Source organism: Mycobacterium shigaense, from assembly GCF_002356315.1.
GTDB lineage: Bacteria > Actinomycetota > Actinomycetes > Mycobacteriales > Mycobacteriaceae > Mycobacterium > Mycobacterium shigaense.
Genome location: NZ_AP018164.1, coordinates 3,215,841 through 3,273,511 on the forward strand (window position 1 = coordinate 3,215,841; position 57,671 = coordinate 3,273,511).

51 protein-coding genes and 1 pseudogene (2 of these 52 cut by a window edge) are annotated in these 57,671 nt (G+C 68.6%); 18 read left to right on the plus strand and 34 right to left on the minus strand.

What is annotated here, in order from left to right; translation table 11 throughout:
* The 7 genes in view from murG to MSG_RS15120 are tightly spaced (at most 60 nt apart) and all read right to left on the minus strand, a layout consistent with a single transcriptional unit that may run on beyond the window.
* Positions 1 to 1,095 carry the 5' portion of an undecaprenyldiphospho-muramoylpentapeptide beta-N-acetylglucosaminyltransferase gene (gene murG, locus MSG_RS15090; protein ID WP_373421148.1) on the minus strand. 135 nt of this gene lie to the left of the window's left edge, so only the first 1,095 of its 1,230 coding nucleotides appear in the window; the start codon lies at positions 1,093 to 1,095; its stop codon lies beyond the left edge, outside the window.
* A 5-nt stretch (positions 1,096 to 1,100) separates the two neighbouring features.
* Entirely contained in the window at positions 1,101 to 2,795 is a 1,695-nt protein-coding gene (gene ftsW, locus MSG_RS15095; RefSeq protein WP_373421153.1) for a putative lipid II flippase FtsW, read from the minus strand.
* Between the two features lie 30 nt (positions 2,796 to 2,825).
* A complete protein-coding gene (gene murD / locus MSG_RS15100; protein WP_096440830.1) occupies positions 2,826 to 4,277 on the minus strand; it encodes a UDP-N-acetylmuramoyl-L-alanine--D-glutamate ligase in 1,452 nt (483 codons plus the stop codon).
* Position 4,278: 1 nt separating this feature from the next.
* Positions 4,279 to 5,358 carry a phospho-N-acetylmuramoyl-pentapeptide-transferase gene (mraY, locus tag MSG_RS15105; RefSeq protein WP_096440832.1) on the minus strand — a complete coding sequence of 360 codons (1,080 nt, stop codon included), beginning with the start codon at positions 5,356 to 5,358 and terminating at the stop codon, positions 4,279 to 4,281.
* The gene (locus MSG_RS15110; protein WP_096440834.1) at positions 5,355 to 6,917 is read right to left on the minus strand and encodes a UDP-N-acetylmuramoyl-tripeptide--D-alanyl-D-alanine ligase; all 1,563 of its coding nucleotides are present in this window, start codon (positions 6,915 to 6,917) and stop codon (positions 5,355 to 5,357) included. The genes mraY and MSG_RS15110 overlap by 4 nt, the downstream gene beginning before the upstream one ends.
* Positions 6,914 to 8,506, minus strand: coding sequence for a UDP-N-acetylmuramoyl-L-alanyl-D-glutamate--2,6-diaminopimelate ligase (locus tag MSG_RS15115; RefSeq protein ID WP_096440836.1), 1,593 nt, complete (start codon positions 8,504 to 8,506; stop codon positions 6,914 to 6,916). The genes MSG_RS15110 and MSG_RS15115 overlap by 4 nt, the downstream gene beginning before the upstream one ends.
* A gap of 60 nt (positions 8,507 to 8,566) precedes the next feature.
* On the minus strand, positions 8,567 to 9,181 hold the full coding sequence (locus MSG_RS15120) for a TetR/AcrR family transcriptional regulator (protein WP_181159170.1): 615 nt from the start codon (positions 9,179 to 9,181) through the stop codon (positions 8,567 to 8,569).
* Positions 9,182 to 9,252: 71 nt separating this feature from the next.
* On the opposite strand from MSG_RS15120, the gene MSG_RS15125 reads away from it, so the two are divergent.
* The gene (locus MSG_RS15125) at positions 9,253 to 10,395 is read left to right on the plus strand and encodes an FAD-dependent monooxygenase (protein WP_096440838.1); all 1,143 of its coding nucleotides are present in this window, start codon (positions 9,253 to 9,255) and stop codon (positions 10,393 to 10,395) included.
* Positions 10,396 to 10,536: 141 nt separating this feature from the next.
* Here MSG_RS15125 and MSG_RS15130 read toward each other — a convergent pair whose 3' ends face one another.
* Positions 10,537 to 11,202, minus strand: coding sequence for a TetR/AcrR family transcriptional regulator (locus MSG_RS15130; protein ID WP_096440840.1), 666 nt, complete (start codon positions 11,200 to 11,202; stop codon positions 10,537 to 10,539).
* 249 nt (positions 11,203 to 11,451) lie between these two features.
* Here MSG_RS15130 and MSG_RS15135 point away from each other — a divergent pair, with 249 nt between their 5' ends.
* The 3 genes from MSG_RS15135 to MSG_RS15145 are packed head-to-tail and all read left to right on the plus strand — an operon-like array spanning position 11,452 to position 15,655.
* Positions 11,452 to 11,889: an MmpS family transport accessory protein gene (locus tag MSG_RS15135; protein ID WP_096440842.1), complete on the plus strand. Its 438-nt coding sequence runs from the start codon at positions 11,452 to 11,454 to the stop codon at positions 11,887 to 11,889.
* Positions 11,886 to 14,804 carry an MMPL/RND family transporter gene (locus MSG_RS15140; protein ID WP_096440844.1) on the plus strand — a complete coding sequence of 973 codons (2,919 nt, stop codon included), beginning with the start codon at positions 11,886 to 11,888 and terminating at the stop codon, positions 14,802 to 14,804. The genes MSG_RS15135 and MSG_RS15140 overlap by 4 nt, the downstream gene beginning before the upstream one ends.
* Positions 14,801 to 15,655, plus strand: a complete 855-nt coding sequence (locus MSG_RS15145) for a thioesterase family protein (RefSeq protein WP_232011039.1) — start codon at positions 14,801 to 14,803, stop codon at positions 15,653 to 15,655. Before MSG_RS15140 ends, MSG_RS15145 begins: the two co-directional genes overlap by 4 nt.
* A 7-nt stretch (positions 15,656 to 15,662) precedes the next feature.
* Here the strand turns inward: MSG_RS15145 and MSG_RS15150 are convergent, their stop codons facing one another.
* From MSG_RS15150 to MSG_RS15170, 5 genes are all read right to left on the minus strand, one after another.
* Entirely contained in the window at positions 15,663 to 17,729 is a 2,067-nt protein-coding gene (locus MSG_RS15150) for a peptidoglycan D,D-transpeptidase FtsI family protein (protein WP_096440846.1), read from the minus strand.
* Positions 17,726 to 18,931 (minus strand): hypothetical protein, encoded by a 1,206-nt coding sequence (locus MSG_RS15155; RefSeq protein WP_096440848.1) that lies wholly within the window; start codon positions 18,929 to 18,931, stop codon positions 17,726 to 17,728. Before MSG_RS15155 ends, MSG_RS15150 begins: the two co-directional genes overlap by 4 nt.
* On the minus strand, positions 18,928 to 20,151 hold the full coding sequence (rsmH, locus tag MSG_RS15160) for a 16S rRNA (cytosine(1402)-N(4))-methyltransferase RsmH (RefSeq protein ID WP_105886870.1): 1,224 nt from the start codon (positions 20,149 to 20,151) through the stop codon (positions 18,928 to 18,930). The genes MSG_RS15155 and rsmH overlap by 4 nt, the downstream gene beginning before the upstream one ends.
* Positions 20,126 to 20,557: a division/cell wall cluster transcriptional repressor MraZ gene (mraZ, locus tag MSG_RS15165; protein WP_096440852.1), complete on the minus strand. Its 432-nt coding sequence runs from the start codon at positions 20,555 to 20,557 to the stop codon at positions 20,126 to 20,128. Before mraZ ends, rsmH begins: the two co-directional genes overlap by 26 nt.
* Positions 20,558 to 20,925: 368 nt before the next feature.
* On the minus strand, positions 20,926 to 21,327 hold the full coding sequence (locus tag MSG_RS15170) for a DUF3040 domain-containing protein (RefSeq protein WP_096440854.1): 402 nt from the start codon (positions 21,325 to 21,327) through the stop codon (positions 20,926 to 20,928).
* A 322-nt stretch (positions 21,328 to 21,649) separates the two neighbouring features.
* Between MSG_RS15170 and MSG_RS15175 the strand changes: the two genes are divergently transcribed.
* Complete coding sequence (locus MSG_RS15175) at positions 21,650 to 22,252, plus strand: GNAT family N-acetyltransferase (protein WP_096440856.1); 603 nt, start codon at positions 21,650 to 21,652, stop codon at positions 22,250 to 22,252.
* A gap of 165 nt (positions 22,253 to 22,417) precedes the next feature.
* The gene (locus MSG_RS15180) at positions 22,418 to 23,065 is read left to right on the plus strand and encodes an LppM family (lipo)protein (protein ID WP_096444561.1); all 648 of its coding nucleotides are present in this window, start codon (positions 22,418 to 22,420) and stop codon (positions 23,063 to 23,065) included.
* On the opposite strand, the gene MSG_RS15185 is transcribed toward MSG_RS15180, so the two are convergent.
* Complete coding sequence (locus MSG_RS15185; RefSeq protein ID WP_096440858.1) at positions 23,062 to 23,958, minus strand: mycobacterial-type methylenetetrahydrofolate reductase; 897 nt, start codon at positions 23,956 to 23,958, stop codon at positions 23,062 to 23,064. The two genes, MSG_RS15180 and MSG_RS15185, sit on opposite strands and share 4 nt — an antisense overlap.
* A gap of 219 nt (positions 23,959 to 24,177) precedes the next feature.
* Here MSG_RS15185 and idsA2 point away from each other — a divergent pair, with 219 nt between their 5' ends.
* Both idsA2 and MSG_RS15195 read left to right on the plus strand, forming a co-directional pair.
* Positions 24,178 to 25,227: a bifunctional (2E,6E)-farnesyl/geranyl diphosphate synthase gene (gene idsA2 / locus MSG_RS15190; RefSeq protein ID WP_096440860.1), complete on the plus strand. Its 1,050-nt coding sequence runs from the start codon at positions 24,178 to 24,180 to the stop codon at positions 25,225 to 25,227.
* A 4-nt stretch (positions 25,228 to 25,231) separates the two neighbouring features.
* Complete coding sequence (locus MSG_RS15195) at positions 25,232 to 26,776, plus strand: alpha-(1->6)-mannopyranosyltransferase A (protein ID WP_096440861.1); 1,545 nt, start codon at positions 25,232 to 25,234, stop codon at positions 26,774 to 26,776.
* An 8-nt stretch (positions 26,777 to 26,784) separates the two neighbouring features.
* On the opposite strand, the gene MSG_RS15200 is transcribed toward MSG_RS15195, so the two are convergent.
* Positions 26,785 to 27,189 (minus strand): Rv2175c family DNA-binding protein, encoded by a 405-nt coding sequence (locus tag MSG_RS15200; RefSeq protein WP_096440863.1) that lies wholly within the window; start codon positions 27,187 to 27,189, stop codon positions 26,785 to 26,787.
* An 88-nt stretch (positions 27,190 to 27,277) separates the two neighbouring features.
* Between MSG_RS15200 and MSG_RS15205 the strand changes: the two genes are divergently transcribed.
* Both MSG_RS15205 and MSG_RS15210 read left to right on the plus strand, forming a co-directional pair.
* The gene (locus MSG_RS15205) at positions 27,278 to 28,501 is read left to right on the plus strand and encodes a protein kinase domain-containing protein (RefSeq protein WP_181159171.1); all 1,224 of its coding nucleotides are present in this window, start codon (positions 27,278 to 27,280) and stop codon (positions 28,499 to 28,501) included.
* Positions 28,502 to 28,583: 82 nt separating this feature from the next.
* Entirely contained in the window at positions 28,584 to 30,029 is a 1,446-nt protein-coding gene (locus tag MSG_RS15210) for an FAD-dependent oxidoreductase (RefSeq protein ID WP_096440865.1), read from the plus strand.
* Here the strand turns inward: MSG_RS15210 and MSG_RS15215 are convergent.
* The 3 genes from MSG_RS15215 to MSG_RS15225 form a co-directional block, all read right to left on the minus strand.
* Positions 29,971 to 31,356: a class II 3-deoxy-7-phosphoheptulonate synthase gene (locus tag MSG_RS15215; protein ID WP_096440867.1), complete on the minus strand. Its 1,386-nt coding sequence runs from the start codon at positions 31,354 to 31,356 to the stop codon at positions 29,971 to 29,973. The genes MSG_RS15210 and MSG_RS15215 overlap by 59 nt on opposite strands.
* Positions 31,357 to 31,424: 68 nt before the next feature.
* Positions 31,425 to 31,928, minus strand: a complete 504-nt coding sequence (locus tag MSG_RS15220) for a polyadenylate-specific 3'-exoribonuclease AS (RefSeq protein WP_096440869.1) — start codon at positions 31,926 to 31,928, stop codon at positions 31,425 to 31,427.
* A 21-nt stretch (positions 31,929 to 31,949) separates the two neighbouring features.
* Positions 31,950 to 32,834, minus strand: coding sequence for a hypothetical protein (locus tag MSG_RS15225; protein WP_181159172.1), 885 nt, complete (start codon positions 32,832 to 32,834; stop codon positions 31,950 to 31,952).
* Positions 32,835 to 32,943: 109 nt separating this feature from the next.
* On the opposite strand from MSG_RS15225, the gene MSG_RS15230 reads away from it, so the two are divergent.
* Positions 32,944 to 34,248 carry a glycosyltransferase 87 family protein gene (locus tag MSG_RS15230; protein WP_096440871.1) on the plus strand — a complete coding sequence of 435 codons (1,305 nt, stop codon included), beginning with the start codon at positions 32,944 to 32,946 and terminating at the stop codon, positions 34,246 to 34,248.
* Here the strand turns inward: MSG_RS15230 and MSG_RS15235 are convergent.
* From MSG_RS15235 to MSG_RS15255, 5 genes are all read right to left on the minus strand, one after another.
* Complete coding sequence (locus MSG_RS15235) at positions 34,245 to 34,991, minus strand: lysophospholipid acyltransferase family protein (RefSeq protein WP_096440873.1); 747 nt, start codon at positions 34,989 to 34,991, stop codon at positions 34,245 to 34,247. The two genes, MSG_RS15230 and MSG_RS15235, sit on opposite strands and share 4 nt — an antisense overlap.
* An 85-nt stretch (positions 34,992 to 35,076) precedes the next feature.
* Positions 35,077 to 35,472: a hypothetical protein gene (locus tag MSG_RS15240; RefSeq protein WP_096440875.1), complete on the minus strand. Its 396-nt coding sequence runs from the start codon at positions 35,470 to 35,472 to the stop codon at positions 35,077 to 35,079.
* Positions 35,469 to 36,728 carry an ArsA family ATPase gene (locus MSG_RS15245; protein WP_096440877.1) on the minus strand — a complete coding sequence of 420 codons (1,260 nt, stop codon included), beginning with the start codon at positions 36,726 to 36,728 and terminating at the stop codon, positions 35,469 to 35,471. Before MSG_RS15245 ends, MSG_RS15240 begins: the two co-directional genes overlap by 4 nt.
* Positions 36,729 to 36,744: 16 nt before the next feature.
* Positions 36,745 to 37,182 (minus strand): SRPBCC family protein, encoded by a 438-nt coding sequence (locus MSG_RS15250; RefSeq protein WP_096440879.1) that lies wholly within the window; start codon positions 37,180 to 37,182, stop codon positions 36,745 to 36,747.
* A 100-nt stretch (positions 37,183 to 37,282) separates the two neighbouring features.
* Positions 37,283 to 37,672, minus strand: coding sequence for a polyketide cyclase / dehydrase and lipid transport (locus MSG_RS15255; RefSeq protein WP_096440881.1), 390 nt, complete (start codon positions 37,670 to 37,672; stop codon positions 37,283 to 37,285).
* 175 nt (positions 37,673 to 37,847) lie between these two features.
* On the opposite strand from MSG_RS15255, the gene MSG_RS15260 reads away from it, so the two are divergent.
* A complete protein-coding gene (locus MSG_RS15260) occupies positions 37,848 to 39,647 on the plus strand; it encodes an AMP-dependent synthetase/ligase (protein ID WP_096440883.1) in 1,800 nt (599 codons plus the stop codon).
* On the opposite strand, the gene pimB is transcribed toward MSG_RS15260, so the two are convergent.
* The 4 genes from pimB to MSG_RS15280 all read right to left on the minus strand — a co-directional run bounded on the left by pimB (position 39,644) and on the right by MSG_RS15280 (position 43,416).
* The gene (pimB, locus tag MSG_RS15265; protein WP_096440885.1) at positions 39,644 to 40,825 is read right to left on the minus strand and encodes a GDP-mannose-dependent alpha-(1-6)-phosphatidylinositol monomannoside mannosyltransferase; all 1,182 of its coding nucleotides are present in this window, start codon (positions 40,823 to 40,825) and stop codon (positions 39,644 to 39,646) included. The two genes, MSG_RS15260 and pimB, sit on opposite strands and share 4 nt — an antisense overlap.
* 95 nt (positions 40,826 to 40,920) lie before the next feature.
* Entirely contained in the window at positions 40,921 to 41,745 is an 825-nt protein-coding gene (locus MSG_RS15270) for an eCIS core domain-containing protein (protein ID WP_232011294.1), read from the minus strand.
* 83 nt (positions 41,746 to 41,828) lie between these two features.
* Positions 41,829 to 42,977, minus strand: a complete 1,149-nt coding sequence (ripC, locus tag MSG_RS15275; RefSeq protein ID WP_096440889.1) for a peptidoglycan hydrolase RipC — start codon at positions 42,975 to 42,977, stop codon at positions 41,829 to 41,831.
* 184 nt (positions 42,978 to 43,161) lie between these two features.
* Positions 43,162 to 43,416: a hypothetical protein gene (locus tag MSG_RS15280; RefSeq protein WP_096440891.1), complete on the minus strand. Its 255-nt coding sequence runs from the start codon at positions 43,414 to 43,416 to the stop codon at positions 43,162 to 43,164.
* Positions 43,417 to 43,556: 140 nt separating this feature from the next.
* On the opposite strand from MSG_RS15280, the pseudogene MSG_RS15285 reads away from it, so the two are divergent.
* Positions 43,557 to 45,419, plus strand: a pseudogene (locus MSG_RS15285) (DEDD exonuclease domain-containing protein); the annotation flags it as partial.
* On the opposite strand, the gene trpD reads toward MSG_RS15285, so the two are convergent.
* Positions 45,357 to 46,454 carry an anthranilate phosphoribosyltransferase gene (gene trpD, locus MSG_RS25625; RefSeq protein ID WP_162899235.1) on the minus strand — a complete coding sequence of 366 codons (1,098 nt, stop codon included), beginning with the start codon at positions 46,452 to 46,454 and terminating at the stop codon, positions 45,357 to 45,359. The pseudogene MSG_RS15285 and the gene trpD overlap by 63 nt on opposite strands.
* A 127-nt stretch (positions 46,455 to 46,581) precedes the next feature.
* On the opposite strand from trpD, the gene ctaE reads away from it, so the two are divergent.
* Genes ctaE through qcrB form a run of 4 tightly spaced genes read left to right on the plus strand, consistent with a single transcriptional unit; the run spans position 46,582 to position 50,962 of the window.
* Positions 46,582 to 47,193, plus strand: a complete 612-nt coding sequence (gene ctaE / locus MSG_RS15295; RefSeq protein ID WP_096440897.1) for an aa3-type cytochrome oxidase subunit III — start codon at positions 46,582 to 46,584, stop codon at positions 47,191 to 47,193.
* A 42-nt stretch (positions 47,194 to 47,235) separates the two neighbouring features.
* Positions 47,236 to 48,105, plus strand: a complete 870-nt coding sequence (gene qcrC, locus MSG_RS15300; RefSeq protein WP_232011040.1) for a cytochrome bc1 complex diheme cytochrome c subunit — start codon at positions 47,236 to 47,238, stop codon at positions 48,103 to 48,105.
* The gene (gene qcrA, locus MSG_RS15305) at positions 48,102 to 49,298 is read left to right on the plus strand and encodes a cytochrome bc1 complex Rieske iron-sulfur subunit (RefSeq protein ID WP_096444567.1); all 1,197 of its coding nucleotides are present in this window, start codon (positions 48,102 to 48,104) and stop codon (positions 49,296 to 49,298) included. Before qcrC ends, qcrA begins: the two co-directional genes overlap by 4 nt.
* The gene (qcrB, locus tag MSG_RS15310) at positions 49,295 to 50,962 is read left to right on the plus strand and encodes a cytochrome bc1 complex cytochrome b subunit (protein WP_096440901.1); all 1,668 of its coding nucleotides are present in this window, start codon (positions 49,295 to 49,297) and stop codon (positions 50,960 to 50,962) included. The genes qcrA and qcrB overlap by 4 nt, the downstream gene beginning before the upstream one ends.
* Here qcrB and MSG_RS15315 read toward each other — a convergent pair.
* The 5 genes from MSG_RS15315 to ctaC all read right to left on the minus strand — a co-directional run bounded on the left by MSG_RS15315 (position 50,959) and on the right by ctaC (position 55,072).
* Positions 50,959 to 51,402: a DUF5994 family protein gene (locus tag MSG_RS15315; RefSeq protein WP_308737763.1), complete on the minus strand. Its 444-nt coding sequence runs from the start codon at positions 51,400 to 51,402 to the stop codon at positions 50,959 to 50,961. The genes qcrB and MSG_RS15315 overlap by 4 nt on opposite strands.
* A 354-nt stretch (positions 51,403 to 51,756) precedes the next feature.
* Positions 51,757 to 52,398, minus strand: a complete 642-nt coding sequence (locus MSG_RS15320; RefSeq protein ID WP_096440903.1) for a DUF2561 family protein — start codon at positions 52,396 to 52,398, stop codon at positions 51,757 to 51,759.
* Complete coding sequence (locus tag MSG_RS15325; RefSeq protein ID WP_096440905.1) at positions 52,398 to 53,360, minus strand: MmpS family transport accessory protein; 963 nt, start codon at positions 53,358 to 53,360, stop codon at positions 52,398 to 52,400. Before MSG_RS15325 ends, MSG_RS15320 begins: the two co-directional genes overlap by 1 nt.
* Positions 53,361 to 53,542: 182 nt before the next feature.
* Positions 53,543 to 53,962 (minus strand): cytochrome c oxidase subunit 4, encoded by a 420-nt coding sequence (locus tag MSG_RS15330; RefSeq protein WP_096440907.1) that lies wholly within the window; start codon positions 53,960 to 53,962, stop codon positions 53,543 to 53,545.
* A 9-nt stretch (positions 53,963 to 53,971) separates the two neighbouring features.
* Positions 53,972 to 55,072, minus strand: coding sequence for an aa3-type cytochrome oxidase subunit II (gene ctaC / locus MSG_RS15335; protein WP_373421150.1), 1,101 nt, complete (start codon positions 55,070 to 55,072; stop codon positions 53,972 to 53,974).
* A 155-nt stretch (positions 55,073 to 55,227) separates the two neighbouring features.
* Here ctaC and asnB point away from each other — a divergent pair, with 155 nt between their 5' ends.
* On the plus strand, positions 55,228 to 57,174 hold the full coding sequence (gene asnB, locus MSG_RS15340) for an asparagine synthase (glutamine-hydrolyzing) (protein ID WP_096440911.1): 1,947 nt from the start codon (positions 55,228 to 55,230) through the stop codon (positions 57,172 to 57,174).
* 23 nt (positions 57,175 to 57,197) lie between these two features.
* Here the strand turns inward: asnB and MSG_RS15345 are convergent, their stop codons facing one another.
* Positions 57,198 to 57,671, minus strand: partial view of a carbohydrate kinase family protein gene (locus tag MSG_RS15345; protein WP_096440913.1) — the 3' portion only. The gene runs 501 nt beyond the window's last position; only the last 474 of its 975 coding nucleotides appear in the window; its start codon lies beyond the right edge, outside the window — the gene reads right to left on this strand; the stop codon is at positions 57,198 to 57,200.

The window sequence follows — 57,671 nt, forward strand, 5'->3', positions numbered from 1 at the left end:
GGTCATCACCGCCAGCCGCGGCGGGTCGGTGAGCAGGCCGCAGACCTCCCGCGCCACCAGCTCCGGCGTCAGATCGCCGTCGGCGACGACCATGCCACCCCCGGCGTTGACCACCGGCAGCGCGTTCAGCCGCTGCTCGCCGTTTCCGATCGGCAGCGGCACATAGATCGCCGGGAGGCCCACGGCCGACACCTCGGCGACGGTCATCGCGCCGGACCGGCAGATCGCCAGGTCGGCGGCGGCGTAGGCCAGGTCCATCCGGTCCAGGTAGGGCACCGCCACGTACGGTGGATCGCCGGGGCCGGGCGTGCGCAGCTCGAGAGTGTTCTTGGGCCCGTGCGCGTGCAAGACGGCCACGCCGGCGGCGGCCAGGTCGGCGGCGGCCGCGGCCACCGCCCGGTTGAGCGACACCGCACCCTGGGAACCGCCGAACACCAGCAGCACCCGGGCGTCGTCGGCGAAGCCGAAGTGGCTGCGCGCCTCGGCCCGCAGGCTCGCGCGGTCCAGGGAGGTGATGGCGGCGCGCACCGGGATGCCGACCACCTCGGCGCCGCGCAGCCCGGAATCGGGCACGGCCGACAGAATCCGGTCGGCGCTGCGCGCGCCGACCCGGTTGGCGATGCCGGCACGAGCATTTGCCTCGTGGATCAGCACGGGGACACGGCGCCGGACCCCGGGGAAGCCGCGGGCGGCCAGGTAGGCGGGCAGGGCCACGTATCCCCCGAATCCGACGACCACGTCGGCGTCGACGGCGTCGAGCACCGCGCGCGTCTCGCGGACGGCCCGCCAGACCCGCGGTGGCAGCCGGGCCAGGTCGCCGCTGGGCTTGCGGGGCAGCGGCACCGGCGTGATCAGCTCGAGGTCGTACCCGCGTTCAGGCACCAGCCGGGTTTCCAGTCCGCGCGCGGTGCCCAGCGCGGTGATCCGGACGCCGGGGTCCAGTGCGGAGAGCGCATCGGCAACGGCCATCGCCGGCTCAACGTGGCCAGCGGTGCCGCCGCCGGCCAATACCACTGACAGGCCGGAACGGACCGATGATGCGGCACCGGCGGGCGAGGGACTCGCCCCCTGCCCGCCGGTCGGCTCCCTGACCATGTTGTTCACCCGTAACGCTGACCTTCCAATGCGCGAGAGCGCCGTACTTGACGCCGACCGGCTGCCACATCGGCATGGCGCCGGCGAGATCCATGATGCCCTGAGTGGGTGGCCTGGCGGGCACCCGTTCGGGGGAAAGCCGGCCGCATCGGCGGATCGGCGTTGCGCCTCGACGTTTTGGCAGACGGTATGGCGGCCTTGCGCGCAGGCGGCTGAGGGGCCTTGCGGCCCTTGCCCTGGGCGGGCGACCGGGTCGGCTGCGCGCTGCTGCGCTTGCGGTCGCGGAACGCCTCGATGCGCGGCGGCGTGTACGGCTCGGGCGGCGGCAACCGCAGCAGCCGATTCATCTTGTCATCACGCCCGGCCCGCAGCGCGGCAACCGCGTCAGGCTCGTGCCGAGCCGCGTTCGCCATCAGGCCTATCATGAAAAGCGTTGCCGCCGTTGATGTTCCACCAGCCGAGATGAGAGGTAACTGCAGGCCGGTCACCGGCAGCACGCCGATCACGTAACCGATGTTGATGAACGCCTGACCCAGCACCCACATCGTCGTGGTGGCGGTCAGCAAACGCAAGAACGGGTCGGCCGAGCGGCGTGCGATCCGCATGCCCGTATAGGCGAACAACCCGAACAGCCCCAGCAGGGCGAACGCGCCGACGAAGCCGAGTTCCTCGCCGATGATCGCGAAGATGAAGTCGTTGTGCGCGTTGGGCAGGTAGTTCCATTTCGCGACGCCCTGGCCCAGGCCGTCCCCGAAGACCCCGCCGTGCGCCAGTGCGAACTTTGCCTGCCGAGCCTGATAGCCGGTGTCCATCGGGTCGTTCTCCGGATCCAGCCAGGAGCGCACCCGGTCCGACCGGTAACCGGCAGACATCGCCAAGACCGCGCCGGCCATGAACACCGCCAGCAGCGAGGTGCCGAAGACGCGCAGCGGCAACCCGGCGTACCACAGCAACGCCAGCAGGATGATGCCCAGCGACACCGTCTGCCCCAGGTCGGGCTGGGCCACGATCAGCGCCAGCGCGATGATCGCGGCGGGCACCAACGGAACCAGCATCTCGCGCAGCGCGGCCCGTTCCAGGCGTCGGCTGGCCAGCAGGTGCGCACCCCAGATCGCGAACGCGATCTTGGCCAGCTCGGAGGGCTGCATCGAGAAGCCCGCGATGACGAACCACTTCCGCGAGCCGTTGGCCAGATGGCCGATGCCGGGAACCAGCACCAGCACCAGCAAGATGATGGTCACCACGTAGCCGGTGAAAGCCACTCGCCGCAGGAACCGCACCGACATCCGCATCGCGACGTAGGCCGCCACCAGGCCGATGACCGTCCAGAGCACCTGCTTGCCGAAGATCACCCACGCCGAACCGTCTGCGCCGTAGGACCGCACACCCGACGCCGACAGCACCATGATCAGGCCGAGCGTCGTCAGCAGCGTCGCGACGGCGATGATCAGGTGAAACGAGGTCATGGGCCGACCCAGCCAGGTGCCGACGCGGGCCCGAGCGTTGCTGAACTGCGCCGTGGCGGGCGCTTTCGCCGGGGCCGTCGCCGACGTGTCGTGGACGCCGGAGTCGTCCGGCGTCGCGATGGCATCCGTCGTGGCCTCGGTATCGGCCTCCGAATAGGCGGCGCGCTGCTCGGCTGAAGCGTCCGCGCCCGCATCGGCCGGCGCGGCGTCGACGGCCCTGTTGCCCCGGCGCATCAGCCGGGTCAGTTTCTTCGCCACGCGCGCCTACTGCTGCGCCGCGCGGACGGCCGCCGCGAAGGCGTCACCGCGGTCGGCGTAACCGGTGAACTGGTCGAACGATGCGCCCGCCGGCGCCAGCAACACGGTGTCGCCCGGCTTGGCCAGCTCCCGGGCCGCGGCGACCACCGCGGTCATGACCCGGGTGCCGAGTTTCACATCAGACTCATCTGTCACATCTGCACCAGGAATCACAACAGTCGCATTCATACCAGCATCCTCGCCTGTCACAACCTGGACGACGGGGACATCCGGCGCGTGTCGCGATAACGCCTCTGCAACCTCTTGGCGATCCTGGCCAATGAGCACGGCGCCGACCAGCCGCGACGCGACTCGGGCCACCTCGGCATCGACCGATGCGCCCTTCAGCAGACCGCCGGCCACCCACACCACGCGGGGGTAGGCCAGGATCGACGCCTCGGCGGCGTGCGGGTTGGTGGCCTTGGAATCGTCGACGTATCGGATGCCGTCGGCGACGAGCACCACCTCGGCCCGATGCCGGCCCACCCGGAACGAGGCGATCGCCGCCGCGATCGCCACCGCGGGCACGTCCACGCAGCGGGCCAGCGCCGCGGCGGCCAGCGCGTCGAGCACGCCGACGGGCCCCGGCACGGGGATCGAGTCGACCGGCAGCAGCGTCAGGTCGTCGGCGAAGGCGCGGTCGACCAGCTGCCCGTCGCGCACCCCGAGCTCCCCGGCCGCCGGTTCGCCGAGCCGGAAACCGGCCTGCACCGGCGCGGCCGCGGTGTCCAGCAGGGCGGCGGCCCGGGCGTCGTCGAGGCCGACGACGGCCACCCGGCCATCGAGCACCCGGGCCTTCGCCGCGGTGTACTCCGCCATCGTCGAATGCCAATCCAGATGGTCCTCGGCGATGTTGAGCACCACCCCCGCCTCGGGCCGCAGCGACGGCGCCCAGAACAGTTGGAAGCTCGACAGCTCGACGGCCAGCACGTCGGCGGGCTGTTCGAGGACGTCGAGCACCGGATCGCCGATGTTGCCGCACAGCACGCTGCGCACGCCGCCCGCCGTCAGCATGGCGTGCAGCATCGATGTCGTCGTCGTCTTGCCGTTGGTCCCGGTCACCACCAACCAGCGGCGCGGCGGCCCGTAGCGACCCGCGGAGTCCAGGCGCCAGGCCAATTCGACGTCGCCCCAGATGGGGACGCCCGCCGCCGCGGCCGCCGCCAGCACGGGCGCCGACGGATGAAACCCGGGACTGGTGACCACCAGCGCGTAGCCGGCGATCCGGGCGGCCGCGCTCGCGGGATCGACTGTCGCGACTCCGCTTTCGGCATACGGGCGCAGCATGGCCGGATCGTCGTCGCACAGGGTCGGCGCGGCGCCGAATCGCTGCAGCGCGGCCAGGATTGCCCGTCCGGTCACCCGCGCGCCGGCGATCAGCACGGGCGCACCGGGCGCTAGGGGGTCGAGCCCGCTCACGTCAGGCCCCGACTGCGCCGAGCCACTCACCGTAGAACAGCGCCACGCCCAGGCCACAGGTGATCGCGGTAAGCAGCCAGAAGCGGATGATCACCGTGGTTTCGGCCCAGCCGCTCAACTCGAAGTGGTGGTGGAAGGGCGCCATCCGGAATACCCGTCGCCCGGTCGTGCGGAAGGCCAGTATCTGCAGCACCACCGAGCCGGCCTCGGCGACGAACAACGAACCCAGCACCACCGCCAGGATTTCGGTGCGGCTGGTGACCGACAGGCCCGCGATGATGCCGCCGAGCGCCAGCGAGCCGGTGTCTCCCATGAAGATCTTGGCCGGCGCGGCGTTCCACCACAGAAAGCCGATGCAGGCGCCCGCGGTGGCGGCCGCCACGATCGCCAGGTCCAGCGGGTCGCGCACGTTGTAGCAGCCCAGGCCCGGCGCGGTGACGCACGCGTTGCGGTACTGCCAGAAGGTGACCAGCACGTAGGCGCCGGTGACCATCGCCATGGTGCCGGCGGCCAACCCGTCCAGGCCGTCGGTGAAGTTCACCGCGTTGGACCAGGAAGTGACGATGACCACGCAGAACAGCACGAACAGCGCGGGAGTCAGCGTGACGGTGGCGATCTCACGCACGTAGGACAGATCGGGGCTGCCCGGCGTCAGGCCACTGGCATTGTGGAATCCCAGCACCAGCACCCCGAACAGCACCGCGGCGCTGATCTGCCCGACCGTCTTGGCGGTCTTGTTCAGCCCGAGGTTGCGCGAGCGCCGGATCTTGATCAGGTCGTCGAGGAAGCCGACGCCGCCCAGGACGGTTGCCAGGCCCAGCACCAGCAGACCGGACGCGGACACGCCCTCGCCGTCGAACGCCAGCCCGGCCAGGTGGGTGCCCAGGTAACCCGCCCAGATGCCTGCCACGATGGCGACGCCACCCATCGACGGGGTGCCGCGTTTGGCGTGGTGGCTGGGCGGGCCGTCCTCGCGCGTCTGATGGCCGAAGCCCTGGCGGGTGAACAGCCGGATCAGCGCGGGCGTTAACAGGATCGACACCATCAGCGCGATGGCGACGGCGATCAGGATCTGCCTCACGGGCGAGCCCCGGCGTCCGAGTCATCTGGGTCTTCGGCGGCCAGCGCCTCCGCCAGCGCACCCAGCCCGGCCGCGTTGGACGCCTTGACCAACACCACGTCGCCGGGCTGTACCTCGGCACGCAACAGGGCCAGGGCGGCATCGCTGTCGGCCACCTGTCGAGCCCCCCTGTCCCCGGGGGCACCCCAGGAGCCCCATGCCCCTTCCAAGACCGCTGCGTGGTGCATGGCGCTCATCGACCTCCCCATTCCCACGACAACGAGTCGAGACACATCTAAGCGCACTGCCAGACGACCGATGCCATCGTGCTCGGATATCGCATCGTCGCCGAGTTCGGCCATTTCGCCGAGCACCGCCCAGCTGCGCCGGGGAGGAGCGCCCGGTTGCTGCCCACCGTGGGCGATCCAGGCCAGCGCCTGCAGCCCGGCCCGCATCGAGTCGGGGTTGGCGTTGTAGGCATCGTCGATCACCGTGACCCCGTCGGCGCGCGTGGTGACCTGCATCCGGTGCCGCGACACCGGGCCCGTGGCGGCCAGCGCCTCGGCCACCTGCTCGACACTGGCGCCGCAGTGCAGCGCGACCGCGCCCGCGCACAGCGCGTTCGTGACCTGGTGGTCGCCGTACACCCCGAGTTGGACCTCCGCCTGGGCGCCTTTGGCATGCAACGTAAAGCGCGGCCGGGCCAACTCGTCCAGCGACACGCCCTCGGCCCACACGTCGCTGGGACCGGAGTCGGTGGCGCTCGACCGGCTCACCTGGATCACCCGGGCCGCGGTCTGGGCGGCCATCGCCGCCACCGCCGGGTCGTCGACGTTGAGGACGACCGCCCCGGAAGACGGAACCGCTTGCGGCAGTTCGGCTTTGGTTCTGGCAATGGCTTCGCGTGAGCCGAACTCACCCAGGTGCGCGGTGCCGACGTTGAGCACTACCCCGATCGCGGGCTGGGCAATCCTCGCCAGCGCGGCGATGTTGCCGGGATGGCGCGCCGACATCTCCAGGATCAGGTAGTCGGTGCGACGGGTCGCGCGCAACACCGTCCAGGGATGACCCAGCTCGTTGTTGAACGAGCCCGGCGGCGCGACCACCTCGCCCAGCGGGGCCAGGACCGCGGCCACCAAATCCTTGGTCGACGTCTTTCCCGACGAGCCGGTGATCCCGACGATGGTCAGCCCGTCGGCCACCAGCTCGGTGGCCACCGTGGCGGCCAGCTTGGCCAACGCGGCCAGCACCGCCGCGCCCGAGCCGTCGGCGTCGTGCTCGAGCACCCCGGCGCGGCCGACGGAGTTGTCGGGCCGTTCCGGCCGGACCACGATGGCCGGCACGCCGACCGGACGGGCGGCCAGCACCGCCGCCGCGCCGGCCGCGACCGCCGAGGCCGCGTGATCGTGCCCGTCCGACCGCGCCCCGGGCAGCGCCAGGAACAGCCCGCCGGGGCCGACGGCGCGCGAGTCGAATTCGACGGTCCCGGTGACGCGCAGCTGCGCCGCGTCTTCGGGCGAGATGTCGGCCAGCGTGCCGCCGACGATGCCGGCGATCTGGGCGACGGTCAGCTCGATCATCGCCGCGCCTCGAGTGCCGCCAACGCCGCCGCGAGTTCGACCCGGTCGTCGAACGGGCGGGTCACGCCGCCCGCCTGCTGCCCGGTCTCGTGCCCCTTGCCGGCGATCACCACCACGTCGCTTGGGCCCGCCCAGCCGACCGCGTGCCGGATCGCCTCGCGCCGGTCGCCGATCTCGACGACTTCCTCCGCGGCGCCGCCTGCGGAGGCCCCGGCCAGGATCTCGCGCCGGATCGCGGCAGGATCCTCGCTGCGCGGGTTGTCGTCGGTGACGACGACCAGATCGGCCAGCTCGGCCGCGACGGCACCCATCGGCGCGCGTTTGCCCGGGTCCCGGTCGCCGCCGGCGCCGATCACCACCGCCAGGCGCCGACCCGGCTGCCGCAGCGTGGTCAGCACCGCCCGCAACGCGCCCGGCTTGTGGGCGTAGTCGACGAGGGCGAGGAAATCCTGACCGCGGTCGACCTCTTCGAGTCGCCCGGGCACCCGCGTCTGCAGCAGGCCGGGCGCCGCGTGCTCCGCGGAAACGCCGACGGTGTCCAGAATTGCCAGTGCGACAAGGCAATTGGCGATGTTGTAACGGCCCGGCAGCCGGATGCCGATCCGGTGCGCGGTTCCGTCGGGCGCGATCGCGGTGAACGCCTGTCCCCCGGCGCCCTGCGGCGCCGCGTCGACGGCCCGCCAGTGCGCGGGATGGCCCTCGGCGCTGACGGTGATCGCCTCACCACCCTTCATGGCCCTTTCGGCCATCGCGCGCCCCGCGTCGTCGTCGACGCACACCACGGCGCGCCGCGCGCGCAGCGGCGAACCGGGATCGAACAGCAGCGCCTTGGCCTCGAAGTAGTCCTGCATCGTCGGGTGGAAGTCCAGATGATCACGGGACAGGTTGGTGAACGCGCCAACCGCGAACCCGGTGCCGTCGACCCGCCCCAGCGTCAGGGCGTGGCTGGACACTTCCATCACCACCGTGTCGACCCCGCGCTCGGCCATCGCCGCGAGCATCGCCTGCAGGGCGGGAGCCTCCGGCGTGGTCAGGGCGCTGGGAACGTCGACCCCGTCGATCCGGACCCCGATGGTGCCGATCAGCCCGGCTACCCGGCCGGCGGCGCGCAGCGCGGATTCGACCAGGTAGGTCGTGGTGGTCTTACCCGACGTTCCGGTGATTCCCAGGACGGCCAGCCGGTCGGACGGGTTTCCGTACACCGTGGCGGCCAGGCCGCCGAGCACCGCGCGCGGCGACGGATGCACCAGGGTGGGCACAGTCAGGGGGCCTATCGCGGCGACGCCGGCGGCGTCGGTGAGCACGGCGACGGCCCCGCGGGCCACCGCGTCGGCGGCATACCGGGCGCCGTGCGTCGTCGCGCCGAGCAGGGCGGCGAACAGGTCGCCGGGCAGCACGTCCTGGGCGCGCAGCGTCACGCCGGTGATCGGCAGGTCGGGAACGTCGTCGCCGGCCACCGGCACCGCGCCCACCTGCGCTGCCAGCGCGGGCAGCCGCGCCCCCGCGGCGGCGCTGGGGCGCAACTCAGTGGGCACCGACACTTCCGTCACACCTTCCTTGGACCCGATCAGATCGCCGTGATCAGCCATGACACCCTACCGACACCCGGCCACCCGGTAGGCACGCCCGCGCGGCACAGCCCGGTCACGTCAACGCGGCGATTCGGGCATCCGAGCGCCCACCAGCGGCAGAAAGATCGTGTCGACGATCTCTTCGATGGCCTCGTCGGTCAGCGGCCGCAACGTCATCAGGATTTCGTGACGCCACAGATCGGCGGGTAACCGCCCGATTCGCTCGGTCACGCGGTCGCGCTCGATCTCGCCTCGATCGATGGCCCGCTGCAGTGCCTGCTCCATGGCGGAGTCCCGGCCACCGCGGACAAAGGCGCTGAGGTCGGCCAAGCTGGTGCCGGTTTCGCGATAGAGGCTGCCGAGCTGGCTGAACACCTGCGCCGCCAACCCGATCCTGACCTTGTTGGCTTCCCGCAGCAGGCCGATGACGTCGCCTCGCAGGCTGCCGGTGTCGGGGGCAACCACCACGTCTTTGCCCGCCGCATGGGCCAATGTCGCAATGACGAGCTCCTGCTTGCTGGACCAGCGGCGGTACAGCACGGCGCGGCTGGTGCCGGCCCGCACGGCGACGGCGTCGATGGTGAAGTCGTCGTAGCCACGCTCGGTCAACTCGGCCCACGCCGAGTCCAGCAGCGCCTCCTGCAGCGCACGCCCTCGCCGGCGCTGTGGCGCGACAATCGGATTAAGAGACATTGCGTTTCCTAACGCCAGGGCTTAGGTTCTAGGGTACAACCCGTATCTTAAAGTGAGAAGGTGGCGATCCCATGCGGATTCTCGTCTCCGGTGCCGGCGTCGCGGGCCTGAGCGCGGCGATCAACCTCGGCGCCGACGGCCACGACGTCACCCTCGTCGAACGCGCCGACCATCTGCGCGTCAACGGATCCCCCATCGACATCCGCGGTGACTCGATTGCCGTCGCCGACAAGATGGGCGTACTCACCGAGATCCTCGACCACCGCATCGACATGACCGAGCGCGTGCAGTTCGTCGACGCCAACGGCGCCGTGGTCGCCGAAATCCCCGAGGACCTCGGCGACTCCCCCGACGACATCGAAATCCCGCGCGAAGACCTCACCAACATCCTGCACAGGCGCCTCGGGCCGTCGGCCAAGCTGCGGTTCTGTGAATCGATCACCGAGATCGGCGACGACGGCCGCGGCGTCGACGTCCGATTCAGCTCGGGCGCGGCCGAACGCTACGACCTGGTCGTGGGCGCCGACGGAATGCATTCCGCCGTCCGCCGGCTCACGTTCGGGCCCGAGCAACAGTTTCTCCACCACCTCGGCTTCTACATCGCACTGGCCAACCTGCCCGACTACACGCCATCCGGGCGCAACAACCCGATGTACAACTTCCCGGGCCACCTGGCCGGCATCGCCACCTATCGCGATAAAGCATTGGCGGTCTTGATCTTTCGCTCGCCTTGGATCGACTACGACTATCATGACCCGGCGGCACAGCAGCGGATCCTTTCCGATGCGTTTGCCGGCCACAGCGAATGGCGGGTCCCCGAGTTGGTCGCCGCCGCGGTCACGGACCCCGAGCTCTATTTCGATTCGGTCAGCCAGATCCACATGCCGCGTTGGCATCGCGGTCACGTCGTCCTGGTCGGCGATGCCGCGCACTGCGCCTCGCCGCTGTCCGGGCGAGGCACCGCCCTCGCACTGACAGGCGCCTGGTTTCTGGCCAAAGCCTTGCGCGACCGTCCCGGCGGCCCGCGCCGGGCGTTCGAGCAATACGAACACGATCAGCGACCCCACGTCCTCCGCTCCCAGGCGACCGCGGCGCCGGGCGGTGACCGGCTGGTACCGGCCACCCAGGAGCAGATCGACGCGCGCAACCGCGGCTTGAGGCCGGCCGGCCACACGCGGACGGCGAGCTCGAAGCCCTCGTCGAGCGGCAACTGAGTGCTGATGTATCCGCTGCGGTGCGCGGATGTAGTCGAGGCAGGCGTGAGACAGGTCCAGGTCGGGTCAGCCCGCGCGAAGCACGAATTGCGCTGGGCCGGTGACTGTTTCGAGCGTGGCGAGCGCGTCTCCAGCCAAGTCTCAGGTGGCCCGCGCCCGCGCGGCGCCCCCCGACCGCTTGGCCGCGGCCCGCGCGCTGCCGGCGTGTTCGATTTGCAGCACCGCCGCGTCGACGAGGCTGCCGATGATGTCGCACGTGCTGAAATCGTGCAGCCAAAGGTGCGGTGTATCGGTCCGATGCAGCATGGCGACCCCGTGCAGGGCGACCGACAGGGCGGCGGCGGTTTTGTCCGAGACGCCGTCCGCGGAACCGGTGGCTTCGGTGTCCCCGATGGCGAGTAGCCCACGCGTCATCACCGCGAGGGCCTGGCGGGCGGCCGGCGGGGCCTCATCGACCTGGGTCATCAGCGAATATCGAAGCGGAAAGCGTTGTGCGAACGCCACATAAGCCCGGCAGCCGAGCAGCAAGCGAGACCTTGGGGTCTCGCCCGCGTGGGCCTGCTCGACGATGTCCTGACAGACCTGCTGCCAGCTCAATTCGGCGACGGCCGCCAGGACCGCGTCGCGGTCGGCAAAGTGGGAGTACACCGACATCGTCGATATCCCCGCGGCACGGGCGATGCTGCGCAGCGAAACCTCTACTTCATTCTGGGCCTGGTCGATGACATGGATCGCGGCACTAAGAATCTCGTCGCGCAGCAACCCCCCCTGACCGCGCGGATTTCGCTGTCGAGCTGGTCGAACCATGGTCTCAGCCTAACCTCCGGCGATCGCCATTCTTGGCTCATCGCGGCTTGTCGCGCGGATGGTGGGGCCGCCGGAATGCCCTGGACCTCATCGCTTAAGGCTTCCTCGCAACGAGGGCTCGACCATCGAACACACGGCGAATGTGTAACGCACGTTACTATACAGCCGTATGCATATGTACGTATAGTCACGGTCTATGACATCCGAGCGGACAAGCCATGCGGGTGGACCGCAGCCCCGGGTCAGCCGATGAACAGGCTGTTGAGCGCGGCCGCCCAGGCGTGGGTCCTGGTCATCGTCGTCGCGGTGACGACGGTCGGCGCATTCATCATCTACCGGCTGCACGGTGTGTTCGGTTCACAAAGCGCGGGATCCGGCGAGACACGCACGGAGAACATCGTTTCCACGATTCCGAAGTTCGTGACCTATGAGGTGGACGGACCGCCGGGAACCTCGGGAATGGTCAGTTACATCGACGGGAACTCGCAGGCGCAGCAGGAGCGCTTCACCTCGTTGCCGTGGTCGCACACACTGGTGACCACCGTTCCCAGTGTGTTCGCCAACGTGGTCGCCCAAGGGGACAGTTCGGCGCTGCGGTGCCGGATCACGGTCAACGGCGAACTGCGCGAACAACAGGGCGCCACCGGCACCGACGCGACCGCGTTTTGCCTCGTGAAGGCAGCATGAGCGGTAGTCAGCGCACGGACAATCCGCACCCGCGGTGGCCCCGGTTGGTGCGTACCTTGTCGGTGCCCGTCATCCTCGTCTGGCTGGCCGCTGCCGCCGCGACGAATATCCTCGTGCCCAAGCTGGAGGTCGTTGGCGCGCAACACGCGGTGTCGATGTCGCCCCAGGACGCACCGTCGGTCATCGCGATGAAACACATCGGCCAGAAATTCGGCGAGTTCACCTCCGACAGCGTGGTGATGATCATCCTGGAAAGCGACACCGTGCTGGGCGACCAGGCACACCGCTACTACGCCGGGCTGGTCGACAGACTTCGGCGCGACAGCGCACACGTCGAACACGTCCAGGATTTCTGGGGTGACCGCATCACCTCGGCGGGTTCGCAGAGCGAAAGCGGCAACGCCGCCTACGTACAGGTCCATCTGGCGGGCAATCAAGGCTCCGCGCAAGGCATCGACTCGGTCCGCGCCGTGCGCGACATCGTCGATCGCGACCATCCGCCGCCCGGCCTGCGTGCCTACCTCACCGGCCAGGCGGCCCAGGTCGCCGACACCAACGAGGCCGGCGACAAGAGCGGGGCCAAAATGACCGTGGTCACGGTCATCGTCATCACGCTGATGTTGCTGATCGTGTACCGCTCGCTGGTGACGACTTTTGTCGCTCTCCTGGTGGTGCTGACCGAAATGAGCATGGCCCGCGGCGTCGTCGCCGTTTTGGGCAACTACGACCTGATCGGGCTGTCCACCTTTTCCGTCAATGTCCTGACGGCGATGACGATCGCCGCAGGAACCGACTACTGGATCTTTCTGCTCGGCCGCTATCACGAGGCCCGCAACAGCGGCGAGGACACCGAAAAAGCTTTCTATTCAACCTTTTCCGGTGTTGCCCATGTCATACTCGGATCTGGTCTGACCATCGCCGGCGCGATGATGTGCCTGCGCTTCACCCGCCTGAACTACTTCAACACCCTGGCGCTGCCTTGCGCGATCGCCATGCTCGTCACCCTCACGATGGCCCTGACGTTCGCCCCCGCCGTACTCACCATCAGCAGTCGCTTCGGTCCACTTGACCCTAAACGCAACGAGAAGGCCCGCGGCTGGCGCAAACTCGGCACGGCGGTGGTGCGTTGGCCCGGCCCCATCTTCGTCGTCGCGACCGCGCTCTCGCTCGTCGGTCTCGCCGCGCTCCCGGGCTATCGGACCAGCTACAACAACCGCTTCTACATCCCCGACGATGTTCCGTCGAACCTCGGCTACACGGCTGCGGAGAAACACTTCACCTCCGCCCGGATGAATCCCGACCTGCTGATGGTCGAGGCCGACCACGACATGCGCAACCCGCGCGACATGCTGGTGCTGGATCGGGTGGCCAAGAACATCTTCCGCATCCCAGGAATCGCGCGCGTGCAGAGCATCACCCGCCCCCTGGGTCCACCGATGGAACACGGTTCGGTGCCCTACCAGATCAGCGCACAAGCGGTGTCGATGCGGGAGAATCTGCAATTCCTGCAGGCCCGGCTCGACGACACCCAGACGATGACCGACAAGCTCACCGCGATGATCGCGATCATGGCGCACCTCCACGACCTGACCGTGCAGGTCGCCGATGCCACGCACACCGCGGCGGGCTCGACGCACGACATGTCGGCCACCACCGCCGAATTACGCGACCAGATAGCCGATTTCGACGACTTCTTCCGACCGTTGCGGAGCTATTTCTACTGGGAACGGCATTGCTATGACATCCCCGCGTGCTGGGCGTTCCGATCGTTGTTCGACGCCACCGACGGCTTCGACAAACTCGCCGACAACACCAAGGCGCTTTCGTCCGCGCTGGATTCCGTCGACCGGCTGACCCCCCAGATCGCGGACCAGCTTCCCCCACTGATCGCCCTGTCGACGACCGTCCGTGACCTGATGCTGACCCTGCGCAGCAGCTTCGGCGGCATGATCACGCAACTGGAACGCATGACCGACACGGCGGCCGCGATGGGGCAGACCTTCGACGAGGCGAAGAACGACGACATGTTCTATCTGCCGCCGGAGGCCTTCGACAGCCCAGACTTTCAACGCGGCATGCAACTCATGCTGTCGCCGGACGGAAAGGCCGCGCGCTTCATCGTCACCCACGACGTCGATCCGGCTACCCCCGAAGGCATTTCACACGTGGACGCCGAGTTGCGGGCGGCCAAGGAAGCCGTCAAGGGCGGCCCGCTGGCGAATGCGAAATTCTTCCTCGGCGGTACGGCGGCCACCTACAAAGACATTCAGCAGGGAGCCCACTACGACCTGCTGATTGCCGCCATCGCGGCGATCATATTGATCTTCGTGGTGATGGTGGTGATCACCCGCGCCCTGGTCGCCGCCATGGTGATCGTCGGTACCGTCGTGCTCTCACTGGCCGCCTCGTTTGGCCTGTCCGTGCTGATCTGGCAACAGATCCTCGGCATCGAGCTGCAGTGGCTGGTCATCGTTATGGCCGTCATCGTGCTCCTCGCCGTGGGATCCGACTACAACCTGCTCGTCGTATCCCGGATGAAAGAAGAGATCGGGGCTGGGCTGAAAACCGGACTCATCCGTGCCATGGGCGCCACCGGGGGTGTCGTCACAGCAGCAGGATTGGTGTTCGCGTTCACCATGATCTCGATGATCACCAACGACCTTCGGTCCGTCGGACAGATCGGCACCACGATCGGATTGGGGCTGTTATTCGACACCTTCGTCGTGCGTTCGCTCTTGACACCCTCGATCGCCGCGTTGCTCGGGCGGTGGTTCTGGTGGCCCATGAAGATTGACACCAGACCGGCCAGGCTCCGGCGATCCGGACGCACACAGACCACCGGACCCGCACCCGCCGCAGGCTCAGAACCAACGAATAGCCAATTTCCACAACATATCTCGAGGAGCCGAACGTGACAGACAGCACGACCGTCACCCGCCCCTTCACCGACCTCACTACCATCGAGCCCACCGGCGCCGGCACCTTCGCGGCCACCATCGACCCGATGTGGACTATCGGCTCCAAAGTGCATGGCGGCTGCCTGATGGCGCTCTGCGGCGCGGCGGCTCATCAGGCGCTCGGCGAGGTCGCGCTGTCACCGATCGCGCTGGGCGCCAACTACCTCTCCGCGCCCGACCCGGGCGAGGTCCGGTTGTCCACGTCCGTCCGCCGTCGCGGTCGACAGGTCTGTCTCGTCGATGTGGAACTCTCGCAGCGCGATCGGCCCGCGGTGAGGTGCACCATCACCCTCGGACACCTGGATGTCGATCCGCCACGCCATCAGGAGACCCACGCACTGACGGGAATGGCGGCTGAGCCCGGTGCAGACGCGATCCCCGTCAACTCCGAAAGCCCGGTGGGACAGATCATCCACGTTAGCCAGGGATGTGACCTGCGGCTGGATCCCACAGCCTCGGGCTTTCTCGACGGCAAGGTCGGACCACCGATCACTCGAATGTGGTTGCGCCCCTTAGTAACTGACGAGGTAGATCCGGACAAGGCCGCATTGTTCGCGATTATGGCCGGTGATATCAGCCCACCGGTGATCATGCAGCGCGGCTTCTTCGGCTGGACACCCACCGTCCAACTCACCACCTACCTACGCCGCCTCCCCTCGCCCGGCTGGATGCGCGTCATGGCCAGCTCAACGCTGCTGGGCGACACATGGTTCGAAGAGGACCACGTCATCGTGGACGCCGCGGGTCACATCGTCGCGCAGAGCCGACAGTTGGCCTTGCTGCCCAAACAGAACTGGCAACCCGAATGAACCGGCGCTAGGTGGCCTGCAGGGTCAGCGGCGGGCCGGGGTCCGGTGACAGCGGCACGTTCTCACGCTGCATCAGCCAGCCGGCGATGTTGTGGAACAGCGGGGCCGCGGAGTGGCCCGCCGTGCCATCGGCGTTGCGCTCCGGGTTGTCCATCATGATGCCGATCACGTAGCGGGGGTTGTCGACGGTGGCCATTCCGGCGAACGTGATCCAGTAGACGTTGTCGAAGTAGCAGCCGCAGCCCGGGTTGATCTGCTGGGCGGTGCCGGTCTTGCCGGCCATCTGATAGCCGGGCACCGACGCCGACGGGCCGGTGCCCTGCTGGTAGCCCATCGGGTCGCGCTGCACCACGGCGCGCAGCATGCCGCGCACGGTCTGCGCGGTCTGCGGGGAGACCACCCGGACGCCCTCGGGACGCGGTTCTTCGGTGCGGCTGCCGTCGGGAGCTATCGTGGCCTTGATGATCCGCGGCGGGACGCGCAGTCCGTCGTTGGCGATCGTCTGGTACATGTCCGTCATCTGCAGCAGCGTCATCGAAAGGCCCTGTCCGATAGGCAGGTTCGAGAAGGTGCTGCCAGACCATTGGTCGATGGGCGGCACCAGCCCGGCGCTCTCGCCGGGCAGCCCGACGTTGGTGCGCTGGCCCAGGCCGAACTTGCGGACCATGTCGTAGAAGCGCTCGGGGCCGACGCGCTGCGCCAGCATCAGGGTGCCGACGTTGGACGACTTCCCGAAGATGCCCGTGGTGGTGTAAGGCATCACGCCGTGATCCCAGGCGTCATGGATGCTGACGCCACCCATCTGGATGGAACCCGGGACCTGCAACACCTCGTCGGGGTTGGACAGGCCGTATTCGATGACCGACGAGGCGGTGATGATCTTGTTCACCGAGCCCGGCTCGTAGGGCGACGACACCGACAGGTTGCCCAGCTGCTTGTCGCCCTGTCGCCCGATGTCCTGGGACGGGTCGAACGTGTTGTCGTTGGCCATCGCCAGCACCTCGCCGGTCTTGGCGTCGAGCACGACAGCCGAAACATTGTGCGCCCCAGACACATTCTTCGCCTGCTGGACCTGCTGCTGCACGTAGAACTGGATATCGTCGTCGATGGTCAGCTCGACGGTCGAACCGTTGACCGCCTTGTGCCGGTTGCGGTAGCTGCCCGGGATGACCACACCGTCCGAGCCACGGTCGTAGGTCACCGAGCCGTCGGTTCCCGACAACACGGAGTCCAGGCTGTCCTCGAGGCCGAGCAGCCCGTGGCCGTCCCAGTCGATGCCGCCGACGATGTTGGCGGCCAGCGATCCACCCGGGTACTGCCGCAGATCCTGCCGCTCCGAACCCACTTCGGGGAACTTGTCCGAAATCGCGCTGGCGACAGCGGGATCGACGGCGCGCGCCAGGTAGACGAAGCTGTCGTTCGTTTGCAGCTTCTTCAGCACCGTCGCGAAGTCCGGCTTGTTGCCCAGCCGGGCCGCAACCTCCTTGGCGATCTCCTGCAACCGCGTCTGCGGATCGGGAGCGGCCGGATTCTTCCGCTTAGCCTCCTCCAGCTGCTCGCGAATTCGCTTCGGCTGGAAGGTCAATGCGCGCGACTCGATGGTGAAGGCGAGCTGCTGGTTGTGGCGGTCGACGATGCTGCCGCGGACGGCCTTCTGCACGTCGGTGACCTTGAGCTGGCTGGCCGCCTGGGCCCGCAGCGCGGGGGCATCCATCACCTGCAGGACGAACAGCTGCGCGCCGGCCACCAGCATCAGGATCAAGATCGCCGCGTAGCCCGCACGATGCCGGAAGGTGAACGACCCACCGAAGCTCACCGCCTCGGTCGCCTGACGGGTGCGCCGGTCCCGCGCGGAGTGACCGGCATCCGACCCGCTACCCGCTTGAACAGTCCTGGCGTCTTTGGCCTTCCGGAATCGGCGCGGTTCCCGCGCATCCTTGGGCGCCGTCCCCTCGTCGGACTTGCGAGCGCGTCTCGGTTGCCGGGCCGGCCTGGCCGCGGTCGATTTACCCGGACCGCGCGTCGAGCGGGCCGACTGCGACCGGCCCGTGCGCCGGGATTCGCCGCGGCTCATCGGGGCGCGCCCGGCAGCGCCGCGGGCGGGACGATCTGCTGGCCACTATTCGGCACTGGCGCAACCGGTGCCGCCGGCGGCAGCACCGAGGCCCCGGGAATGAGCGGGCCGCCGACGCGGGGCGCGACCGGGGCGATCCCCCGCGGCAGGGGCACCGGCACCTCCGCCGGCATCGGGGCCGGGAGCTGCCCCGGCACCGGGATCGGCATCCCGCCGATCGGCATCGGGACCTGGTTGGGCACCCCGGGAGCTTCGGGAGCCGCGGGAGCCGGCAGCCCCGGCAGCGGCATGGCGACCGGCGGCTGGCCGGTGGCCGGGCCGCCGGGCATCCCCGGTAACGGAGCGGTCTGCGGGATATGTTGGCCGCCAACGGTCGTCGAACCGTCCGGCGCCCGCAGCAACGCCTCGGGCCCGGACCTGGCCGGCGCGGGCGAAAGACCGGGGCTGGGCTCGATGCGGACCGGGACCTCCGCGGGGAGCGCGGGGGGCTTCGGGGGCCCCGGCGGAGCGGCGTCGGGGAGCTTGGCGTTCAGCGGCGGCGGCGGCACACCGTCCGCCGGCTTCGGCGTGCCGACCACCACCCAGCTACCGGATGGGTCCTGCACCAGGTGGGCCGTGTCCCGGGTGGGGATCATGCCCTGCTTGCGCGCCGCCTCGGCCAGCGCCGGGGCGGCCTCCGCCTCGCGCACCTCGCGTTCCAGCGACTCGGCCTGCTGCTGCAGCATCCGGTTCTTCTCGCGGGCGTGACTCAGCCGGTAGGAGCGCTCCGCGGAGTCGGTCGACAGCCACAGGGTGAGGCCCAGCCCGAGACCGAGCGCTCCGATGATCAACACGACGAACGGGACCTTGCTCAGCAGGGTGCGCGGCCGCAGATCCATCGACGCCAGCCGCATTGCCAAACGTTCGGTCAGACGGGGGCGAATAACCTTGGGCGCCTTGGCCTTCCGTGCCTTGGCCCGAGCCTTGGCCTGCCTGGCGCTCTTCGGGCGGCTGGACCGTTCGACCGGCCGGGCATGCGGGCTGGTCTGTGGTCCGGAATTGTGCGCCCGCGCCTCGCGGCTGGGCATCGAGACCTTCCCGGGGCGGCTGCGCCGGGACGCCGACTCCGCCGACGCGCGCTTGCTCGTGCGGGCAGCGCCATCGCGTCCGCGCCGGCGGGCACTGCCGCGCGTGCGCTTCGGCGTCTCGCGGTTGGTTTTCATGCGTGGCCCTTCCCGGTCCCCTGGCGCTGCGCTCCTGCTTCGTGTTCCACCCGTTGGACGGCCCGCAGTCGCACCGGGTTGCTGCGCGGATTGCGTTCGATCTCAGCGTCGTTCGCGCGTTCGGCACCGCGCGTCAACGACCGGAACCGCGGCCCGCGACCGGGCAGCTCGAACGGCAGGTCGACCGGGGTGCGCGAGGCGACCGCGTCGGCGAATGCGTGTTTGACGATCCGGTCTTCCAGCGACTGGTAGGCCAGCACCACGATGCGTCCGTCGACGGTCAGTGCATCCAGCGCGGCCGGAATGGCGTCGCGCAGCGAGTCCAGCTCGTCGTTGACCGCGATGCGCAGCGCCTGGAAGGTGCGCTTGGCCGGATGCCCGCCGGTGCGCCGGGCCGGGGCCGGAATCGCTTGGTAGAGCAGCTCGACCAGCTCGGCCGTCGTGGTGAATGGGGTGCGGGCGCGCCGGCGGACGATGTGCGCCGCGATGCGACGGGCGAAACGCTCCTCACCGTAGCGGTGCAGGATGTTCGCCAGTGCTGCCTCGTCGTAGGTGTTGAGGATGTCGGCCGCGGTCAGCAACGATTCCGGATCCATCCGCATGTCCAGCGGCGCGTCCCGGGCGTAGGCGAAGCCCCGGTCGGCGCGGTCGAGCTGCATCGACGACACTCCGAGGTCGAACAGCACGCCGTCAATCGATTCGATTGCGGCGTAACCGGATTCGGCCAGCGCTTCGCTGATGCCGTCATAGCGCTTGCGCACCAGGGTAACTCGGTCGCCGAAGCGGCTCAGCCGGGCCCGCGTGATGTCCAGGGCGCTGGGATCGCGATCGAGGCCGATCAGCCGCAGGCCGGGCAAATCGGTGAGAAACCTTTCCGCGTGCCCGCCCGCACCCAGGGTGGCGTCGACGAGGACGGCCTCGGATCCATCCCGGTGATGCCGGGTCAGGGCCGGGGTGAGCAGTTCGACGCAGCGCTCCAGCAGCACGGGCACATGCCCGAAGTCGTTTGCACCGAGATCATTTGGCCGATCGGTCACCGCGACACCTCCCGAGGTATGGCGGGACGCCCTCGCACCCCGGTCGGCCCGAAGGGCCGCCCAAGCACCGAGGTCCCTGTCCGAAGCTACGAACCTGGCGTTGGGGAAGTACGCCAGGGTCGGTTCGGGCAGAGGCCACGATGCACGGGCATGCGCCTCAGATAATGTCGCCGAGTGCTTCATCGCTGGCCGCGGAGAAGTTCTCTTCGTGGGTCTGTTGGTAGTCGTTCCAGGCCTGCGCATCCCAGATCTCGAGGTAGTCGACCGCCCCGATCACCACGCAGTCCTTGGTCAGGCTGGCGTAGCGACGGTGGTCGGCGGACAAGGTGATGCGGCCCTGCGCGTCGGGATGCTGCTCGTCGGTGCCGGCGGCGAGATTGCGCAGGAACGCCCTGGCCTCCGGATTACTGCGGGAGGTCTTGCTGGCCCGGCGGGCCAGCTGCTCGAATTCCGTCCGCGGATAGACGGCGAGGCTGTGATCTTGGCTCTTGGTGACCATCAACCCCCCTGCCAGTGCGTCGCGGAACTTGGCCGGCAAGGTGAGCCGTCCTTTGTCGTCGAGTTTGGGCGTGTAGGTGCCGAGAAACACCAGCTCACCTCCTGTCGAGGCCGGCCCCCGGCTCGCCCAAACACTTCAGCCACCATACCCCACAACCCCCCACTTTTCCCCATTAGCTGGGTGTCGGCGCGGTGTTTTCTGCGCCTTTCGCCCCCGCAGGCGGGACGGCGGCCGCGCGGGCACGCGAAAGCACTCCGGCGCAGCGTCGAGAAACCGCATTTCAAGGGGCATTATTGGCTGAGTGGGGCCAAGTGGGGCACCGCGGTGGGGGCGAGTGGGGCTCGATTTGGCCTCGATTGGGGCTCGAACCGGCGTCGGCCCCCGGGAACCGGCGAGCGCCGGGACGAAAAAGAAGGGGCAGCCGTGTGGCTACCCCTTCAATGCTGTGGCAGGTCCCGCTACTCGTCGAAGCGGCGGCGGAACCGATCCTCCATGCGGCTGGTGAATGACCCTCCGCCACCCTTGTTTCGGCGGCGCGGTGCTCCGGGCGCCGAACCGGGATGCTCGGGCCGCCGGTTCAACCGCGGGCCGGTGATGGCAAACACCACTCCGCCGAACATGACAATGAAGCCGAAGACGCTCAAGATCGGGAAGCTACCGATCATCGTGGCCTTGAATGCCACGCCGGAAACCAGCATGGCCAGCCCGATGACGAACAACGCCGCGCCCTGCAGGCGCCGCCGCGCGGTCGGTGCGCGGAACCCTCCGCCACGGACGCTCGAGGCGAATTTTGGATCCTCGGCATAGAGAGCGCTCTCGATCTGATCGAGCATTCGCTGCTCATGATCGGAGAGTGGCATTCGTCCCTCCTTGCCGACAGTTTGACACGTAACTATCGATAGCACGCCGATGCCCGTCGTATGGGCAACTAACACAGATGATACGAGGTCAATCTGCGCCGTACCACTGGTTCGGCACCGATTCTATCCACGCGGCATCCAGACGATACTGTCGCCCGCCAACGGCTCTGCGTTACAACCGGCTTAGCCAAAAGTCGAAGAGTCGCGCTCGTTGCCACCACCGACCGGCACGCGGACGCGATCAGGTCCGATAATGGCGGGGTATCGGCACGGCGGGGGCGCGGCCGGACGCCGGATGGTCGGAGGAGGAGGGCGACGCACGTTGACAGTCTTCCTCATCGATTTCCCGCCCGAAGAGATGGAGCGCCGTCTCAGCGACGCCCTCGAGGTTTACGTCGACGCGATGCGATATCCCCGCGGCACCGAAAATCAGCGGGCCGCCATGTGGCTCGAACACATCCGGCGACGCGGCTGGCAGGCAGCGGCCGTCGTCGAAGCCGAGCCAGGCGAGGGGGGCGCCGAGCCCTCGGCCGAGGAACTGAGCGACGCGCCGCTGCTCGGCGTCGCCTACGGCTACCCCGGGGCCCCCGGCCAATGGTGGCAACAGCAGGTGGTGTTGGGCCTGGAGCGCGGCGGCCTGCCGCCCGAGGTCATCGCCCGGCTGATGAACAGTTATTTCGAACTGACCGAGCTGCACATCGCGCCCCGCGCCCAGGGGCGCGGCCTCGGCGAGGCGCTGGCCCGCCGGCTGCTCGCCAATCGCGACGAGCGCAATGTCCTGCTTTCCACGCCGGAGGCCAACGGGGAAGCCAACCGCGCGTGGCGGCTGTACCGGCGGCTGGGCTTCACCGACATCATCCGGCGCTACCACTTCGCCGGGGACCCACGGGCATTCGCGATCCTGGGCCGGCCGTTGCCGCTGTAGCCTGTCGGCGGTGCTGCGCCCGGACGCGGGCACCCGCTGGCGACAGATATCGGACGGCTCGCCGAATTGGCACGTCCGATCTGGCACGATGACCTGGTGCGCGCCAGCTCCCCGCTCCAAGCCCGACGGTCTGCCGCCCAGTGGCGCCGCGCGCTCGCCGTTGCGATGCTGCTGTTCCTGGTGCCGTTGGCGACCGGATGCCTGCGAGCCAGGGCCTCCTTCACCATCTCCGCCGATGACCTGGTGTCCGGCGAGATCATCGCCGCGGCCAAGCCGAAAACCCCCAAAGACACCGGCCCGCAGCTCGACAACAACAATCTGCCGTTCAGCCAGAAGGTGGCGGTGTCGAATTACGACAGCGACGGCTACGTAGGGTCCCAGGCGGTGTTCTCCGATCTGACCTTCGCCGAGCTGCCACAGCTGGCCAACATGAACTCCAACTCCACCGGGCTGAACCTGTCGCTGCGCCGAAACGGCAACCTGGTGCTCCTGGAAGGCCGCGCCGACCTGACTGCGCTGACCGATCCCGACGCAGACGTCGAGCTGACGGTCGCCTTTCCCGGGCCGGTGACCTCGACCAACGGCGACCGCGTCGAGTCCGACGCGGTGTCGTGGAAGCTCAAGCCGGGCGTGGTGAGCACGATGACCGCCCAGGCCCGCTACACCGACCCGAGCACCCGCTCTTTCACCGGGGCGGGCGTGTGGCTGGGCCTCACGTCCTTCGCGGCCGCCGGTGTGGTGGCGGTGCTGGCGTGGGTCAGCCGCGATCGCTCCGAGCGGGTGACAGCACCGCGCGACCAGCCGCCAAGCTAGACGCGCTGAGCCGGCGACCAGTAGGAGATCATCTCCGCGAACGTCTGGAACGCCGGGCCGGACAGCCCGTAGGTCGCCTCGAGGTGGATGCTCAGCGGGAAACCGAGCTCGGCGACGCCGTCGATGACCCGCTTGTACACGTCGAGCATCAGGTGACGCTTCTGCGCGGGCTCGCTGGCGGCCAGCCGTTTGACGAATTCCTGTTCCTGCGCCACGGCGGGGTTGCCCGGGTCCTGGATCAGCCAGTTGATCAGGCCGACGCGGCTCTCCACTTGCGGCACGAATCCGAACGACAGCAGGATCTCCGGCCGATGATCGGTCGTTTGGGCGAACTCGGTCAAAAAGCCCACGATCGCGTCGGAGTACAGCAGCTGCGTCATGGCGTAGTTCGCGCCCTGGTCGCACTTGAACTTGAGTCGACCGTGTTCGCCCTCCCGGGTCGGAATCAGGATCACCCCGCGATTGGGCACCAGGTCGCGGTAGATCGACAGGGCGTCGGTCGGTGCGACCCCGGAACCCTCGCCGTCGTTCATGGTGCGCGGCACACCGACGAACACCACACCTTCCATGCGGGCCTCGATCAGCTCGGTGAGCCGCCCGCGCAGCGAGGGTTCGTCCATGAAAGCGGTGACCTGCGTGCACAGGCCGCTGATCCCCGGGAACTCGGGCCGCACGATCGACCAGAAGTCGAGCACGTCCAGCTTCTGCTTCATCGGAACCGGGCGGTCGTCGTCCTCGGCGATGATGCCGGGAATCATGACGTGCCGGATTTGGCCGTCGAGCCCGGTCTCAGCCGAGTACCGCACCAACTTCGCCGCGTCTTCTTCGGCGCGCGCTCGACCGTCGTCGGTGTTCGGCGGCACCAACTCGAGCGCGATGGTGTTGAGGGTCACGCGGGTCCTCTCCGTTCTGACGACTGCGCCCGGAGCCGCCGGGCATATCGGCGGCGGTAACCAGACCCCCGCCAGCATAGGGCTGGGATAGTGAGGCAGCCGAAGCAACTGGGTTGTCACGCCGAATACACTGGTCGCGCCGAAAGAACACCGTCATGCCGAGCAGAAAGGGGTGCCGCGCTGAGCCTGAAAAACCCGGCAGCGGCGGCCACCGTCGAGTTGACCGGCGTCATCACCGCCCGGCTCCGGGGGTACTTGCACGAACGGCGCACCGAGACCGCCTATATCGGCGACGACTACGGCGTGCTCGTGGCCGCGCTGGAGGATTTTGTCCTCGGCGGTGGCAAACGGCTGCGGCCCACGTTCGCCTACTGGGGCTGGCGCGCGGTGGCCAGCGCCGAACCCGATCCCGAAGTGCTGCTGCTGTTTTCCGCCCTGGAGCTGCTGCACGCGTCGGCGCTGGTGCATGACGACGTGATCGATGACTCGTCCACGCGCCGCGGCCGGCCGACATCCCATGTCCGCTTTGCGGCGCTGCACCGCGACCGCAAGTGGCGGGGTTCGGCCGACAGGTTCGGGGTTTCGGCGGCCATTCTCGTCGGCGACCTCGCGCTGGCCTGGGCTGACGACATCGTCTTCGGGGCAGATCTCTCGCCGGAGGCGCATCGGCGCGTCCGGCGAGTCTGGGCCGACCTGCGGACCGAGGTGCTCGGCGGGCAGTACCTCGACATCGTCGCCGAGGCCAGCGCGGCCGAGTCGATCGAGTCGGCGATGAACGTGAACACCTTCAAGACCGCGTGCTACACCGTGACGCGACCGCTGCAGCTGGGTGCGGCCGCCGCCGGCGACCGACCCGACGTCCAGGCCGTCCTCGGACAATTCGGGACCGACATCGGCGTCGCGTTCCAACTCCGCGACGACGTGCTGGGCGTGTTCGGGGATCCGGCGGTGACGGGCAAACCGTCCGGTGACGACCTGCGGTCGGGCAAGCGCACCGTGCTGCTCGCCGAGGCACTGCAGCTGGCCGACGCCGCGGATCCGTCGGCCGCCGAGCTCTTGCGCAATTCGATCGGCGCCCACCTCACCGACGCCCAGGTGGCCGAGCTGCGCGAGGCGATCGAGTCGGTGGGCGCCCTGGCCGCGACCGAGGACCGCATCGCCACCTTGACACGGCGGGCGCTGGACACGCTGACAGCCGCGCCCATCAACGCCGAGGCCAAGTCAGGCCTGTCCGAGCTGGCCAGGATGGCCACGAACCGGTCCGCCTGAGCAGATGACCACCGCGACCCCCTCCCCGACGGCCGGTCCTGCACGGCCGAAAAGGTCTTTCCGGCAACGCATTTCAGAGGTAGGCGCATTCACGGCGACCCCCGAAGCCCGGCCGGCGAAGCTCGGTTTCCTCGGTTCGGTGCTGATCACCCTGGGCGGACTGGGAGCCGGCAGCACCAAGCCACACGACCCGCTGCTCGAATCTCTGCACATGTCCTGGCTGCGCTTCGGTCATGGGCTGGTGTTGTCGTCGATCCTGCTGTGGTCGGGTGTCGCCCTGATGCTGATCGCCTGGTGGTGGCTGGGCCGAAAGGCGCTCGCCGGCCAGACCACCGAGTTCATGATGCGGGCCACCACCGGCTTCTGGCTGGCGCCGTTGCTGTTGTCGGTACCCGTCTTCAGCCGCGACACCTACTCGTATCTGGCCCAGGGCGCACTGTTGCGCGACGGCTTCGATCCCTATGCCGTGGGCCCGGTGGCCAATCCGAATACCTTGCTGGACAACGTAAGTCCCATCTGGACCATCACCACCGCGCCGTACGGACCGGTGTTCATCCTGGTCGCCAAGCTCGTCACGATGGTGATCGGCAACCACGTGATCGTCGGGACGATGCTGCTGCGTTTGTGCATGCTGCCCGGGCTGGCGCTGCTGATCTGGGCCACCCCGCGGTTGGCGCACCACCTGGGCAGCGACGGCTCGATCGCCTTGTGGATCTGCGTGCTCAACCCGCTGGTGCTCATTCACCTGATGGGCGGGGTGCACAACGAGATGCTGATGGTGGGCCTGATGGCCGCGGGCATCGCCCTGACCTTCCAGGGCCGCCGCCTGTGGGGCATCACGCTGATCACCGTCGGGATCGCGGTCAAGGCCACGGCGGGAATTGCGTTGCCGTTCCTGGTCTGGGTGTGGGCACGGCACCTGCGCGAACAGCGCGGCTATCGGCCGGTCCGGGCGTTCCTGACGGCGTCGGTGCTGGCGCTGGCGATCTTCGCCGCCGTGTTCGCGATCCTGACCGCGGTCGCCGGCGTCGGGTTCGGGTGGCTGACCGCACTGGCCGGATCGGTGAAGATCATCAACTGGCTGAGCGTGCCGACCGCCGCGGCCAACCTGATTCACTTCCTGTTCAACGGGTTCTTCGCGGTCAACTTCTACGCCACGCTGCTGATCACCCGGTACATCGGCATCGCGATCATCGTGGTGACGCTGCCCGTGGTGTGGTGGCGGTCCCGGCACGACGACCGGGCCGCGCTGACCGGGATGGCGTGGGCGATGGTGATCGTCGTGCTGTTCGTGCCCGCCGCGCTGCCCTGGTACTACTCGTGGCCGCTGGCGGTGGCGGCCCCGCTGGCGCAGTCCCGACGGGCCGTCGCGATCATCGCCGGACTCTCAACGTGGGTCATGGTGATCTTCAAACCCGATGGCTCGCATGGCATGTATTCGTGGCTGCACTTTTCGCTGGCCACTGCCGCCGCGCTGGTCGCCTGGCACGCACTGCGCCGCGTCCCGGCCGCCCGCACCGACGAGGCCGAGGAGCCCGTCGCCGCCTGATGGGCCGCCTAGTACGCCATGGCTTGGGCGCGCCGCATGACCTCTCGGGCCTGATGCGCCTGCAGGGCGTCGACCGGGCGCGCGTTGCTCAGGGAATCGCGGCTGCCGTCCCGGGTGACCGTCAGCGACGGGTCGGGCGTGAACAACCAGCGCACGATCTCGGTTTCGTGATAGCCGCCGTCGTGCAGGATGGTCAGCAAGCCGGCCAGGCTCTTGACCACCTCGCCGGAATTGGTGAAGAAGAGCTGCGGGACCACCAGGCTGCCGTCCCGCCGCACCGCCACCAGGTGACCTTCGCGTAGCTGCTGCTGCACCTTGGTCACCGGCACCCTCAGCAGCTCGGCCACCCGGGCAAGGTCGAACGTCGGCTCGTCGGGGTCCAGAACATCGTCGCCGGCCGGAATACTGCCCACGTTGCCAGTCTAGGCCTCGGTAGGCGCCGGAGGAGACGTTAATCCACAGTTCCGGCCGAACGACAACACCGCACCTACCATTAGCCCCGTGACCAGACCCGGCGACCCGTGGGACGACACCTTGCTCGACGGCCGTTACCTGGTCCAATCCAAGATCGCCAGCGGCGGCACTTCGACGGTGTACCGCGGCCTCGACATCCGGCTGGACCGTCCGGTCGCGCTGAAGGTGATGGATGCCCGCTATGCCGGCGACGAGCAGTTCCTGACCCGCTTTCAGCTGGAGGCCCGCACGGTCGCCCGGCTGAAGAACCCAGGCCTGGTCGCCGTGTACGACCAGGGCCTGGACGCCCGGCACCCGTTCTTGGTGATGGAGCTGATCGAGGGCGGCACGCTGCGCGAATTGCTGGCCGAGCGCGGCCCGATGCCGCCCCACGCCGTGGCGGCCGTGCTCCGCCCGGTGCTGGGCGGGCTGGCCGCCGCGCACCGGGCCGGCCTGGTGCATCGCGACGTCAAGCCCGAGAATGTCCTGATCTCCGACGACGGCGAGGTCAAGATCGCCGACTTCGGGTTGGTGCGTGCCGTAGCGGCGGCCGGAATCACCTCGGCCAGCGTCATTTTGGGCACGGCCGCCTACCTGTCCCCCGAGCAGGTGCGCGACGGCAACGCCGGACCGCGCAGCGACGTCTACTCCGTCGGGATCCTCACCTATGAGCTGCTGACCGGCCGGACCCCGTTCACGGGCGACTCCTCGCTGTCGATCGCCTATCAACGCCTGGACTCCGACGTGCCGCGCCCCGGCTCGGTAATCGAGGGCGTGCCAACACAATTCGACGACTTCGTCGAATGCGCCACCGACCGCGACCCAGCCGCACGTTACGCCGACGCCATCGAGATGGCCGCCGAGCTGGAGGCGATCGCGGCGGACCTGCAGCTGCCGGATTTCCGGGTGCCCGCGCCGCGCAACTCGGCCCAACACCGGTCCGCAGAGCTGCACCACAGCCGAACCAGCGAGCATCGCCCCCCGGTGGCGCAATCTGCCGCCAAAGCGCCCGTGTACCAGCCGACGCGGCAGCTCACCCGCGGCCCCGAGGACTGGCCGCAGCCGCGCCCTCAGCAGCACGACCCCGAGCCGGGCGCCGAACATCAGCCCATCGCAGGGGAATTCGCCGGTATCGCGTTGAGCGAATTCGCACTCGCGCGTCAGCACGGCCGGCGCATGGTGTTGATCTGGGTGGCGATCGTGCTGGCGTTCACCGGCCTGATCGCGGCCGCCGCGTGGACGATCGGCGGCAACGTGACCGGGCTGCTGTGAGACCGCGCCGCATGCGACACGAATCTTAATGTAATCTCAATTCACTCTTATTTTTCTTATTTTTGGTGTACCGTACTGCTGCATGGGTTCGACAACGCTCCGCGTCGACTCGCCGAACCGGCGCGGCGAGCAGGCCATCGTATTGGGTGCCGGAATGGCGGGTTTGCTTGCCGCGCGCGTGCTTTCGGAGTTCTACGATTTGGTCAGCGTGATCGAACGCGACCGGCTGCCCGACTATCCATGTCACCGCAGGGGAATCCCGCAGGGACGTCATGTGCACAATTTCTACAGCCGCGGCCTGCAGGTGCTGGAGGAACTGTTCCCCGGACTGCTCGAGACCCTGGCCAGAGCCGGCGCCGCCGTCGTCGACGACGGTGACCTGTCGAACTTCTACGTGCGCTCCGGACGCTACGAGATGAAGCATTCGGGCAGGTTCGCCGACCCGGACGCGTTGGCGTTGCACATGGCGAGCCGGCCGTTCCTGGAGTTTCACTTGCGCCGGCGGGTCAAGGCTTTGCCCAATGTGAGCATCGTCGACGGGCACGACGTGTCCGAACTGCTCACCACCGCCGACATCGTTAACGGTGTGCGAATTATCCGGCGCTGCAACGGTTTTCTGACGACCCTGGATGCCGACCTGGTGGTCGACGCCATGGGTAGGGCGGCGCGCACCCCGGCGCTGCTGGAGAAACTCGGATACGGGCGGCCAACCGAGGACCGAGTGGTGGCCAGGGTGGGCTACGTGAGCCAGCAGCTCAGCATGCCCGAGGATTCGATTGCCCAACGGCTGGTGATGTTCAACCCGGGCTGCGGCAGACCGGGAGGCCTGTTGCTCGCCAACGAACACGACACCTGGATGCTGGCGATCGGCCAGCCGACCGACGCCGGCGAGCCGCCCACCGACTACGCCGCGATGCTTGCGCTGGCCGCGCCGTACCTGCCGCCGGCCATCGCCGACGGGCTGCGCCGCGCACACCCCATCGGCGAGGCCGTGACGTATCAGCACACCGCCTCGGTCTGGCGCCGCTACGACCAGATGCCCGCATTTCCTTCGGGCCTGGTGGTGATCGGCGATGCGTTGTGTGCCCTCGACCCGACCTACGGCCAGGGCATGACGATCGCCGGACTGGAGGCCCTCACCCTGCGCGATTGTCTGCGCGCGGGCGATGCCGACCTGGCACACCGGTATTTCGGCGCGGCTGCGCGGTACCTTGGCACGACCTGGGCGGTCAATCAGATGAGGGACCGGGCCATCTCCGGCGTCGCGCCGCCGCGTGGGCAGCGGCTGGCCGGTTGGATGTCCAGGGCGGCACTGAACGCGGCTACCCAGGACATCGTCCTGACCGAACGATTCTTCCGGGTCTCCAATTTCATCGACCCGCCGTCGAGGCTGCGGGATCCCGCCCTGATGCCACGCATCGTCTGGGGCAACCTGCGAGCCCGGTTAGCACGCAAGCGAACCGACGCGGCTAGTCGCGCAGCATCTCCGCGACCAGGAACGCCAGCTCCAGCGACTGCTGGGTGTTGAGTCTCGGGTCGCACGCGGTCTCGTAGCGGCCGGCCAGGTCGGTGTCCGAAATGTCTTGTGCGCCACCGAGGCATTCGGTGACGTTCTCGCCGGTGATCTCGACGTGAATGCCGCCCGGATGCGTGCCCAGCGCCCGATGCACCTCGAAGAAGCCCTGCACCTCGTCGACGATGCGGTCGAAATGGCGGGTCTTGTAGCCGGTCGACGACTCGTGGGTGTTGCCGTGCATCGGGTCGCACTGCCATATCACCTGATGACCGGTGGCCTGCACCTTCTCGATGATCGGCGGCAGCACGTCGCGCACCTTGTGGTTGCCCAGCCGGGTCACCAGGGTCAGGCGGCCGGGCTTGTTGTGCGGGTCGAGCCGCTCGACGTATTCGACGGCCAGTTCGGGAGTCATCGTCGGGCCGATCTTGACGCCGATCGGGTTGGCGATGACCTCCGCGAACGCGATGTGCGCGCCGTCGAGCTGGCGGGTGCGCTCGCCGATCCACACGGTGTGCGCCGACAGGTCGTAGAGCTGCGGCAAGCCTTCGACGTCCGACAACCGCAGCATGGACCGCTCGTAGTCGAGCACCAAAGCCTCATGGCTGGCGTAGATTTCGGCGGTCTGCAGATTGCGGTCGGCCACGCCGCAGGCGCTCATGAAGCGCAACCCGCGGTCGATCTCGGTAGCCAGCGCCTCGTACCGCGCGCCGGCCGGCGAGGTCCGGACGAACTCCCGGTTCCAATCGTGGACCAGGTGCAGCGACGCCAGGCCCGACGACGTCAGCGCCCGCACCAGGTTCATCGCCGCGCTGGCGTTGGCGTAGGCGCGCACCAGCCGCGACGGATCGTGCTCGCGGGCAGCGGCATCCGGCGCGAAGCCGTTGATCATGTCGCCGCGGTAGGACTTCAGGCCCAGCGCGTCGATGTCGGCCGAGCGCGGCTTGGCGTACTGCCCGGCGATGCGGGCCACCTTGACCACCGGCATGCTCGAGCCGTAGGTCAGCACGACGGCCATCTGCAACAGGGTGCGGATGTTGCCCCGGATGTGGGGCTCCGTGTTGTCGGTGAAGGTCTCGGCGCAGTCCCCGCCCTGCAGCAGGAACGCCTCGCCCCGGGCGACCTGGGCCAGCTGCTCCTGCAGCTTGACGACCTCGGACGGCACCGTCACGGGCGGGACGCTCTCCAAGACCGTGCGCATGGCCAGGGCCGGGTCTTCGGGCCAGCTGGGCTGCTGAGCTGCGGGTTTAGCCAAAGCGGCGTCCAGCCGGGCCCGCAAGTCGGCCGGCAGCGGCGGCAACGGCGGCAGCTGGTCGATGGGGATGTCGACTGTCCAGTTCATCGGTCCATGGTAACCGGGCGTCCGGCCCCGACTGACCACGCCTGATCAGGGCTAACGCCGGCGCGGACTCACTGCGCCGCGCCTTCGGACGTGATGAGCCGGAAACGGCGCAGCTGATCGCGGGCATCGACCAGCGCGTCGTGCGCGTCGCGCGAGCGGGGCGGCATGGGGGGAGATCCGCGGTCTTCCCACAACTGGCGCAGTTCCCGGGTGAAGCGCGGGATGGCCTTCGGCAGGCTCGGCATCGGGCCCCACAGCTGGCACAGCGCCACGTGGTCGTAGGCCCCCACCCACGCCCACAGCTCGACCGGTTCCGCTGTCGGCCGCCCCGGATTCAGGCCGAAGAACTCCTCCAGGTCGTGCCGAATCTGCTTGCGCGACCGCCACAATTGCGAGGCTGGTGGCGGCAGCTTGGGCAACACGTTGGCGCGCACCCAGCTGCCGGCGCGCGCGGGATCGAACTCCGTGGATACCGCGTAGTATTCGCGGCCGTCCTCGGCGACCACCCCGATCGAGATCAGCTCGATGGTGCGGCCGTCCTCGATGAACTCGGTGTCGTAGAAGTACCGCACCCCCGAAAGCCTAGGGGCGCCCTATCGGGCGATCAGGATGGGCTCGGTGGCCGGCGGGGCCGGGTGCACGTCGTGGTCGAGCTGGGCGGCAATCGTTCGCTCATCCGGCAACCGCGGCGTGCCGGCGACCGCGGATTGCAGCCACAACTTGGCCTGCACGACGGGGCGGCGCCATTTTCGTTCCCGCTCCAGCGCGCGCCGCATCTTGTCCGGCTGCGTGGTGTAGCGCCACCGCGACCACGGCGCGTGCGGGCGCGACAGCCGGATCGCACCGATGACCAGCAGTACGACGATGAACATGCCGAGCAGACCGGTCCACACCTTGCCCTTGAGCACCACCACCACGGCCGTCGGCAGGATCAGCACCACCGCGCAACCCACGGCGGCATGCCAGGCGACCGAATCGGCACCGTGCCAGATGGGGAAGAGAAACATCAGCGGGTGCAAACCCATGATCAACAGCCCGGCCACCGCGACCGCGGCGAAGACCGCGTCCACCGACGTGCGGCCGTCTTCTTCCCAGTACACGTCGGCCAGGTGCAGAATCAACGCGTACTCGTCGAGCACCAGCGCGGCACCAATTCCGAAAAGAATTGCAGCAAAGGTTAATTCGTTCTCTTGACCGTTGACGGACATGGTCACCAGCGTCAGCCCGGAGATCATCACCAACACCACGCCGAACGTCACGTGGTGGATGTGCACTCCCCCGATGTGGATGTTGCGCGGCTCCCACCACCGCGGCGACCGGCCGGTGCGTTTGCGATGGCGGATCAACCGCACGAAGGTGCGCGTGACGAAAAAGGTCAAGATGAACGCAACCAGGCAGCACAGCAACGGCAGCCGGCCATGGTCGACGATGTCATGGGAGAACCAGTGGGTCACCGTGGGCAAGAACCAGTGGGACACCTTTGCAAACTACGCCCGCGTCTGCCTGGCCCGTGGGAGCCGCGCGGCGCCCGCCCCCGTCGGTGCTGGCCCGTCGCGGTCACGGGCACCCATTACGCTGATTTGCGACATGAGTAATCGGCTGGCGCCCGGCGTGGGCAGTCTCGGGCGGGCGTTGTTGTGGTCCGTGCTGTGGCTGTTCGCGGTATTCGCGCTGGGCTACGCGGCCTGGCGGCTGTTCGCGCACACGCCGTACCGCATCGACATCGACATCTATCAGATGGGCGGCCAGACCTGGCTGGACGGGCACCCGCTGTATCGCGGCGATGTGTTGTTCCACACACCGATCGGGCTCAATCTGCCGTTCACCTATCCCCCGCTGGCGGCGGTCATGTTCTGCCCGTTCGCCTGGCTGCACATGCCGGCGGCCAGCGTCGCGATCACCGCGCTGACGCTGGTGCTGCTGATCGTCTCGACGGCGATCGTGCTCAGCGGCCTGGACGTCTGGAACACCTCGGCGCTGCTGCCCGGACCGGCCTGGCTGCGCCGGCTGTGGCTGGCGGTCGTCATCGTGGCCCCGGCGGCGATCTGGCTGGAGCCGATCAGCTCGAATTTCGCCTTCGGGCAGATCAACGTCGTGCTGATGACGCTGGTGATCGCCGACTGCGTGCCGCGCCGAACCCCCTGGCCCCGCGGGGTGCTGCTGGGTTTGGGGATGGCGCTCAAGCTCACGCCGGCGGTGTTTTTGCTCTACTTCCTGCTGCGGCGCGACACCCGGGCGACGCTGACGGCGCTGACCTCGTTCGTGGCCGCGACGCTGCTCGGTTTCGTGCTGGCGTGGAGCGATTCGTGGGAGTACTGGACGCGCACCGTGCACCACACCGACCGCATCGGTGAGGCGGGGTTGAACACCGACCAGAACATCGCGGGCGCGCTGGCCCGGCTCGGGCTCGGCGAGCACGCACGCTTCCTGCTGTGGGTGCTCGGGTGTTTCGCCGTGCTGGCGCTGACCGTGTGGGCGATGCGCCGGGTACTGCGGGCCGGCGAGCCGACGCTGGCGTTGATCTGCGTCGCCCTGTTCGGCTTGGTGGTCTCCCCGGTGTCGTGGTCGCACCACTGGGTGTGGGTGCTGCCGACGATCCTGGTGACCGCGGTCGTCGGCTGGCGGCGCCGCAACGTCGCCCTGGCCGCGGTCAGCGCCGCCGGCGTCGCGCTGATGTACCGGACGCCGATCGACCTGCTGCCCAAGCACCACGAGGCGAGCGCCGCCTGGTGGCGTCAGCTGTTGGGGATGTCGTACGTGTGGTGGGCGCTGGCCGTCATCGTCGCGGCCGGACTGACGGTCGTCTCGCGAGTCGCGTCGCCGGATGCCGCGGAGCGGGCCGCGAGCGGCGCCGATAGTCAGCTGATCAGCGACGTCAACGTCGCGGGCTAACCGGCTGCGGTTTCGGGGATCCGCGCAGAGCCGTTCGTCGCCGGCGTGGCATCGGAGGCTTGAGCGTTGGAGCCGCCGCTTTTGACGGTGGCCGCGTAGATGTCGACGTACTCCTGGCCGGACAGCCCCATCAGCTCGTAGATCACCTCGTCGGTGACGGCCCGCTCGATGAAGCGGTTGCCGGCCAGCCCTTCGAAGCGGGAGAAGTCCATCGGCTTGCCGAACCGGACGGTGACCCGGCCGAACCGCAGCCACGTGGTGCCCGGCGGGTTGACGGCGTCGGTACCGATCATCGCGACCGGAATCACCGGAACGCCGGTCTCCAGCGCCAGCCGGGCCAGGCCGGTCTTGCCCTTGTACAGCCGGCCGTCGGGCGAGCGGGTGCCCTCGGGATACATGCCCAACAACTTGCCGGCGCCGAGCACCCGCTGCGCGGTGTCCAATGCGGCCTGCGCGGCGTCGGCGTTGCTCCGGTCGATCGGCACCTGGCCGACGGCGGTGAAAAACCACCGGCTCAACCAGCCCTTGATTCCAGTGCCGGTGAAATATTCGGACTTCGCCAAGAACGTGATGCGGCGGCGCACCACCAGCGGCAAGAAGAAGCTGTCCATCACCGCCAGGTGGTTACTGGCCAGGATCGCCGGCCCCGAACTCGGAACATATTCCAGGCCTTCGACTTTCGGGCGGCCCATCACGTACAGCAACGGGCCGAGGAGGATGTACTTGAAAAGCCAGTACGCCATGGCCCCTCCCTCTCGCCCGAACCGATCGTGTTTTGCGCCAACTGTACCCACCCGCGCGGCAAGGGACCACCTGCGACGCGGCCCGTCACTCCTCGATCGTGACCGGGATCGGCTGGTAGCGAACGGTCGCGTCGGGATCGGTTGCGGTCGTCCCGGCCTCCGGCTCGGGACGCGGCCCGCCCCCCGGCGGCCCGTCGGGCGGCGGCTTGGCGGAGCGGTCGATGTCGTCGACGATCGCGCGGATCACCTCGAGCAGCGCGATGCTGTGGTCCGCGATCACGGTGATCAGCGGGTGCTGGTCGCCGGTCGCCAGAGCGGCCAGCGCACACACCGGGCACCAGATCTGCTGGCACTTGCCCGTCCCGACGCCGTCACCGGCCGTCAACGACGCTGCCATCCGCACGGCGGGGTCGATGCCGTCCAGGATCGCCTGGGCGAGCCTGCGCAACTCGGGACCGATCTCGGGATGCGCCGCGTTCACTTGGGCCACACCTCCGGATCTGGTCGAAAACGAACTGTCAGCTCACCGCCTCGCAGATGCGCGTCCAGCACCGTGCAACGCCGCAACACCGACGCCAACCGGACCCGGCGCCGCAAACCGCCGGCGCTGATGATCAGGTCGTCGCCGACCCTGCCCAGCGCCAGCGTTCCGGCGTCGAGCTGGGGCAACGTTAGCCGCATACGGTATATCGACCCAAGCCCCGATCCGGATTCGAGATCCACAATAGGACGCAACGGTCCCGGTGGGGCGCCTCCACCCCGCAGGCGCGCGGCCTCGAGCAGGGCACCGAGCGCCTTGGGGCCGATCGGCTCCCCGGACAGGTGCGGGGTCAACACCAGCGCCACGTCACCGAAGGTGGCATCGAGTTCGTCGAGCACGGCGCGCTGCTCCGAGATGCGCTCGCCGTACCAATAAAACGCCGGGTGCTCAGGCAGGTTCCGGTATTCGTAGGACTCGTCTTCGACCAGCACCTGGTTGACGATCAGCTCCGCCACGCGAACCCCCATCAGCGACAGGGCGCTTAGCGTGCGCACCGCCTCGGCCGCCACCACCCGCTCGGGCGTCAACACCAGGTGCGCGCTGACCTGATCGCCGTCGGTCAGCAGGGCGCTGAGCCGGTCCACGCTGCCGCTGATGCGCTCGAGCAGCTCGACCACCGCGGCCGAGCGGGCGTCGTTGTCGGCGATGGACAGCCGGCGATGACGCGGCCACGCCCGCTCGACGTAGAGCCCAAAAGTGGCGGGCAGCGTCAACATTCGCAGCGCGTCCGCGGTCGACGCACAGTCGACGACGATGCGATCCCATCGCCCGCTGTCCGCCAATTCCCCGACCGCATGCAGGCCGAGTACTTCCTGAATGCCCGGCAACGCCGAAAGCTCCTCGGGCGCAATGGAACTCAGTTCAGAGTCGGGAAACCGCCGATCCACCGCGGCGACCACCTCGTGCCAGCGGGCCTCCAGCAGGGCCAGGGTGTCCAACGCCAACGCGTCGAGAAACCCGCCGCCGGCGTCGGCTCCCCTGGTTTCGGGGTTGGCGAGCACCGGTACCAGCTCGCCCTGACCACTCGGCGGGACCGCGATGCCCAGGACGTCGCCTAGCGAGTGCGCCTGGTCGGTGGACACGACCAGCACCCGCTGCCCCTCGATCGCATCACAGACCGCGTTCGCGGCAGCCAGCGTGGACTTGCCTACCCCGCCCTTGCCAACGAAGAGGCTGATCCGGGCCGGGGTAGGCACTCGCGCTCCACCGGACTCACTCAGCCTCGACTCGTTTCTTCAGATCCTTCAAGGCGGTGTCGGTCAGCCGGCGCTCGGCCTTGCGCTTGAGCAGGCCGATCATCGGCATGGCCAGGTCAACGGAGAGCTCGTAGGTGACGTCGGTCCCAGAACCCTTGGGCGCCAAGCGATATGAGCCCTCGAGGGAGCGTAGCAAGGAGCTGGAGACCAAACTCCAGCTCAACGACTGGTGGTCGGCGGGCCATTGGTAGGACATGACCATGGTGTCTTTGATGACGCCGGCGTCCATGACGAATCGCACCGTCTTCGGATACCCGTCGGCGCCGCGTTCTTGCACTTCGGCTTCCTTGTACTCCGAAATCCAATCCGGGTAGGAGTCGATGTCGGCGATCACCTTCAAGATCGTGTCGGGGTCCGCTTCGATGTGGATGGTCTGCGTCGTCTTCTCCGCCACCTGGCTGCCACCTCTCTCCCGCGTGCGGGCGATCCCCGCCGATCTGCGGTACTACTGCTTCCGGCCGAAACGGTACTCTCGCCCGCGACCTTGACCGCAGTTAAATTACCGGAGAAACACCCACCGGACGCGACCGCTCCAACGTCGTCTTGAGCTCGAAGGCCATTTTCTTGCCCGCCACCCGCCGGGCGTGTGTCAGCTTCGCGAGGTTCAGCTTGGCCAGCTGCCAGGCCGCCACTCCGGTCGGCTCGGCGTGCAGGAAGTAGTGCAGCACCACCCCGTCCAGCGACGGTTCCAGCCACACCTCCATGGTGCCGGTCAGGGCGCCGGTCACCGCCCAGCGGATCCCTTTTTCGCCGCGAGCTTCGACGACCTGCAGGCGCAGATCGGGCCACCAGCGACGCCAGCTCGACTGGTCGGCGACCGCGGCGCCGACTTGTGCGCCGGGCGCGGCGACGTAGGTCTGGTCCGCGATCTGGATGCTGTTCATCGCCCCAGCTTCACACACCGACCTGACGAATGGTGCGCCTGTCCTGGCAATCGCGGTGCCGATGCGAGTCGCCGAACCGTTGGTTTTCCGTCCTGCGAGAATGCCAGGATTAGGCTGGGTTGCAGCAAGCCGGGCAAGCCCCTGAGTCCAACGAAGTTCGAGCGAGGTCACCACAGTGCGCCAGTACAGCGTTCCTGCCCGCTTCTCCGTCGGCGAGCACGACAACATCGCCGCGATGGTGTTCGAGCACGAACGCGACGATCCCCACTTTGTGATCTACCAACGCCAGGTCGACGGCGAGTGGACCGACGTCACCTGTGCCGAGGCGGCCGAGCAGGTGCGTTCGGCGGCCCTCGGGCTCATCGAGCTGGGCGTGCAGGCCGGCGACCGGGTGTCCATCTTCTCCGCCACCCGCTACGAGTGGGCCATCCTGGACCTCGCCATCCTGGCCGTCGGCGGCGTCACGGTACCGATTTACGAGACGTCGTCGGCCGAGCAGGTGCGTTGGGTGCTGCAGGACTCCGGAGCCGTGCTGGTGTTCGTCGAGACCGACGCGCACGCCACGATGGTTACCGAGCTCAGCGGCGAACTGCCCGCCCTGCGCCGGGTGCTGCACATCGACAGCTCGGGTCCCAAGGCGCTCGACCAGCTTGCCGAGGCCGGGGCTGACCGCGCCGCGGACGAGCTGACGGCCCGGCTCGCAGCGCTGCGCTCGACCGACCCGGCGACGCTGATCTACACCTCGGGCACCACCGGCCGCCCCAAGGGCTGCCAGCTCACGCACTCCAACCTGCTTTACGAGACTCGCGGCACCCAGGAATGCCTCCCCACCCTGCTGAACGAGGGGCAGCGGCTGCTGGTGTTCCTGCCCCTGGCTCACGTGCTGGCGCGGGCGCTGACCATCTCGGCCTTCGCCAGCAAAGTCACGGTCGGGTTCACCGCTGACATCAAGAACCTGCTGCCGATGTTCGCGGTGTTCAAACCAACTGTGGTGGTGTCGGTTCCGCGGGTCTTCGAGAAGGTGTACAACACGGCCGAGCAGAACGCGTCCAACGATGGCAAAGGCTGGATTTTCAAGCGGGCGGCCGATACGGCGGTGGCGTGGAGCCAGGCGCACGACGACGGCAAGCCGGGGCTGCTGCTGCGCGCCCGGCATGCGCTGTTCGACCGGCTGGTCTATCACAAGCTGCGCGCCGCCCTCGGCGGTAACTGCTCGGCGTCCGTCTCCGGCGGCGCGCCGCTGGGGGCGCGACTGGGCCACTTCTACCGCGGCGTGGGCCTGACCATCTACGAGGGCTACGGCCTGACCGAGACCAGCGCCGCGGTCACCGTCAACCAGGTCGGCGGCTTGAAGATCGGGACCGTCGGGAAGCTGGTGCCGGGCAACAGCCTGCGCATCGCCACCGACGGCGAGCTGTTGGTGCGCGGCGGGGTGGTATTCGACGGCTACTGGCACAACGAGCAGGCCACCGCGGACGCGTTCACCGACGGCTGGTTCAAGACCGGCGATCTCGGCGCGGTCGACGAGGACGGGTTCTTGACGATCACCGGCCGCAAGAAGGAGATCATCGTCACCGCCGGCGGCAAGAACGTCGCCCCCGCCGTGCTCGAAGACAAGCTGCGCGCACACCCGCTGATCAGCCAGGCGATGGTGGTCGGGGACGCCAAGCCGTTCGTCGGCGCGTTGATCACGATCGACCCGGAGGCGTTCGACGGCTGGAAGCAACGCAACGGCAAGGGGGACGCGTCGGTGGCCGATCTGGTGACCGATCCGGACCTGATCGCCGAGGTGGACGCGGCAGTCAAGCAGGCCAACCTGTCGGTGTCGCACGCCGAGTCGATCCGCAAGTTCCGCATCCTGCCGGTCGACTTCACCGAGGACACGGGCGAGCTGACGCCGACGATGAAGGTCAAGCGCAACGTCGTGGCTGAGAAGTTCGCCTCCGACATCGAGGCGATCTACCAGAAAGACTAGCGGGGATCCCCCACCTCGGGCCGCACGCGGCCCGCGTCGGCGCGCAGTAGGTCGGCCAGCCGGCCGGCGAGCGTGTCCCAGCGCCACTGCGACATCACCCACTGCCTCCCGGCCGCGCCCATCGCGGCGGCCCGGTCGGGATCGCCGAGCAGCCCGGCCACGGCGTCGGCGACGTCGTCCACCGAGGTTCCGTCGACGACAAGCCCAGTCTCGTTGTGCTGCACAGTTTCCGGAGCGCCGCCGGAGTCGCCGGCAATCACCGGGACCCCGGTCGCGGCCGCCTCCAGGAATACGATGCCCAGCCCCTCGACGTCCATGCCGGCGCCGCGGGTGCGGCACGGCATCGCGAAGACGTCGGCCAGCGCGTAGTGCGCCGGCAGTTCGGCGGCCGGTACCTTGCCGGTGAAAGTCACCTGCTCGGCGACGCCGCAGTCGTGGGCCAGCTTGCCCAGCGCCTCCCGGTGCGGGCCCCCGCCGACGATCACCAGGGCGGCCCCGTCGACCCGCCGCCGGACCGACGGCAACGCCCGGATCAGCATGTCCTGCCCCTTGCGCGGCACCAGGCGCGAAAGGCACACGACCGTGGGCCGCTCGCCCAGCCCGTAGCGGTTCCGCAGCTCGGCGCGTCCGGCCGGGTCGGGCCGGAACTTCTCGGTGTCCACCCCGGAGGGCAGGTATTCGAGCGAGGCGTCGGGTCCGAACGCGGTGGCGAACCGGGACCGCGTGTAGCGGCTCACGAAGGTCACGACGTCGGTCGTATCGCCGATGCGGCGCAGCACCGATCGGGCGACGGGCAGCATCGACCAGCCGACTTCGTGGCCGTGCGTGCTCGCCACCACCCGCTTCGCCCCGGCCTGCCGGGCCCGTTGCGCCAACAGGGCCAGCGGCGCGGCCGCCCCGAACCACACGGTGTCGATGCCCCGATCGGCGATCAGCCGCCGCATGCGGGTGTCGACCCCGGGGCCGGGTAGCATCAGCGTGCCCGGATGGCGCACCACGGAAAAGCCGGCGGCACGCGCCGACTCGTCGAAGTCGCCGGCGCCCTTCCACTGCGGCGCGTAGACGGTCACCGAATGCGAGCCCGCGTCAACCAACCACCTGACGAACTCCCCCAGATACGACTGGATGCCGCCGGGTCGCGGTGGAAAGTCGTTGGTTACCAGCAGCACCCGACTCACGTGCGTCAGGCTAGCCTGACGACGATGCGGACCACGCAGTGGTCTGAGGTGAGAACACCCCCGGCCACGTAGCGGCGAGGCCGCGAGCTGGGCAATCAGGCACCGCCGACCATCCAGCGGGTCCATGCGGTGAGCAGGCCGGCCGGGTCGACGCCGAGGACGTCGTGGGCGGCGGTCAGCGGATCGGTGTGCCCGACCCGGCAAGTGGCCAGGTAGTAGGCACGCAGTTTGGGCGTGCCGTAGGTATCGGCAACGAAACGGGCGAACCACCACGCGCGGTCGTAGGCCAGCGAGCGCTGCGGCCCCGGCGTGTTCAGGTCGATGTCCGACGGCAACGGCTGGTAGGCCGCACGCGCCTGGGCCGGCACCGGCGTGCTGGGCCGCGCGACGAAATCGGCGACGCCCTCGGTGATCCAGCGCGGCGCATCGTCGACGGTATCCACGCGCGCCGCGTAATGAAAAAGCTCGTGCGCCAACACGATCCGAAGCGCCGATGCGCTCATCGTGGCCGCACCCGGAGCGAACACGATCCGCTGACCGAGCGCGACCCGGCGCGCGGCGTCGACCTGGTCGGCCACGGTGACCGCCGCGATGTCGGCCCACTGCGATGCTGGGCCGCCGCCAGCGGCGGCACGGAATTGTTCGTCGGTACCGGTGGCGACCACGGAGACGTCGCGCGACCAGTCGACGCCCCAGAACGCGTCGACGCGCGCGACGGCGGCGCCCATGTCCGCCGCGATGCGCGACAGCAGGCGATCGGTGGCCGCGCCACCCAGGCTCAGCAGCCGGACCGAGCGGTCAGCGACAACCAGGGGCTTCGATGCGGCGCCGGCGTAGCCGGAGTCGGGGGCGATCAGCTGGGCCGGGCGGGCCGCACGCTCGCGCGCCGCGTCGAACGGCACCGCCGCGGCCGCAACCAGTTCCACAACGAAGACCCAGGCCAGCAGGATGGGGAGCCATCGGCCGCGGCCGCAACCGGCCCATCGACCCCGAGCGGGGATGCTCAGTAGCGGCGGGCGTCGTGGATCGGGCCCGCGGAATTCATCGGTACCACCCGCACCGGCACGCCATAGGTCGAGGAATGGATCACCATGCCGTCGCCGACGTAGATACCGCTATGTGACGCGTCGGAATAGAAGGTCAACACGTCGCCGGGCTGCAGATCGGACAGCGCCACCGGCTGACCGCCGCTGGCCTGCGCCTGGCTGGAGTGCGGCAGCGAGATGCCGGCCTGCTGGAAAGCCCACATCACCAGTCCGGAGCAGTCGAATCCGCCGGGTGCGGCACCGCCCCACGAATAGGGCGTTCCGACTTGGGTCAGCGCGGCCTGCACGACGGACGCGCGATCGCCCCCGCCACCGCCGGGCGGCGGCGCGAACAGCCCGCCGGGAGCCGGAGCCTCACCCGGGGGAGCCCAGGGCGGCGGCGGTGCACCCGGGGGCAACGCGTCGGGCGCGGGAGCGCCGGGCGCCGGTGCGGCGGCCGGAACCTGGCCGGGGTCGGCGAGCGCGGTGCGCTGTTCCGGCGACAGGGACAGGTACTGCGACTTCACGACGGCGATCTGAACCTGCAGCTGGCTCTGCTTGGACTGCAGGCCGGCCCGCACGGCGGCGGCCTGCTCGGCGGCGCTCTTGGCGTCGGCCGCGGACTTGGCGGACTCGCGCTCCGCCTTGGCCGCCTGCTGACCGGCGATCTTGAAATCCGCCATCTGCGTACGCATTTGGGTCGCCATCACCCGCTGCACGGCCAACTTGTCGATCAGGCCCTGCGGAGATGCCGCGGTCAGCATGGCCGCCATGCCGTCGACGCGGCCGCCCATGTAGGTCGCCGCGGCGAGCTTGTTCACGGCTTTCTGGAAGTTGGCCAGGCGGGCCTTGGTCGCCTCCACCGCGGCCTGGTCATCCGAGTGCTTCCTGTCGGCGGCCTGCTGTGCCGCGACCTTCTCGTTGAGGTCGAGCTGAGCGCTGTGCATGGCCTCGGTGATCTGCTCGGCGTGGCGAGAAAGCTCGTTGAGCTTCGCCATCGCGTCTTCGGCCGGGTCTGCCACCACATTCGCCGCACAGACGCCCGATAAGACCGTTAAGCTCGCAACCGCCCCGAGGAGAGAACGTGTGAGTACACGCGGAAACCTGAATTCGGAGCCGAAACTCAAGATATTGCTTCCTTAAACTGCCACCGGCGCCTGAAGCCGTGCTGGGTTTAGGTCTCAGATAGGTTACGAAACGATATAGGCGCTTGTCCAAACCAGACCGTTAAGAAAATGGCAAGATTTCTGTCATAACTGTGTGAGTCACGACGGGCCCGCGGAACTTCCTGCGGTTATGGCACCTGGGCCATTACGCCACCCCCGTGCCCCGATCGCGATGCATGGGCACCAGACGCAATCGTGGCGCCAATCCGGCCTCCGCGAGGACTTCCAGGGCCACCCGTTCGTCTTGCGACAACGTCTCGGGGACCCCGAGCAGCACGCTGATCACGCAGTCCTGGCATCCCGCGCCGCGTACCGCGCAGTCGTCGCAGTCGATGACCACCGGCGCGCCCGGCTCCGGCGCCGCACCGCCCTTGCTGTCGGGCTTCCTGCTTTGCGTCATCACGATCGGTCCTCTCAGTTCGCTCGGTCGTGCTGATCGGAACGCTAACCGCGGGCACCGACAGGTATTTGCGGCCAGTTGCGACGAAGGCCCGGCGTGGGACCCCGCCGGTGTCGGTGCCGATGCTTAACCTCACGCGCATGGGTGTGACGGGTGTGACTCAGCTGAGTTTCGCCGACCTCGGGGCGCACGACGACCCTGCCGCCTGCCCGACCGGCTTCGGGGCCGACACCAACGAGGTCTCGCTACGCGAAACCACCTTTGTGGTGGTCGATTTGGAGACCACCGGCGGTCGCAGCAAGAGCACCGACACCGCGCCGGCCGACGCCATCACCGAAATCGGCGCGGTCAAGGTCCGCGGCGGCGTCGTACTCGGCGAGTTCGCCACCCTGGTCGATCCGCAGCGCAGCATCCCGCCCCAGATCGTGCAGCTCACCGGCATCACCACCGCGATGGTGCGCGACGCCCCGACGATCGACGCGGTGCTGCCGATGTTTTTGGAGTTCGCCCGCTTGGACCACGGGGCGGTGCTGGTCGCCCACAACGCGGGGTTCGACGTCAGTTTCCTGCGCTCCGCCGCGCAGCAATGCGAAATCCCCTGGCCGCGAGCGCAAGTGCTGTGCACGGTCCGGCTGGCCCGGCGCGTGCTAACCCGCGAGGAAGCCCCCAGCGTACGGCTGGCGGCCCTGGCGCGGCTGTTCGCGGTCGCCACCGAGCCCACCCACCGCGCCCTCGACGACGCTCGCGCCACCGTCGACGTCTTGCACGCGCTCATCGACCGAGTCGGCAACCAGGGCGTGCACACCTACGCCGACCTGCGCTCGTATCTGCCCGGCGTGACGCCCGCCCAGCGGCGCAAACGAGTGCTCGCCGACGGCCTGCCGCGCCGGCCGGGCGTGTACCTGTTCCGCGGCCCGTCGAACGAGGTGCTCTACATCGGGACCGCGGTCGATCTGCGCCGCCGGGTCAGCCAGTACTTCACCGGCGCCGACCCCCGCGGGCGGATGAGGGAGATGGTCGGGTTGGCCGGCGCCGTCGACCACGTCGAATGCGCCCACGCCCTGGAAGCCGGCGTGCGCGAACTGCGACTGCTGGCCGCCCACGCCCCGCCGTACAACCGCCGGTCCCGGTTTCCGCAGCGCTGGTGGTGGATCACGTTGTCCGACGAGGCGTTTCCGCGCCTGTCGGTGGTGCGCTCACCCCGCCACGACCGCGTCATCGGCCCGTTTCGGTCGCGCGCCGACGCCTCGGACACCGCCGCGCTGCTCGCGCGGTTCACCGGCGTGCGCACCTGCACCGCCCGGCTCGCGCGCGCGGCCGTGCACGGACCGGCCTGCCCTGAACACGAGGTGTCGCCGTGCCCGGCGGCCCGCGACGTGACGGCCACCCAGTACGCGGCGGCGGTGGGCCGCGCCGCGGATCTGATCGACGGCGCCGACAACGCTGCGCTGGCCGCGGCGGTCGGTCAGGTGACCGCCCTGGCCGGGCGGTGTCACTACGAGAGCGCTGCGCGATTGCGCGACCACACGGCCGCCGCCGTCGATGTCCTGTGGCGCGGCCAGCGATTGCGCGCGCTAGCCGCGCTACCGGAACTGATCGCCGCCGCCCCCGACGGCGCCGGCGGCTACCACCTCGCCGTGATCCGCCATGGCCAGCTCGCCTCGGCCGGCTCCGCCCGGCGCGGGGTGCCGCCGCTGCCGGTCGTCGACTCCATACACGCCGGCGCGCAGACGATCCTGTACGAGCCGGCCCCGCTGGGCGGCGCGCTGGTCGAGGAAACCGCACTGATAGCGCGCTGGCTCGGTGCGCCGGGGGTGCGCATCGTGCGCGCGTCGCACGGATGGGCCTCGCCGCTGCGCGCGGCAGGCACCTGGGCGGCGTGGGCGGCGGCGGCGCACTCGGCGCGACTGGCCGGGCGGCAGGCCGTCGAGGGACAGGACTCAGAGTTGTCGGCTGAACCGCACCCAACGCGCGAGCAGCTGTTCGGCCGCCCCCGAGTCGATCGCGGCGCCGGCCCGCGCCAGGCCGTCCTCCCAGGCGGGCAACCACTCAGCGCGGCTGGATAGGCCGGCATGGGCGACGATCGCGCCGGCCGCGTTGAGCACGACGGCGTCGCGCACCGGGCCCGCGGTACCGGCCAGCACGGCCCGCACCTCCTCGGCGTTGGCCCGCGCGTCACCGCCCACCAGCTGGTCAAGCTCCGCGCGGGCGAACCCGAAGCCGGCGGGGTCGAACGTCAGCTTGTCGACCGTGCCCGCCTGCACGCGCCAGATCGTGCTCGTGGTGGTCGTCGTCAGCTCGTCCAAGCCGTCGTCGCCGTGCACGACCAGGACGCTGGCCCCCCGCGCGGCGAACACCCCGGCCATCACCTCGGCGAGGTTGGCGAACGCACAGCCGATCAATCCGGCCCGCGGGCGGGCCGGATTGGTAAGCGGCCCAAGAAGATTGAAGACCGTAGGTACCCCGATCTCACGGCGCACCGCGGACGCGTGCCGGTAGGACGGATGGAACACCGGCGCGAAGCAGAATCCGATGCCCACCTCCGCGAGGCTGCGCGCTACCTGGTCGGGCCCGAGGTCGATGCGCACCCCGAGCGCCTCGAGGGTGTCGGCACCGCCGGACAGCGAGGACGCCGCCCGGTTGCCGTGTTTGACCACCGGCAGCCCCACGGCCGCGACCACGATGGCCGCCATGGTGGACAGGTTGACGGTGTTGACGCCGTCGCCGCCGGTGCCCACGATGTCCACGGTGTCGTCCCGGATGCCGGGGATGCGGCAAGCGTGACTCAGCATCACGTCGGCCAGCTCGCCGACTTCGGCCGCCGTCGGAACCTTCATCTTCAGCGCCACCGCGAAGGCAGCGATCTGGGCCGGCCGGGCGTTGCCGGTCATGATCTGGTCCATCGCCCACGCCGCCTGCCCACGCGTCAGGTGCTGCCCCTCGGTCAACCGCCCCAGGACCTGCGGCCACGACGATGCCGGCCCGGGTTGGGACCGGGGCGACCCACCCGTAGAGGAAGCCGCAGATGACAGAGCCACGCGCCGATGGTCCCACGAGGACCAACGCCCGCCCAACCGTCGTCGCGCGGGCGCGGAAAACGACGCGCCAGCGCGAATTTCGGCCCCGGGTAGAGTTCGACAACTACAAAGCGTCATACTTGCGGATGTGACGAGTGCTGTAGGGACCTCGGGGACTGCCATCACGTCGCGAGTGCATTCGCTGAATCGGCCCAATATGGTCAGTGTTGGCACCATAGTGTGGCTGTCCAGCGAGCTCATGTTCTTTGCTGGCCTGTTCGCGTTCTATTTCACCGCACGCGCGCAGGCCGGCGGGAGCTGGCCCCCGCCGCCCACCGAGCTGAATTTGTACCAAGCCGTGCCGGTGACGCTGGTGCTGATCGCGTCGTCGTTCACCTGCCAGATGGGCGTGTTCGCCGCCGAGCGCGGCGACGTGTTCGGGTTGCGCCGCTGGTATGTGATCACGTTCTTGATGGGCTTGTTCTTCATCCTCGGGCAGGCCTACGAGTACTACCACCTGGCGACGCACGGCACGACCATCGCGGGTAGCGCGTACGGCACGGTGTTCTACCTGGCCACGGGCTTCCACGGGCTGCACGTGACCGGCGGGTTGATCGCCTTCGTCTTCCTGCTGGCCCGCACCGCGATGAGCAAATTCACCCCGGCCCAGGCGACCGCCAGCATCGTCGTCTCCTACTACTGGCATTTCGTCGACATCGTGTGGATCGCGCTGTTCACCGTGATCTATTTCATCCGCTGAGCCGGCGGCTCCGAATACAGGGAAATGGACAGGAGTGCTCGGTTGAAGAACCTGGGGTTCACCCGATCCCGCGGCCGCAAGCCGCAAGGTCAGCCGCGAAAAGGGCAGGCCGACCGCTCGCGGCGCCGTCTGCGTCGCCGATTGTCCGGCGGGCTGCTGCTGTTGATCGCCCTGACCATCGCCGGCGGACTGGCCGCCGTCCTCACCCCGACCCCCCAGGTCGCCGTCGCCGACGAGAACAACTCGGCGATCCTGCGCACCGGTAAGCAGCTGTTCGACACGTCCTGCGTGTCCTGCCACGGCGCGAACCTACAAGGCGTGCCCGACCACGGACCGAGCCTGATCGGCGTCGGTGACGCGGCGGTGTACTTCCAGGTGTCCACCGGCCGGATGCCCGCCATGCGCGGCGAGGCGCAGGCAACCCGCAAGGACCCGATCTTCGACGAGGCGCAGGTCGACTCCCTCGGGGCCTACGTGCAGGCCAATGGCGGCGGCCCCACCACCGTGCGCAACCCCGACGGCACCCTGGCGATGCAGTCGCTACGCGGAACCGACCTTGGCCGCGGCGGTGACCTGTTCCGCCTGAACTGCGCCTCATGCCACAACTTCACCGGCAAGGGCGGGGCGCTGTCGTCGGGCAAGTTCGCGCCCGACCTGGGACCCGCCAACGAGCAGCAGATCCTCACCGCGATGCTGACCGGCCCGCAGAACATGCCCAAGTTCTCCAACAGCCAGCTTTCCTTCGACGCCAAGAAAGACATCATCGGCTACGTCCGCAACGTCGCCGAGGAACACTCGCCGGGCGGCTACGGCCTAGGCGGCTTCGGACCCGCACCGGAGGGTATGGCCGCCTGGATCATCGGGATGGTGGGTGCCATAGCGCTGGCACTGTGGATTGGGGCGCGATCATGAGCGACATCAACGGCTCGGACACGGACAAGGGCGCCGCCGCCGGCGAGCCGGACGAGGCAACGCTGGCCACGATGTCGCAGCAGGAGCTGCTCGAGCTGGGCGGCAAGCTGGACGGCACCGAAACCGTCTTCAAGGAACCGCGGTGGCCGGCCGAGACCACCAAGGCCGAGAAGCGCGCGGAGCGCTCGGTGGCCGTGTGGCTTTTGCTGGGCGGCTTCTTCGGACTGGCGCTGCTGCTCGTCTTCCTGTTCTGGCCGTGGGAGTACAAGCCCAACGAGTCCAACGGCAGCTTGCTGTACTCGCTGGCCACCCCGCTGTACGGCTTCACCTTCGGCATGTCCGTCCTGTCGATCGCCATCGGCGCGGTGCTGTACCAGAAAAAGTTCATCCCCGAAGAGATTTCGATCCAGCAGCGCCACGACGGCGCTTCGCGCGAAATCGACCGCAAGACCGTCGTGGCGAACTTGGGCGACGCCTACCAGGGCTCGACGATCGGACGCCGCAAGCTGATCGGTGCGTCCTTCGGCCTCGGCCTGGGCGCGTTCGGCCTGGGCACCCTGGTGGCGTTTGCCGGCGGCCTGATCAAGAACCCGTGGAAACCGGTGGTGCCCACCGCCGACGGTCTCAAGGCCGTGCTGTGGACCTCCGGCTGGACCCCGCGCTATCACGGCGAGACGATCTACCTGGCCAGAGCCACCGGCTCCACCGACTCCGCGCCGTTCGTCAAGATGCGGCCCGAGGATCTCGACGCCGGCGGAATGGAGACGGTGTTCCCGTGGCGGGAATCCGACGGCGACGGCACCACGACGGAATCCCACGAAAAGCTGATCGCCATCAAGATGGGTGTCCGCAACCCCGTGATGCTGATCCGCATCCGGCCCAGCGACCTGCCGCGCGTGGTCAAGCGCCAGGGCCAGGAGAGCTTCAACTGGGGCGAGTTCTTCGCCTTCACCAAGGTCTGCTCGCACCTCGGCTGCCCCTCGTCGCTATACGAGCAGCAGTCCTACCGAATCCTGTGCCCCTGCCACCAGTCGCAGTTCGACGCCATGCATTTCGCGAAGCCGATATTCGGGCCGGCCGCACGAGCGTTGGCGCAGCTGCCCATCACGATCGACTCCAACGGGTACCTGGTTGCCAACGGTGACTTCATCGAACCCGTCGGACCGGCATTCTGGGAGAGGACCACGACATGAGTCCAAAACTGAGTCCCCCGAAGATCGGTGACGTCCTGGCCCATCAGGGCGAGATGATCGACACGCGCTATCACCCGTCGGCGGCGGTGCGCCGGCAGCTCAACAAGGTCTTCCCGACGCACTGGTCGTTCCTGCTCGGCGAGATCGCGATGTACAGCTTCTTCGTGCTGCTGATCACCGGCGTGTACCTGACGCTGTTCTTCGACCCGTCGATGGTGGACGTCACGTATCACGGTGTCTACCAACCGCTTCGCGGCGTCGAGATGTCGCGCGCCTACGAATCGGCGCTCAACATCTCCTTCGAGGTCCGCGGTGGCCTGTTCGTCCGCCAGATCCACCACTGGGCCGCGCTGCTGTTCTCCGCGTCGATCATGGTGCACCTGGCGCGCATCTTCTTCACCGGCGCCTTCCGGCGCCCGCGCGAGGCGAACTGGGTCATCGGCTCGCTGTTGCTGATCCTGTCGATGTTCGAGGGCTACTTCGGCTACTCGCTGCCCGACGACCTGCTGTCCGGCATCGGCTTGCGCGCCGCGCTGTCGTCGATCACGCTGGGCATGCCGGTGATCGGAACCTGGTTGCACTGGGCGCTTTTCGGCGGCGACTTCCCCGGCACCATCCTGATTCCCCGGATGTACGCCCTGCACATCCTGTTGATCCCGGGCATCATCCTGGCGTTGATCGGCCTGCACCTGGCCATGGTGTGGTTCCAGAAGCACACCCAGTTCCCCGGCCCCGGCCGCACCGAGGAAAACGTCGTCGGCGTGCGCGTGATGCCGATCTTCGCGGTCAAGTCCGGCGCGTTCTTCGCCGCGATCGTCGGCGTCCTGGGCCTGATGGGTGGCCTGCTGCAGATCAACCCGATCTGGAACCTGGGCCCCTACAAGCCATCTCAGGTGTCGGCCGGCTCGCAGCCCGACTTCTACATGATGTGGACGGAAGGCCTGGCCCGTATCTGGCCGCCCTGGGAGTTCTACTTCTGGCACCACACCATCCCCGCGGTGGTCTGGGTCGCGATTCTGATGGGCGTGGTGTTCATCCTGCTGATCATCTACCCGTTCCTGGAGAAGCGGTTCAGCGGCGATACCGCCCACCACAACCTTTTGCAGCGGCCGCGCGACGTGCCGGTGCGCACCGCGCTCGGCGCGATGGCGATCTCCTTCTACATGCTGCTGACGCTCGCGGCAATGAACGACATCATCGCGCTGAAGTTCCACATCTCGCTGAACGCGACGACGTGGATCGGTCGCATCGGGATGGTGATCCTGCCGCCGCTGGTCTACTTCACCACCTACCGGTGGTGCATCGGACTGCAGCGCAGCGACCGGTCGATACTCGAGCACGGCGTCGAGACCGGCATCATCAAGCGGCTACCGCAGGGTGCCTACGTCGAGTTGCACCAGCCGCTCGGCCCGGTCGACGACCACGGACACCCGCTCCCGCTGGAGTACCAGGGCGCTCCCGTGCCCAACAAGATGAACCGGTTGGGCTCGGGCGGATCGCCGGGTAGCGGCAGCTTCCTGTTCGCCGACCCGGCGGACGAGGACAGGGCGCTACGTGAGGCCGCGCACCACTCCGAGCAGCGCGCCCTCACAGCGTTACGCGAGCACCAAGGCGCGGGCTCAAACGGTTCCAACGGCTCGAACGGGGACCACGGCGGGCACTAGCCCGCCGCCCCGCACTGCTGCAGCGCGGCCCGCAGAATCGAGTCGGCGGTCAGATACGCGCGCTTTTCGCGGTCGGCCGCCGTGACGGGAAGATCGGCGGCGCACCGCAACACCATCAGAGCCAGCGCGCTGTAAGTCGTGTAGGGCACGATCAGCAAGTTGACCAGCCCGTGCGGGCCGCTGACGGTCATCACGTGCTGGCGCTTGCATTCCCATCCCGGCCAGTTGAATTCGGGCGGTCGCTGCAGCGGTTGCCAGTTGACGTTGATGGCGGTGATGTCCCCCAGCAACGGGGTCAGCGCCGTGACCAGGCCCGGCAATTCGTTGGTCATACGGTCGGCACGCGGCCACCACGCACCGTCGATGGCGCGCCCGAGTTGGCGCGACACCGACAGCCGGATCGGGTTGGTGGAGCACCGGCGGCCGACCGGGCGCGTCACCGGGGGTAATGCACAGTCCACGGGCGAATCCTTGACGTCGCGTCGCCGCCCTGCGGGCGCGGGGCGGACGGAGGAATCACATTGCCCGTGGGTGTCACCCGTGCGGTGACGGCCCCTGACAACGAAACAGCTCGGGGTCGACGCTACGCCCTGCCATTCGGCGCCGACGGGCCAGTGTCGACTTACCCCCGGCTCCTCATCCCGGCTCGCGCAGCGCCCGTCGGGCCCATCGCATGCGTGTTGCCCGACGACGTTCGGCGCCTCCTGTGATCGCGGCGAAATATTATCGCCCGCAACACTTTCCAAGCACCGATCGAACGACTCTGATCCAGACAGGCGGGCCGCCTGCGTCGGTTAGTGCGCTTCGGTGAGACCGCGCAGCTGCCGGACGTACAACCACTCGACTGCCGGCATGCCCGCGGTGATCAGCCCGGCAACCACATAAACCGCCCACGACGCCGCATCGTGCCCGACGGCCATGGCGTACGTCGCCGCCGCGACTGCGATCAACGCGGCACCCAACGTGCCGGTCAAAATGACGGTGCCGCGCAACCACACCCGGTCCACGGCAGCCCCCGACCACTCCGCGGCCGGCTCGGCCGGCTGCGCCCTATGCTCGCGGGCCCGTTCGGCCACGGTCCGCGGTGTGTCCGAGCCCAGGCGCAACGCGGGTCTGCCGGTCCGCGCCGGCGTCGCCGCGGGCTGGGCGCCCGGTTCGGCCTGACTCATTCGGCGGGCCCGCAACAGCACGGGCACCGCTGCGGCGATGATCAACGCCGAAACGATGATGACCGCGTACAGCACCCAGGTGGTGTGCGGGCTGCTGGCCATCTTATGGAAGCCCCGGCTCAGGTCCGCCAGGGCGACGGTCGCGGCCACGCTCACGCCCAACAGCACCAGCCAGATCGCGGCGCAGGCGCCCAGCAGTATCCGGTCGATGACGCCCGGGTCGATGGCGTCGGATCCGCGTCGGTAGGCGGAATATCGGCTGACCATCAGCAGCTCGTCTGCGGTGCGTCGTTGTTGTTCGAGGAAAGCACCGCCCCGTCGCTGGTGGTGATCGAGCAGTTGAGTCTGCTCACCCGGAAAAGGCTGGACGCCTCGACCGATCCGACATCGGACTGCGAAATCGGAGTCACGGTCATCGACCACGGGATGTAGACGTTGTGCTGCGTGCGCCGCCGACCCGAGGCGTCGACGTAGGTGACCGAGATGATGTCGCCCGGCGCCTTGGTCCCGGTCACCGAATAGGTCACCTGCCGGGGACCCGCAGGCGTCGTGCTGGTGGGCGGCGCCGCGGCCGCCGAGGAGGTAGTCGCCGGCGGTGGCGCGGACGTCGGTGCCGGGGCCGGCGGCGGCGGGGGTGGTGGCGTCGGCGTGACCGTCACAGTCTGGGTCTCCGTAGCTGTCGGGGGCGGCGGCGGTTCGGTGGTCGGTGGTGGCGGAGGCGGCGGTGGCGGCTTGGTCGTGGTGATCTCATCCTGCAGAGGTGGCTGGGACGCCGTCGTGGTGCCGGGGTTGGCCAGCTTGTTGGTGTCGGTGCGGGCGACGAGCAGCGACACCGACACCACGAGCGCGATCGCGGCCACGATCGCGGCGACACCGACCACCCACGGCCACCGCGGGGCGGCCTCATGGTCCTCCTGCTCGGTGGACTCCTCGTAGCTGTCGTAGTCGTACAGGCTAAGGTCGGCCGGTACGTAGGGCCCGGTGATGAAGTGCTCGGCCTCCGGCGCGGAGTACGCCTGCGAGTACGCATCCGTCTGGCTCGTCTGGTCGGGCACCATCTCGGCGTCGTCGTCGAGAGGCTCGAAATGATGCTCGGCGTCGAAACCGCCGTCGTGCTCACCGGCCGCTTCCCCGTTGCGGGGCTCGCCGGCGGGGGCGGATTCGTGCGGGACCTCCCGCACGGAATCGGGTTCCTCGGATTCCCGTCCCGGGGGTTTCGGCCCGCTCATGTCTGCCTGCCCTGTCCAACTGGGTCACCGGCGCGCGGGGCTCCGGGGCTATGTCGTAGCGCACACGCTCGGGAAGTTCTCATTGCCTGGGCAAACCCTACCGAACCGAGTAGGGCAAAGAAGTCCAGGCAGAGGCGCCGCGGATCAACTGATGCCCGGATTGTTATCTTTAGGCCGCAAAATCAGTGCTTTTCGGGGCCCAGGTAGTACTCGAAGACCAATCCGGCCGCCGACGCGAGGATGAACACCACCCCGGCGACGATCAGCCAGGGCAGCCACAGTGCGATGCCGACGGCGGCCACCGAGCCCGACAGCGCGACCAGAATCGGCCACCAGCTGTGCGGGGCGAAGAAGCCCAGTTCCCCTGCCCCGTCGCTGATTTCAGCGCCCTCGTAGTCCTCGGGCCGGGTGTCCAGGCGGCGGGCCACGAACCGGAAAAAGGTGGCCGTGATCAGGGCCAGGCCGCCGGTGAGAACCAGCGCCGTCGTGCCGGCCCACTCCTCACCGCCAGTGGCGAACAGCGCCGTCAGCACGCCGTACAGCACGGCGGCGAAAACGAAAAAGGCGGCGATGACTTCGAACAGCCTCGCTTCGATGTGCATTGCGTTGTCCTAGCCTACTGGTTGGGCTTTTTCGCCGCGGCGGGTGTCAAATGGATGAGTGGTCACCGCGAGCGGTGGTTGGGCGATCGCCTGCAGCGCTTCCGCGTTGTTCTTTCCGTCGATCCGTTGCTGCAGGTAAGCCTTGAAATCGTTGGCGGACACCACCCGAACCTCGAAGTTCATCATCGCGTGGTACGTGCCGCACATCTCCGCGCAGTGGCCCACGAATGCCCCGGTCTTCTGGATCTCTTCGACCTGGAATACGTTGACGGAGTTGTTTTCCTTGGGGTGCGGCATAACGTCGCGTTTGAACAGGAATTCCGGCACCCAGAAGGCGTGGATCACGTCAGCGGAATTCAGGACGAATTCGATGCGCTTGCCCGCGGGCAGCACCAGCACCGGGATCTCGGTGCTCGTGCCGAGGGTTTCCACCTTGTCGAAGTTCAGGTAGGTCCGGTCTTCGGTGTTGAGCCCGCGGATCGGCCCGACCCGCTCCTCGCCGTGCTCGTCCTTGCCCTCGGGCTTGGAGGTCATCGCCTTCTTGCGCGCCTCGTCGGCGCCGTCGTAGGTCAGGGTGCCGTCTTTGAAGTTGACCTTCTGGTATCCGAATTTCCAGTTCCACTGGAAGGACGTGACATCGATCACGACCTCGGGATCCTTGGCCAGGTGCAGCATCTTTTCCTGCACCACCACGGTGAAGTAGAACAGCACCGAGATGATCAGGAACGGCACCACCGTCAGCACCAGCTCCAGCGGCATGTTGTAGCCGAACTGGCGGGGCAGCTCGGTGTCGGTCGCCTTCTTGCGGTGGAAGGCCGACGACCAGAACATCAGGCCCCACACGATGACGCCGACGACCAGCGCCGCGATCACCGAGCCGATCCACAGCTCACGGTTGTAGTGGGCCTGCGGGGTGATGCCCTCGGGCCAGCCCAGACCCAGCGCCTGCGACCAGCTACAGCCGCTCAGCGACACCGCCAGCAGCCCCAGCGTCGCGGCCAGCGCCAGCGGCCTGCGACGACGGGAAATACCGTGCGGAGCGCCTGCGAAAAGGCGCTGAAACTTGCCCTGCGACAGACGGTGCGAACTGAACTGCACGCGAGGTGTCACGCTGGCGCCTCCTGGTCGAATGCCGAATACTACGCAGCGTAGACCACGCCGCCCGGCCGGGCGACTAAGGCCCGACCAGCAGGTCGGCGTGGCCGCCGCGACGGGCCCGGTGCGGCGTCGCCAAACGCCGCTGAAGTGCGGCATACTGGGGCGCCGTGTGTGGACTGCTGGCATTCGTCACCGACCCGGCCGGCGGCGGCGGGGCCTCCAGGGCCGACGGCGCTATCGCGGGAGCGTTACGCCTGATGCGCCACCGCGGGCCCGACGAGCCGGGCGGTCTGTTCGATCCCGACGACGATGGGGCCGTGGTGTTCGGCTTCAACCGGCTGTCCTTCATCGACATCGCGCACTCGCATCAGCCGCTGCGCTGGGGGCCGCCGGAGCAGCCCGACCGCTACGTGCTGGTGTTCAACGGCGAGATCTACAACTACCTGGAGCTGCGCGACGAACTGGCGACCCGGCACGGCGCCGTCTTCGCCACCGACGGTGACGGCGAGCCGATCGTCGCCGGCTTCCACCACTGGGGCACCGAGGTGCTGACCCGGCTGCGCGGCATGTTCGCGTTCGCGCTGTGGGACACCGTCACACACGAATTATTCTGTGCGCGAGACCCTTTCGGAATCAAGCCGCTGTTCGTGGCGACCGGCACCGGTGGCACCGCGGTGGCCAGCGAGAAGAAGTGCCTGCTGGATCTGGCCGAGCTGGTCGGGTTCGACACCTCGATCGACACCCGCGCGGTCCAGCACTACACGGTGCTGCAGTACGTGCCGGAACCCGAGACGCTGCACCGCGGCGTGCGCCGGCTGGAATCGGGCTGCTACGCCCGGATCCACGCCGGGGCGACGCCGCAGGTCACGCGGTACTTCTTCCCGCGCTTCGCCGCCACGGCGATCACCCGCGACACCGAGCAGGCCCGCTACGACGAGATCACCGCCGTACTCGAGGATTCCGTCGCCAAGCACATGCGCGCCGACGTCACGGTCGGCGCGTTTCTGTCCGGCGGCATCGACTCCACGGCCATCGCGGCCCTGGCCATCCGGCACAACCCGCGGCTGATCACGTTCACCACCGGTTTCGAACGTGAGGGATTCTCCGAGATCGACGTCGCGGTGGCCTCGGCCGAGGCGATCGGCGCGCGCCATGTCACCAAGGTCGTCAAGCCGGACGAGTTCGTCGCCGCCCTGCCCGAAATCGTCTGGTACCTCGACGAGCCGGTGGCCGATCCGGCGCTGGTGCCGCTGTTCTTCGTCGCACGCGAGGCCCGCAAGCACGTGAAGGTGGTGCTGTCCGGCGAGGGCGCCGACGAGCTCTTCGGTGGCTACACGATCTACCGAGAGCCGTTGTCGCTGAAGCCTTTTGATTATCTGCCCGGGCCGCTGCGGCGCTCGATGGGCAAGGTGAGCAAGCCGCTGCCCGAGGGTATGCGCGGCAAGAGCCTGCTGCACCGCGGATCGCTGACGCTGCAGGAGCGCTACTACGGCAACGCGCGCAGCTTTTCCGACGCGCAGCTGCGCGACGTACTGCCCGGCTTCCGCGACGAGTGGACCCACACCGACGTCACCGCACCGGTGTACGCCGAATCGGCGGGCTGGGATCCGGTCGCCCGCATGCAGCACGTCGACCTGTTCACCTGGCTGCGCGGCGACATCCTGGTCAAGGCCGACAAGATGACGATGGCCAATTCGCTCGAACTGCGGGTGCCGTTCCTGGACCCCGAGGTGTTCGCCGTCGCCTCGCGGCTTCCCGTCGAGGCGAAGATCGCCCGGACGACCACCAAGTACGCGCTGCGCCGCGCGCTGGAGCCAATCGTTCCCGCGCACGTGCTCAACCGGCCCAAGCTCGGCTTCCCGGTGCCCATCCGGCACTGGCTGCGGGCCGGCGAGCTACTCGAGTGGGCCTATGCGACCGTCGCCGCGTCGCAAGCCGATCACCTCGTCGATCTGGCCGCGGTGCGCCGGATGCTCGACGAACACCGCAACGGCGCCGCCGATCACAGCCGCCGGCTGTGGACGGTGCTGGTCTTCATGCTCTGGCACGCGATCTTCGTCGAGCACTCCGTGGTGCCCCAGATCAGCGAGCCGCACTACCCGGTGCAGCTCTAGGCGAGCACTAGGAAAGTCGAGCACTAGGACAATACTGAGACGATCTCGGCGGCCGCCTCGTCGCCGTAGGCACCGGCCAGCCGGGTCTTGGCGACCTCGTGGTCCCACGTCCACTCCTGAGTGCCGGTCGACTCGAGCACCAGCACCGCGACCAGCGAGCCCAGCTGCGCCGAGCGCTCGACGCTCAGGCCCGCGGTGCGGCCGGTGAGGAAACCGGCCCGAAACGCGTCGCCGACGCCGGTGGGGTCGGTCTGGCTGTACTCGGGCACCACATCGACGTGGACCGTCGTCCCGTCGCGCTCGACGATGTCGACGCCCTTGGCGCCCAGCGTGGTGACCCGTAGCCCGACCTTGCCCTGCACGTCGGCCTCCGACCAGCCGGTCTTGTTGAGCAGCAGTTCCCACTCGTAGTCGTTGGTGAACAGGTAGGCGGCGCCGTCGACGAGCGTGTTGATCTCATCTCCGGACAGCCGCGGCAGCTGCTGGGAAGGGTCGGC

Excerpts from the sequence above, each read along its gene's own strand:
- ftsW (WP_373421153.1), bottom strand. The coding sequence starts at position 2,795 with ATGCGCCGGGGCAACAGGGCCGTCGACGCCGCGCCGGCCGATGCGGGC.
- MSG_RS15110 (WP_096440834.1), bottom strand. The coding sequence starts at position 6,917 with ATGATCGAGCTGACCGTCGCCCAGATCGCCGGCATCGTCGGCGGCACG.
- MSG_RS15115 (WP_096440836.1), bottom strand. The coding sequence starts at position 8,506 with ATGGCTGATCACGGCGATCTGATCGGGTCCAAGGAAGGTGTGACGGAA.
- MSG_RS15120 (WP_181159170.1), bottom strand. The coding sequence starts at position 9,181 with ATGTCTCTTAATCCGATTGTCGCGCCACAGCGCCGGCGAGGGCGTGCG.
- MSG_RS15125 (WP_096440838.1), top strand. The coding sequence starts at position 9,253 with ATGCGGATTCTCGTCTCCGGTGCCGGCGTCGCGGGCCTGAGCGCGGCG.
- MSG_RS15130 (WP_096440840.1), bottom strand. The coding sequence starts at position 11,202 with ATGGTTCGACCAGCTCGACAGCGAAATCCGCGCGGTCAGGGGGGGTTG.
- MSG_RS15135 (WP_096440842.1), top strand. The coding sequence starts at position 11,452 with ATGAACAGGCTGTTGAGCGCGGCCGCCCAGGCGTGGGTCCTGGTCATC.
- MSG_RS15140 (WP_096440844.1), top strand. The coding sequence starts at position 11,886 with ATGAGCGGTAGTCAGCGCACGGACAATCCGCACCCGCGGTGGCCCCGG.
- MSG_RS15150 (WP_096440846.1), bottom strand. The coding sequence starts at position 17,729 with ATGAGCCGCGGCGAATCCCGGCGCACGGGCCGGTCGCAGTCGGCCCGC.
- MSG_RS15155 (WP_096440848.1), bottom strand. The coding sequence starts at position 18,931 with ATGAAAACCAACCGCGAGACGCCGAAGCGCACGCGCGGCAGTGCCCGC.
- rsmH (WP_105886870.1), bottom strand. The coding sequence starts at position 20,151 with ATGAAGCACTCGGCGACATTATCTGAGGCGCATGCCCGTGCATCGTGG.
- MSG_RS15170 (WP_096440854.1), bottom strand. The coding sequence starts at position 21,327 with ATGCCACTCTCCGATCATGAGCAGCGAATGCTCGATCAGATCGAGAGC.
- MSG_RS15180 (WP_096444561.1), top strand. The coding sequence starts at position 22,418 with ATGCTGCTGTTCCTGGTGCCGTTGGCGACCGGATGCCTGCGAGCCAGG.
- MSG_RS15195 (WP_096440861.1), top strand. The coding sequence starts at position 25,232 with ATGACCACCGCGACCCCCTCCCCGACGGCCGGTCCTGCACGGCCGAAA.
- MSG_RS15210 (WP_096440865.1), top strand. The coding sequence starts at position 28,584 with ATGGGTTCGACAACGCTCCGCGTCGACTCGCCGAACCGGCGCGGCGAG.
- MSG_RS15215 (WP_096440867.1), bottom strand. The coding sequence starts at position 31,356 with ATGAACTGGACAGTCGACATCCCCATCGACCAGCTGCCGCCGTTGCCG.
- MSG_RS15230 (WP_096440871.1), top strand. The coding sequence starts at position 32,944 with ATGAGTAATCGGCTGGCGCCCGGCGTGGGCAGTCTCGGGCGGGCGTTG.
- MSG_RS15235 (WP_096440873.1), bottom strand. The coding sequence starts at position 34,991 with ATGGCGTACTGGCTTTTCAAGTACATCCTCCTCGGCCCGTTGCTGTAC.
- MSG_RS15255 (WP_096440881.1), bottom strand. The coding sequence starts at position 37,672 with ATGAACAGCATCCAGATCGCGGACCAGACCTACGTCGCCGCGCCCGGC.
- MSG_RS15280 (WP_096440891.1), bottom strand. The coding sequence starts at position 43,416 with ATGACGCAAAGCAGGAAGCCCGACAGCAAGGGCGGTGCGGCGCCGGAG.
- qcrA (WP_096444567.1), top strand. The coding sequence starts at position 48,102 with ATGAGCGACATCAACGGCTCGGACACGGACAAGGGCGCCGCCGCCGGC.
- qcrB (WP_096440901.1), top strand. The coding sequence starts at position 49,295 with ATGAGTCCAAAACTGAGTCCCCCGAAGATCGGTGACGTCCTGGCCCAT.
- MSG_RS15320 (WP_096440903.1), bottom strand. The coding sequence starts at position 52,398 with ATGGTCAGCCGATATTCCGCCTACCGACGCGGATCCGACGCCATCGAC.
- MSG_RS15325 (WP_096440905.1), bottom strand. The coding sequence starts at position 53,360 with ATGAGCGGGCCGAAACCCCCGGGACGGGAATCCGAGGAACCCGATTCC.
- MSG_RS15330 (WP_096440907.1), bottom strand. The coding sequence starts at position 53,962 with ATGCACATCGAAGCGAGGCTGTTCGAAGTCATCGCCGCCTTTTTCGTT.